Source organism: Paenibacillus methanolicus (genome assembly GCF_008124765.1).
Taxonomy (GTDB): Bacteria; Bacillota; Bacilli; order Paenibacillales; family Paenibacillaceae; genus Paenibacillus_Z; species Paenibacillus_Z methanolicus.
The window spans coordinates 1-57,671 of the sequence record NZ_VNHS01000002.1 but is presented as its reverse complement, the minus strand read 5'-3'; the positions used below and the strand labels follow the sequence as shown (position 1 = coordinate 57,671).

The following is a 57,671-nucleotide window of genomic DNA, read 5'->3' as shown; positions in this document are numbered from 1 at the left end:
AAATAACTTAGGGGAGGTTTTGGGTGAGCTGGGGGACTGATCGGTTCCCCAGGTCGTTCTCCTAAATAGATGCATCGAGGGGGATAGCCGAATGAAAGTAGAACGTGCAGAGGGAAATCTAAAACGTCTCCTTAGAAAAAATCCTTTATTGATAAAAATCTTATCCTCCTATTTAGTTATTGTTATCGTTCTGTTAACCGTTTTTTCTTTCGTACTATTTCGTACTTACAGCAATAAAAGTATCGAGCAAGTCAGTCAAACCTCTGAAAATTTCATTTCGCAATCCTATTATATTGCGGATTTAATGCTCATAAATGTCTATTATAACTTTTATCAGTTATTCACTAGTGCTGTGGATAGCGATTTTAATTATGGTTTGTATGATGATCAATCAGATGGATTCGCCGATCAAGATGTATTACGGAAACTAAGGCAATATGTGAAGTCGAATCCGCTTATTCGCTCTATTTATATTTATAATTCAAAGACGGAAAGGGTAATCTTCAACATATCCGAGGTAGGTGAAGGAATTCAGTCCACAACAGACTTCTTGGATCAAGACATAATCCATATTTTCAGGAATACGGAACAAAACGTTTCGGATAAATATTTCACAAGAAAAGTGGATTATGTCATCGATAATCAAACGATAAGCGAAAATTTCCTGACGTTGGTATTCGCCAATACTTCAAGTTATGGTGATGTCGAATCGTCATTAGTCATCAATTTAAATGAAAGAATTTTACAGGAGATGGTTACCAGCGGAAGCGCCGGAGATCTGAATCAAGTATTGATCATGTATAAAGACGGGAATGTATTGTCACATGATGACACTTCCATGATCAATAAAAATCTTTCCAATGAAAGCTTTGCGAAACAAATCATGTTGTCAAACGATGAAAAAGGCAGCTTTTTAACGAAGATTAATGATAGGGAATCCTTTGTCAGCTATGTAAAAGCAAAACATTTAGGCTTGATATTTATAGGTATAGGCGAATATAGCAAACTGTTGTCTTCGGCCTATTCGATGCAAAAGACTTTATTGATTTTAACGATTATTTTCATCCTCGCCGGGATCGTTCTAGCTGTATTTTTTACTTCGAGCATTTATAATCCATTTCGAAAACTGCTCCATAAACACAGGCTGGATTCAAGCCGGCTATTGAATGATAAGAAGAAGGCATTATTGGGCAAATTGCTTGATGGGGAAATCGACGATAAAATCCTCGACAACGATTATAGGACGGAATGCGGGGTAAGCTTCGGCGATCCATACTACGTAACCCTCGTGCTTAAAATGGATTCGCTTGAAAAAGTTCTATCGGGTAAATGGTCAAAAGACGTAAGATTGGTTAAATTCGCAATTCTTAATATCGCTAGCGAATTTTTTAAGGAAAAACGATATAAGGTAGAGGGCATCGATAACGGATACGATTATGTAAGTATTATTTTAAATATAATGGGTGGAAGCGGCGAGATTGCGAGTCATATCATCGATTCGACAATGGAAATACAAGATCAGGTAGAAAAATATTTGAAGATTTCGGTATCAGCGGGGATAGGCGATATTGTAGAAGGAATGGAAGGGATCAGTCAATCCTTCCAGCATGCGCTGGCAGCCTTGAATTATCGCATTATTTTCGGCAGAAAAGCAGTCATCGAATATGGCGATATAGCCGAACGAAACAATAAGGGTCTCCATGACTATCCTTATGATATTGAGAAGAGAATGATCGAAGCCATAAAGGAACGCAATATGAGAAAAATGGACGCAAGCCTCAACGAGTTTTTTGAAAGGCTTGTTCTATCCAATGCGGATGAAATCCAAATCACGGTGCTTCAGTTAGCCGTGTTGCTTACTAGGACACTAAGCGGTATAGCCAAGACTAGCATAGAGAATGGAGAGTACAGCATTAAGGTGCTTATTGCCGAAATTCAGACCTGCGAAACGTTGGAGGAAATCAAAACGTATCTTTATTCACTTTGCTCCAGGGTTATCGAGACAAAAGGCAATGATGCAAGAGAAAATGTAAAATACATGATTGCGATCAAAATGAAGGATTATGTCGAAAAGCATTATAATAGCATGAATATTTCAACGGATACGGTAGCAAATCATGTAGAACTATCCCCTAATTATGTCAGGTCTATATTCAAAGAGATAACAGGTGTATCATTATCCGATTATATTACGCAATGCAGGATGTCAGAAGCGCAGAAACGTCTTATTGAAACGGATGATCCTGTCAGCAGGATCGCGGAAGCGGTTGGGTATCCGGAGAATAGCAAGCACTTCTTCACCGTATTTAAAAGACACGTTGGCAAAACGCCGGAGAATTATAGAATGAGTATCCAAGACAACGGGAGTCAAAGCAAGCGAACTTCGAATGAGTAAAACGAAAAGAACCGACAGCCTGTGCTGTCGGTTCTTTTTCTGATAACCGCCTAAGTTCAAATCGCATCGGAGAACGAGGCGGTGTTATTATAACCGGTTCAAAAACAATCAAAACGTCATTATTGATAAAACGAGAACTTGAACGCGCATAAATGTACCATTAGAGTCAAAGGGGAAAGGGCTTTCAGTGTGACCACGACGCGAGCCACGAGATTTGCTTAGCATATAGGGAGGATGATCAGTATGAGTGTAGCATTGAGCAATACCAAAGCAGACCGCGTAGTGATGAAGAAGAGTAAGAAGAGCTTCCTAACGGATATCAAACAAAATTTCTATTTGTACGTATTGGTATTGCCGGGCGTTCTGTATTTCTTGATTTTCAAGTACCTGCCAATGGTGGGGGTCGTCGTAGCTTTTCAAGACTTTAATGTAATGAAAGGCATTTTTAAAAGCGAATTTGTTGGTCTGAAAAACTTTGAATATTTTTTCACCTCAAAGGACTGGCTCATTGTAACTTGGAATACGGTTTTTTTAAATCTATTGTTTCTTTTTACCGGATTGTTTTTTGCGATCCTTATCGCCATCGTGCTGTCCGAAATCAGCTCCACGTCTTTTAAGAAGGTGACGCAATCCATTGTCATTCTGCCGAATTTTATTTCTTGGACGTTAGTTTCGATGTTTGTTTTTGCCTTACTGTCGACTGATATTGGACTTATTAATTCCATTTTAAAAACGTTCGGTTTCATTCAAGAAGGACAGGAAATCAGCTTTTATTCCAATCCGGATTTGTGGGTCGGAATACTGGTTGCCTTGAAAATATGGAAAGGGGCGGGATTCGGCTCCGTTATCTATTTGGCTGCTATAGCGGGCATTGATCAAGAAATCTATGAAGCGGCCAAAATAGACGGAGCCACTCGATTGCAGTGTATTACAAAGATTACGTTGCCGCAGCTTCGCACAACGGTCGTGCTGTTGACCTTATTTGGCATCGGAGACATATTCCAAGGGGATTTGGGAATGATTTATGCAATTGTAGGCGACAACCCTAATTTGTATCACACGACCGATGTCATTGACACTTATGTATTCCGAATGCTTAGACAAATGAATGACATCAGCATGTCTACTGCGATCGGACTTTATCAATCTCTTGTAGGTTTACTCATCGTATTTGCGACGAATCAGCTTGCCAAAAAATATGATTCGGATTCAGCCATTTTTTAAGGAAGGAGATTTAAAATGAAGAACAGCTTTGAGAATAAAGCAATAGATACGTTTTCTTATCTTTTCATGGCCATCTTTTCCGTGTTTTGCATCCTTCCTTTCATTCTTATCCTATCAAGCTCTATATCCGATGAGAAATCTGTACAATTAACCGGTTTTGCTCTATTTCCGAAGCAATTCTCGCTGCTTGCTTACGAGGTCATATTCCAGGATAACACCATATTCAACGCTTACAAGACAACGATCATTTTCACGGTTGCAGGTACGATCCTTTGCCTTATCATTACCAGTGCCATGGCTTATGCCATTTCCGTGAAAACGTTCACTCACAGAAACAAGATTGCATTTTTCGTCTATTTTACGATGCTGTTTAGCGGAGGACTGATACCGTCGTACCTCCTCATCTCCAAATACTTAGGTTTAAGCGATAATATCTTGGTTTATATTCTCCCGGCTTTAGTGAATCCGTTTAATATGTTTCTGCTCCGAAACTTCTTCAAGCAAATACCGGATTCGCTGGCGGAGTCCGCCAAAATAGATGGAGCGAATGACATTTACATTCTATTTAAAATCATCCTGCCATTAGCAAAACCCGCACTGGCAACGATCGGGTTGTTTTATGGGCTCGGTTTCTGGAACGAATGGTTTACAGCTACCCTTTATATAAACGATAAGGATCTGTACTCCTTGCAATATCTGATCATGAAGGTATTGAGAGAAGTGGACTTTATGTATGAAATGGACTACATGCAAGGAGTTATACCTAATTATGTTGCGCCAAGCAATACGGTCAGAATGGCTACAGCCGTCGTCACTGTAGGTCCCATTATTTTTGTTTATCCCTTTCTTCAAAAGTACTTTATTAAGGGATTGGTAGTTGGAGCCGTTAAGGGCTAAATCTGCAAATGCGGTTTAGTATATAGGCAGGGAACAATAAAAGGGAGGAAAAAAAATGAACAAAAAGTTTTTTGTCACGATGCTTGCGGTCACGATGCTTTCTTCTTTATTCGCAGCATGCAGCAATCAAACCAACGAGCCTTCTGGAAGCGCGGCGCCAACCAGTAATTCGACAGAAGGTACGGATTCTGCAGCAAAGAAGGATCCCGTTACGCTTAATATTCGTTTCTTCGGGAATGAGAACGGGCATTATCGCGATGTCGATCCCGCTTTTAGAGAGTTCGAGAAACGGACGCAGGACACGCTTAATACGAAATTGAATGTCGTATGGACACCGACTGCCGACTATGGAACAAAGCATCAATTATGGATGACTTCGGGAGAAGACGTCGACCTGTTTGTCCCGTGGGAATTGACTAAATTCGCCAAAGACGGCGTCTTGGCAGATTTAAGCGAATACTTTAACAACCCTGCATATCCCGGGCTGCAAAAGGCTTTCTCCGAAGAGTATATCCAGGATAACAAGATCTTCGGCAAAACCTATGCTGTCCCGATTACCAACTCCTTCATGGATATGGAAGGCGTATGGTACAGAAAAGATTTGTTAACGAAGTATGGGATGGACGAGATCAGCAGTTATGACGATTTGTATAACTTTCTTGAAAAAGTGAAAGAAAACGAAAAAGACATGATCCCGTTTGGAAACTATGGAAATACTGCATTCTTCAAGCTATTCACCGATATCAATGCACAACAGCTGGAGGGGAAAGTATTTCCGTTCACCGGCCAAGGAAATCCGAAGAAAAATTTTGTTTACGTTCAAATCGCCGATGATGGAAAATCCGTTGCAGGCGTGGCGGCTTACGGAGATCCGGCATCCGAATGGGCTAACATTCATCCCGAATACGGTCTGAATTACCTGATGAACCAGTTTAATCAAGCGAAGCGGTTTAACCGGTTTATCCCAGCCGATACCTTAACGAATACGACGGGAACGGGTAAGCAAGCGGCTGCCGGATATGCAACCGTAGGCGGTTTCAAGGGGAAAGAAGCCGAGCAAAAGGCGTTGAATCCGAATGCGGAGATCGGTTTCTGGCCGATCATGAAGAACAATCAAGACATGACGCCTGGAACGCAATCCACGGACGGCAAGGCGTGGAATTTCGTGGCAATACCTGCTTCTTCCAAAAAAATCGACAGAACCATGGAATTCCTGGATTGGGTGTTCTCCAGCCAGGAGAACAACGACTTATTCACTTACGGTATCGAAGGCGAAAACTGGGAGGCTGTTGGAGAGAACCAGTGGAAAATTCCGGATGGAGTCGATCCGGCGAAAAATTACTCGTTCCCTGGTTACCAATTGACCTGGAATCCGACATTAACCAGAATTCCAGCCGGATTGCCGGAGCAGATTCAACAATATACGGAATATCAATATAAGCCGGACACGTATCAGAAACATGTATTGGCAGGATTTACATTTGATCCAGAAGCTGTGAAAAATGAAATTGCCAAATGCAACACCGTCATGGAAAAGTATCTTCCATTCTTATTGTCCGGTTTTGGCGAAGTTGAAGATAATTTGGCGAAGATGAATAAGGATTTGAAGGATTCGGGCGTAGAAAAAATCAAAGAGGAATTAAAAAATCAAATCAACGCCTTCCTCGCTCAAAAGTAAAGTATAAAAATCAATTAGGAACACCTTAGATTTAAGGAGTTCGAATCTATTGGTGTTCCTAATGATAAGAAAAATAAGTACCGATGGGAGGTGAGAGAAAAGATTACGAGAGTATATGAAGCAAGATTGGGGTTGGCGAAAGAAGCAGCAAGTAAAAAAATGACGTAAGGAGAGGACATCACTTATGGTATTGCAAAACAAGAAAGCAGCCTGGGCGGCGCGCGCCTTGGCCGTCTGTCTGGCGGCAGTCATGCTGCTGCAATTGTTCGTCCCCGCGGCGAACAGTCGTGTATTCGCGGCTAATGAAGATCCGCAGCGTGAACCTGCACAGTCTGAACCTGCTAAAGGTATTTTGGACAAAATCGATTTCGGTAATGCCGATTCTGAAAGCGTTCACAATTTCAGAGGCGACTTTACGAGCGTGATCACCGGTTTTTTAGGGGAAAATGCCAGGGTATCTGAGCCTCGTATTCCTGCTTCAGATACGGGAGGTTTTCTAACCTTTTCCATGAAGGTGGACCCGTATCTGCAAAATTACTTCTCGGCGAAGTTGGCGGGAGATGAGACGATGCCTTCTGGAGCTCGAGGGCAAATTGTGATCAATGGCGAGCAGATCGGGTATTTCAGAGGGGGGGATTATGCTGCTCTGATAGGCGGCGAACGAGCACCGAATCAATTTATATACAACACGATTGCGCTTCCTCTGGAGTCAACGAGAGGGAAGGAAATCGTTGAAATCACAATCAATACAACTAATCCCTTTGGTAAGGTAGAACAACGATCAAGGGGGTACTATACCGGTTATACCCATGCCCAGGCTTATACTGATGTGGATGATGAGGTGCAAGGGTATAAATTTAAAGAAGGTCAGGGACCGGAGAATGTAGTGCTGCCTGAAGAAACGACTGAGCAAATTGAAGCAAGAATCGCACAGTTAAGTCAAGAACCAATTACCACCTTTATGAATCATTACAACCATCTTGGCAATAATCCGAATAACACGTTAAATATCGCGAAATACACAAATGCTCTTCGGTATTATGCCATGGTCTTGAAAGACGACATATCTCCAATGCAAACCCCGGAAGCGAAACGTGAAGCGTTAATGCGTATGTTTCAAGCCATTGACGTTCATACGAAAAACTATTATGGAAATACAAGACTGGTGCTTCGCGGAGGACACCAGGGGGATTGGGGCGGCTTTTATGGCGAATTAGGCGAGGCTTTGTATCTTACGGAAAACTTGATCTTTGACGAAGAGGTGTTAGGAGAAGAAGCTTACAATGCCTTTCTGGATCAACCTTTTGCTACAGGAACGGTTGAAGGAGAATTTTCTCTCGCCAGCGCAGGGTGGAATGGTGAACCATTAACCCGTCGAATGGCATGGGAACGGGTGCTGAAAGCGAACTTTGATTTCGCCCGTTCCAGACAATCTTATATTACGAATCAGGTGTTCTATACGTACGAAGGCGCATGGAAGGCTCATGAAGGACTCAGGATGGTTGGGTCCGAATTTTATGAAGGGAAAGAGCGCAGTCATCAAATCATATATGAAATGTTTGGTATAAGTCCATGGTTAGGAGAAGAAGTACTGGTAGGTCCTAATGGGGAAGAATTAGATCTCTATCATTCTTTGTTTTCTCATAATGATGCAGCTGTCTTTACAGATGACTATGTTCATATAGTCGGAAAAGGGCTTGCAAAAAGCAAATTGGATGATGAGGGTCATGTTGTACGACGCAAGCCTTATGGAGACCAGTATACCAATCTAACCAAAGCCGGGTTGACAAGAGAAAATCACTATGTAGGCATTTATGGGGAAGTCGCCAATTATATTTTGGATTACTTCTATAAAACCATGAATCAGCCTGGAGATGAAGAACTCCATGATGAGCTTCTGAAACAAGCTCTTCACAACTTTTATGCTCGTCTGTGGACTCGAATCGCTGATCTGGACGATGAGGGCAAACGACTCATCGCGATGAATGCCACAATAGACGAACGAAATGGGGGTATGCCTTCCAGAACGGTTGCTTATGGCGCCAGGATGCTCGGATATGGCACGTCCTATGCTTATCTAGAAAAGTACATGGCGGATCATGAGGAACGTTATAGCGGTCCGGAATGGGAGAAGTATTGGGACTATGCCAAATATACCGTAGGGGCCGTTCAGCAGATGAAGATGGATAATCGCTTACTCGGTGATTTGTCTTCGCGGGATTTCAATCTGCGTGACACCTATGACTATATTTTCAACACCCGGAAGGACTATGCAAGGTTTAATGATGTTAAGGCTGGGGTTGTGCTTCCTCAGACCGATTTTGACTTTTATACCGAAGAAGAGATTGCCGCATTGGGTGTGAATCCGGAGGAATATGAACAGTTTGCATGGATCGATGTAGACAATGCATTCATCTCCATGCGAGATGGGGAATTTAGAATGTTCGGGGGTTTAACATACCTGAATATGGGCGTTCCGGCTACTGGCAAGCTTCATATTGTCACACCCGAGAATGTGCGAGTGGTACAGGTTGCTCACAATAATCAGTTCCAATATGAAGACTACCACATCAGACAACAAGATGTAGATCTCTATTACCAGCGTAATCATCCGGCAACCAAAGGCTTTGCGCCTCAATCCCTGGCAGGTGAAATATTGCCCATTGCGTATCAACCAGGGGTTGGTAAAGTGGTGCGGGACAATTTTGAAGTCGATCACCCTTATGGGGCATTAACCGATTTAATGGCTGCAAGATATGGGGAGTATTTCATCCTCATGAATACGACTCGTCCTGAATACGAGAATGAACGTACCTTTGAGGTGGAGCTGCCTTCCGATTATACAGGAAATGAGATCTTCGATTTTGTTTCCAAAGCCAATATTCCGGTCACCAATGGCAAAGTAACCATTGGACCTGAAAGAGGAATGGTTCTTAAATTATCGTCCAAATTTGATCCAGCGCCAAAACCAAATCATGTGGATTTTGTCAAAGCGAATGAAGGAAATGGCTATGTGGATGTGATATGGAAAACGACTGCCGGAGGGCAAACGTACACCCTCAAACGTTCTGAAACCGAACAAGGTCCGTATGCCGTGATTGCAGGAGGGTTAACGGGCAATCACTATCAAGATACCGATGTAGTCAATGGGAAAGTATACTACTATAAAGTGGAAGCCGTAAATGAACATGGATCAGGCTGGGAATCATGGCGCGCAAAAGCTGATCTGAGCGATGCCGCATCCAAAAATCTGGCTTCCCCTTGGCAGCAGGATCTCATTGGCACCACGCAAGGCAGCGCAACGATTAACGGTGATGAGGTCACGATCCGGAGTGTGGATGGAAAAGGCTTGGGGGAAGGGGACGATTTTAATATCTATAGAAGAGATATTAATGACTCCTTCCACTATGTCCATCAGGTCGCTGTTGGAAACAGCTCGATTAGTGCCAGGATTGATCAGAATAGCGGCGCTCTTAGCGGTATTATGTTAAGGGAAAAGCTTTCTGCAAATTCCCGTTATCTTTATTTTGGCGCGGATGACCAAGGGAACCTGATATTGCAAGATCGTAATCGAGTGTCCTTTGGAGTATGGAATGGCGGTATTCCTGTAAGTCCGTGGAATCACAAAATTAAAGGCTATCATGTCGATGACTATCCTTATATCAAGCTGTTGTGGCATCATAATTCACAAATGGCCTATGCTTTTGTATCAAAAGACGGAGTCGAATGGGAATACATGGCCAAGTCAGATAGTTTATTCCCATATGCCTATTACATAGGGCTCATATCGTCTCAAGAGGCAGCATTCAGTGAAGTAACCGTATCGGATTTGCCGAGAGAGAGTACGATTCCGTTTGTCGTAAAAGATAAAGATCAAATCACTTTGCATTGGAATAAACCGAAGCAAGCCTCTTGGTTCAACATTTACCGCGCTTACGATGAAGCGGCGAGCTTGACCGATCCGGTATTCAAGGCAGGCACGACCGAGCTGGAAGACGGCTCCCCTTGGGAAGAGGTTCTCACAGGTACAAGAGCGAAGCCGTTCCAGGACGCCTTACGGTATGGCAGAGTGTATTATAAAGTGCTGCCCGTTCATGAAGACGGCTCCCCGCAACCGTTCTCGGCCGCTGTATACGCGGATGCGGATCCGATTTCGACGGTGCTGGAGGATGCGCAGAGCTTGCCGGCTTCCGACTATACGAAGGCGAGCTTCTACTTGTTCCATAAGGAACTGGATCGTATTAAAGCGGAGATGATGAAGCCTGAATTTGACGAGGCGAAGCTGATTGACGAAATCTTCGAAGCGAAGAAGCTGCTCGTTACGGCTCGGACTTTGCTGACAAAGATTCAGATGCAACCGTCGATGGCCAAGGCCTCCGAGAAGTTCTGGCAGAATGATAACATCTCCGAGGAACAGAACGCATGGTATTTATTTGATGGAAATCCCGATACAATTGCCCATACCAGGTCTCAAGTGAGCTGGGTTGACGTGGACTTTGGCGCAGGAAACGAAAAAGCGGCGGATACGTTCCGCTACCTTCCGAGAAGAACGCATGTAGGCCGTGTCAACGGCACCGTCTTTAAGGGCTCGAATGACGGATTGAATTGGACCGATCTGTACAAGATTCCGAATGCGTCGACTTACCAATGGTATTCCGCCATCAACCCAGACAAGACGCCATATCGTTATATCCGCATCTATGACGACCATAATGGCTTCGTGAACTTTGAAGAAATCGAGTTCCTGGAGATCGGCATTGACAAGACGCTGCTCACGCACTTGCTGGATGAAGCGGCGGCGGCGAATGAGGCCGGCATCTATACGGAAGAAAGTTTGCAAGCGCTCGAGCAGCAGATTCCATCGTCCTCTGCGGTGCGCGATAACCCGGATGCGAAGCAAGAAGAGGTTGACACCGCGGATAACAATCTGCTGGCTGTATTTAAAGATTTGAAGTATATTCCCGGCATGCCGGTTCTTGAATCCGTTGCCGACAAGACGGTCAATGCGGGAAATACGCTCACATTCAAGGTTCAAGCCATCAATGCGGCTGTCGAAGTCGTCTATGGGGTACAAGGTTTGCCCGAAGGAGCCTCCTTCGATGCAGCGGCCCAAACGTTCGTCTGGACGCCGGGCAAAGAACAGGGCAGCGTCCATGCCGTAACCTTTACCGCGACGGCAGGTGAGTTGTCTTCTGCCAAAACGATGAAAATCACGGTCAAAGGACAGCCGGTTATCGATCCCGATACGACGGTGGAACTTATGGCGAAGCAGAACTTCAGTTATAAGGTTCCGGCAGCCGATCCGACGGGCGATCCGCTCGTTTACAGCGCCGCGAATTTGCCTGCAGGCGCTGCACTCCATGCAGCCACCGGCGTATTTAGCTGGACGCCGGGCCAAGCGGATTACGGCAGCCATCCGGTTACGTTCACGGTCAGCAACGGAAGATATGCGGTCAGCCAGACGGTGGAGTTTAAGGTGAAGCTGGGTATCCTTCCGGCGGAAGACTATACGAAGGGCAGCTACTACCTGTATATGAAGGAAGCTGCACGTATCGAAGTGGAGATGGCGCAGCCGGGTGCCGACAAGGCTCAGCTTGCCGCTCAGCTTGACCAAGCGGAAAAGTCGCTTGTTTCCGTCCCTCTCTCGCTCTATGCGTTTGAAGGAAATGCGAATAATTCGTTCGGGTCGTCCGCATCCGGAGCGGCTGTATTCGGAACTCCGGTATACACGGAAGGAAAGGTCGGTCAAGCGATCAATCTGAACGGCACCGACAACTATGTCAAGCTGCCGTCGACGCATACTCTGGCCGGTTACGATGAGATCACGCTGGCAACCTGGGTCAATTGGAGAGGCGGCGGCAACTGGCAACGTCTATTCGACTTCGGCAACAATACGAATCAGTTTATGTTCCTTTCGCCGAAATCAGGCAGCGGTACGCTGCGTTTTGCGATGAAGAACGGCGGCGGCGAGCAGAGCGTGCAGACCGCATTGCTGCCGTTGAATCAATGGGTGCATGTGACGGTGACGCTCGGCGCGAATACGGCGAAGCTGTATGTGAACGGTGAGCTGAAGGCGACGAATACCAACATGACCATCAAGCCAAGCGATTTCAAACCGGGCGTAAATTACATCGGCAAAAGCCAGTTTAACGATCCGTTGTTCAATGGAATGGTCGACGAATTCCGCGTCTACAACTACGTCTTGAACGCGGACGAGGTCAAAGCCGCCATGAATAACTCGGCGAATTGGATGGACAAAACGTTAATTCCGCTCCTGCTGGAAGAAGCGGCAGCCGTTATCGCCGAGCATTATACGGCGGAAAGCTATGCGGCGCTCCAGACGGAGGTTTCGGAGGCGCAAGCGGTGTACGACAATTCCGCTGCAGCACAGGCCGAGATTGATGCGGCAGCCGCAAGTCTGCTGCAAGCGCTGGATGCGCTGGAGCTCAAGATCACGGCATCGCTCGATCCGTCCGCGCCGAACGGCCTGAACGGCTGGTATACGGCACCCGTTACGGTGACGTTGTCTGCTTACGGGAATATCCAGTACAGCCTAGATGGCGGAAGCAGCTGGAGCGTCTACGACGCGCCTGTTGTCCTCGGCCGTGAAGGCGCGAACCAGATGCTGTTTCGTCCAGTGACCGTAAATGGTTCGGGCAACCCGAAATCGGCGGAGGCCAAGATCGACCTGAGCGCGCCTCAACTCGCGATCTCCGGAGAGCCGTCCTATACGATCGATCAGACGGTCAACATCACATGCGAAGCAGATGATACCGTTTCCGGCGTGACGAACTCGACGTGCGGCGCTCCGCTCGTGGATATCAAGGCGTACACGCAGCAGCCGGGCGTTCATAAGGCGACGGCGGAAGCGGAGGATGCCGCCGGGCACCGCTCATCAGCCGAACATTCGTACAGCGTAACTGCGACGTTCGACAGTCTGTCTGCGCTGACCGGTACGTTCGCGGCCGAAACAGGGGCAGCAGATGCGCAGCAAGTTGTGGCATCGCTTCACCAGAAGCTGGCAGCGGCCAACGCGAAAGCGGCCGAAAGGAAAGGCGCGGAGGCTCGTAAACTGCTGCAAGCGTATATCGCAGACGTGAACAAGCAAAGCGGTAACGTGTTCACGTCCGAACAGGCGGCGGTTCTGGTCCGCTGGGCGCAGTGGCTGCACGATGTGACACCGCTTGCGAACGGTGCTCCGGGCAAACCGGTGCTGTCCGACAACAACGGACATGACACGGGACTGAATGACGGCAGCTATACCGTCACCATGAACCTGTGGTGGGGGAACAACGGCACCGAGTTCAAGCTGTACGAGAATGGCCAGTTGATTAACACGCAGAAGCTGACGGATAACTCGCCGCAGGCGCAAACCGTGAAGACCGATATCGCGGGCAAAGCGAACGGAACGTACACATACACGTGTGAACTGAAGAATGTCTTCGGCACGACGAAATGCGACCCGCATGTCGTCACCGTCACCGACGCCGCGCCGGGCAAGCCGGTCTTGTCCCATAACAACTGGGACGGCGACGGCAGCTACAATGTAACGATGAACATGTGGTGGGGGACGAACGGTTCCGAATACCACCTGTATGAGAAAGGGACATTGATCGATTCGCAGACGCTGACCGAAGCGACGCCGAAAGCGCAAAAGGCGGCAACAAGCATCTCCGGCAGAGCGCCGGGCATATACGAGTACAAAGCCGTCTTGGTCAATGCGGCAGGCGAGACGAGTAGTGAGACGATCACCGTTACCGTCAAGGAGCAAAAAGGTTGATAAACGAGTCAACTTGGACATAATCATCGAAGCCCCCAATCGAATCTTCATTCTAAATTGGGGGCTTCTCTTCTTGAACATGGAAGGAGAGGGTGAGATGAGGGCAAACGCCGACATGCTGCAGCAGAAGAAACGGTGAGAAGATGCAAGCAAAAGGAGGAAAATGAGATGAACCTTGATAAAAAGGGAAAACGCTGTCAACGTTTTTTTCTCGGCGTTCTTTGCTTTATGGTGACTGTAACAACCGTTCTCGGTTTCGGGAGTAGCGATACGGCACATGCAGCGGTTTCACCGCTGATTACTCCTTACAAGCCGCAGGCGGTAAACGCCGATACGAATGCTTCCTATACGGATGCAAACGGAAACACGGTTTCGGCGACGATTCATCATCCTGGCATTGCCATGTCGCTGGCCGATCTGGACAATATGCGCGACCATGTTAGGGCAGGGGACGAGCCTTGGAATACGGCGTTCCAGGCATTTGCGGCCGACCCGCAATCCAGACCGAACCCAAGAATCTTATATGAAGCCGGAAATGATCTTTTCGTTAATATCCGCGGGCCGTGGGCCTTTACGGATGAGAACGGGAAGTATTGGGCCAATCCAAGCGATTATGTGGGAACGCGTGCGAATACGGACGCCTTAGTCGCTTTTAAACAAGCGGTTATGTGGTATATTACCGGCGATGAGACGTACCGTTCCAGTGCGATGTCTATCATTAGGGCTTATTCCGGCATACAGTCTGTTGCTCCTCATACGAGCTTCCGATTTGCGACGATGACTTATTTGCTCGCGGCGGCTGCCGAAATTATGAGGTATTCCGATACCCAGGCGGCAAGTCTGAAATGGTCGTCAACCGATACTCAGAATTTTACAAACATGATGGAGCTTTGCTCGGTCACCTATAACCCTCATTCTTTCTTCATGAACCAGCATCAGTTTACGGTCATGGGGACAATGGCGCGGGCGATCTTTACCAATGACCTGGAGATGTATGCGGAGGCCGTAGAAGCAACAATGGTGAATGCCGCAGGCGATGATGGAGGAAGAAACGGTTCGATCAAGCATGAAATGCGATGGATGACGACGAATGAAATGACGGGAGAACCGCTCGACCCTTCGGATTATCATGTGCAGTTAATGGAAATGGGCCGCGATGTGGGACATGCTTACGCCAATATCGCCGGATTGTCTACATTGGCGCAGACCATCTACGCCCAGGGGACGAAGGTTGACCCGGTAGACGGAACCATGTCCACGGCCGCTAATGCGGTGAATCCATTCAACTTCCTCGAGGATCGACTGTTGGCAGGGACGACCTATGCTCTGAAGTATCATCTGGGATATGATGTGCCATGGACGCCCGCAGCCGCCAACCAAAGCTATGCCGGTCAAATTTTTGACAAGATCAATCCGGATCTAAGAGGTAGAATCGATGGGTTCAACAGCGTTCTATACAACTATTATAAATATATTGAAGGACAGGATATGACCCAGGAAAAATTCAAATACCTGGCTTATGCCTATGAAACCAGAATGCCGGAGGTTGCAGGAAAGGATTATCCGCTAGCTACGCTGCTGTACACGCCAGATGCGGCTAAGGCTGATGGCTTGAGCAACAAGATCACATTAGGCTCAATAACGGGATTGAAGGCAACGGCAGCCGGTTCGAATACAATCTACTTAAGCTGGACTGCTGTGCCTGGTGCGCTAGGGTATAACATCTACCGGTCCACAGATCCAAACGGCATTTTTACGAAGGTTAGCAGCGCCCCCACTGCAGCGACACTATATCGCGATACAAACTTGACCCCTGATACGACCTACTATTATCAAGTACAGGCAGCAGGAGGATCGAAATCCGCTGCCGCAAATGCAACTACAGGAGAAACTTCGGGGACGGCTTCGATCCGATTCAGCAACGCCGGCACCGGCTTATATATCGATGGAATAGGCCGAACTTCCAATGGCTCCGCTGCCGGACAATGGAGCTCCAGCACCAGCAATAATCAGCGGTGGATTGAGGAAACTGACGGGAACTATGTGAGGTTTAAGGATGCCGCTACCGGACTATACCTGGACGGCATGGGCCGCACGATGAACGGTTCCGCTGCCGGACAATGGAGCTTAAGCACCAGCAATAATCAGCAATGGTCCGTCTCGATAGACGGCAGCAAAGTGCGGATCCAAAACCGCGCAACGGGGTTATATCTGGACGGGATGGGCCGCAAGTCCGAAGGGGCGGACCTGGGCCATTATGGAGGAGGCAGAAGCGCTAACCAAAGGTGGCAGGTCGTAAACTGAGTACACCGAAACAGCCTGTACGGCGGAGTTACCTGGGCTGTCTACAGTGCGCATGCCACCTCTTGACGCCGGATGAGGGAACAGGTCCGTGCAGTTGTAGAAGATTAAAGAAGTCCCTAATATTAGGGGCTTCTTTTCCATGTGTCTGAAGGAAGAAGGATTGCAAGACCAGTTAGGTAAATCATGTTAGTTCAAAAAACATCGGGAACCTTTGCCATGCTATTTTGAACAAGTTCAAAATACATCAAATCGGCATTTTGACAATACGAGAACTTGAACACGCCTATACGTGGCATTAAAGTCAACCATGGGAAAGGTTTTTGATCGTTTTCCGGGGGATTCATAACCAAGTTGTCAACTTGAAAGGATGACTCAATTGTGGAGGATCACTACTATCGGTTATCAAAGGAGGGCGCTTGGGGAGATCAGGGGGACGGCACCTATGTCAATCCTGTCTTGCCGGGTGATTATAGCGATCCGGATGTCATTCGGGTCGGAGAGAATTACTACGCGATTTCCTCTACGTTGCATTGCTCACCGGGAATGGCGGTTCTGCATTCCAAGGATCTGGTGAATTGGGCCATGATCGGGCATGTTGTGGATGAATTGACAAGGATCGGCCCGGAATACAACTATGATCGAATGAACCGTTACGGCAGAGGAGTCTGGGCGGGCGCGATCCGATTCCACAAGGATAAGTACTGGGTCTATTTCTTCACGCCTGATGAAGGATTGTTTATGAGCACGGCTGCCGATCCGGCGGGACCATGGGAGCCGCTTCATCAAGTTTGGGCGGTCAGCGGCTGGGACGACTGCTGTCCATTCTGGGACGAGGACGGACAAGGCTATTTCGTTGCCACGAATTTTGCGGACAACTACAACATCCATTTATTCAAACTTAGCGAAGACGGCAGAGAACTGCTGAATGACAGCGATACGATCATTCATCAGTACAAAGGCAGCGAAGCCAATAAAATCTACAAAATAAACGGGTTCTACTATTTCTTCCACAGCGAGGTTCGCCTGGAGGAAGGCGTTGAAGTCCGAGTCGTCATGATGTTAAGGTCTGAGCATATTTATGGGCCCTATGAGGAAAAGGAGATTATTCATACGCACGGAAAGGAAATCGACCGGGAGCCGAATCAAGGTGGACTTGTCCAGACGGCGTCCGGGGATTGGTACTTCATTAGCCATCAAGGAATGGGCGGATACGACGGCAGACCGCTTCACTTGCTGCCCGTAACGTGGATTGACGGATGGCCGATGATCGGCAGCGATACGGACGACGACGGAATCGGAGAGATGGTATGGGGAGGCAGGAAGCCGATTAACGGGCATCCCCCAACGGTTCTTTCCACATACGACGATTTTGATAGCGTAGCGCTTGAGCCGTATTGGGAATGGAATCATCAGCCGAGAGCCGACAAATGGTCGTTGACGGAACGGCCCGGTTATTTGCGTCTGCACGCGTGCCGGCCGATCGAGAAGGGCAACTTCTTTACCGTCTGCAACGTCATTACACAACGATCGTTCAGAACCGTTCACAATGCGGCAACCGTAAAGCTGGATATTGGCGGTATGGCTGACGGTCAGGAAGCCGGCCTTTGCCATTTTGCGAAAACCTATTGCACCATTGGCGTACACCAACAGAATGGGACAAGGGTTCTGAAGTTCGACCATGCGGGATCGATTGAATGGGGCCAGGTATTAACCGGTTCCACCCTTTGGTTAAGGTCGGAATGGAACATAGACGGGATCAACCGGTTCGAGTTTAGCGTCGATGGGGTTCATTACGCAAGCTTCGGATACGCCTATCAGCTAGGGTGGGGGAATTATCGGGGAGATCGGATCGGGCTATATAGCTTTAACTGCGAGAGTGAGCAGGGTTATATTGATGTCGGCCAATTTGGTTACGAAGTCGCGAGGAGTGGAGAATGATTGAAATCGCCATTGTTTAGGGACCCCATCTATGACGGAGCGGCGGATCCTGTCGTCATATGGAATATGCAGGACAAGGAATGGTGGATGATCTATACGAACCGCCGGGCAACGCAGGAAGTGCCGAAATTCGGGTGGGTGCATGGTACCGATCTCGGTGTTGCTTCTTCATCGGATGGCGGAGCAACCTGGTTATATCGGGGAACCTTGGAAGGTCTCGAAACAAACTGGGGTAGAAATACGTTCTGGGCGCCTGAAATCATTTGGCATGACGGGCTGTACCATATGTATGTCACTTACGTCCACGGCGTACCGGAAGATTGGACGGGCAAGGCGCGTATCCGGCATTATACAAGCCCCGACCTTATTCGTTGGGCGTTCCGGTCCACGCTTGGCATTAGTGATGAGAACGTGATCGATGCCTGCGTGTACCGGCTTCCGAACGGCATGTTTCGAATGTGGTTTAAGCAGCGGAATCATACTTACGCTGCCGAGAGCAAGGATCTGCATGATTGGCAGCCGATTGGTCCGGTGATAACCGAAAGAGGCCACGAAGGACCGAATGTGTTCCGTTTGAAAGGATATTATTGGCTTATCCTAGACGAGTGGCGCGGGCAGGGCGTGTACCGTTCCGATGATCTAGAGACGTGGGAACGCAACGGCATCATTCTCGACCAACCCGGCAGGCGTGAGGATGACGGGACGATCGGCCTTCACGCAGATGTGGTCGTACAAGGAGATGAGGGGTATATCTTTTATTTCACTCATCCTGGCCGTGTTCATGGGCATCATGAAGATTCGAACACGTATGAATGGCGCCGCTCGTCCATTCAGGTGGCCAAGCTGGAAGTCGTGGGGGGTGTGCTGATCTGTGACCGCGACAAGGAGTTTGAGTTGAATCTTAGAGCGGAAGATTGATTGGGGGCCCTTCTCGAATGGCCTTACGCTTAAGATTGGAGGGTAAATCATGGCGAATGTGATCCAATCCGGACGCATGTACGATAAGGGGAATTACGCTCGAACCTATACGGAGATTCCGGCCTCGAATCCCGGAAGAGCCTGGCGGGACGGCATGGTAAGCGGGAACGGCGAGAATGGTTATGTCACCTCAGGCGCGCCGTATACGGATCATTTTATCCGGTCAGCTTGCAGATGCCAGACGGAATGTTTTGCAGCTTAACGATCAATGGAGGATTGCGCATGCCGACGGCAGAACAAGGCGAAGAACGTTCTTCTACAGCTATCATCCCGGCCACCAGCTCAGATTAAGCGTGATGAATAAAGGAACTGTGTCGGATTACCAGAGATGGACGAATTACGAAACGGCCGAAACGGGCGTGCGATATACCGACGAGTTTGGCGGTTGGATCCGGACTTCTTTTACATCCAGGGAAGACAACGTCGCGATTACGAAAATCGCACAGTCCTCCACGGGCGCCAAAATCAACATGATGATCTCGATCGATGACATTTCCGGCATGTACAAGGCCCATAACGGTATGTCCGAGGTCATGGCGCTCCGCTATAAAAAGCTGGCGGATCCGAATGCGGAATATATGGCGCAGGTTGCCCATTATCCCTCCTATCCGGGGAGCGAGCTGATGGATGGCGGATATGCGGGCCTGACGCAGATTATTGTCGTGAACGGAACCAAGAAGCGGGTGCAGCTTACGGACACGAACGAACCGATGAATGTCGGATCGGTGCAGAATCCCGCCATTCAAGTGGTCGGAGCCGATGCCGTCTACCTCATTACGCAATCGAACAGGACGTTCGATATGGGGGAAATCGAAGCTTTTGCCGGGATGACGCAACACGCTCTTATAGACGAACTGTTCCATAACACGAATGCCGTCGCGGAGAAATATACCGATCCTTCCGGCCATTTCGATTATGACGCCGCCCTCGCGCCTCACGCCGCGAAACACGCTTCGGAATTTAACGCTGTACGGTTCATGCTTCAAGGTGACGAGGATTTCAAAGACGCTGATAACGCGGCGCTGATTAACGCGCAGAAGGAATCCGACACGAGAATCAATCATGCATTCATGGAGCAGGTATACAATCAGGGGCGGTATGCGCTAATCTGCTGCAGCGGTTCAAGCGCACCGCGTTTATACAGGATGTGGACGGGAGAGTGGAATCCCGGCTGGCGTGCGATCTATACGCTCGACGCCAACGTAAATTTGCAGGTCTCTCCGATGAATACAGGTCATTTCACGCAAGCATAACTCGTGTATATCGCCTTCTTCTTGAGGAACGCGCCCGACTTCGAATACAATGCGCGAATGGCGTACGGGATGCACGATGCGCTGCAGATATCGGTCAATTCGGACGGTGACCGCGGGATGCACGTGGAATACGACAATGACTATCCGTTCGAATATTGGAACGCCGGCGCAAGCTGGTGTCTGCTTCCCATCTTCGAGTATTGGCAGTGTTATGGCAATCGTCGGATTCCGATCTCCGGCAGCATGAGGATCCACGACCTGAAGCCGCTTCTCGGCGTGAGGGACGGGGGACTGACGGATGAGGAATTCACGCACATGATCGGCAAGGGAGAATTGGATTTGGAGCAGGATATATTGCTGCCATTTCTTACAAAGCAGGCCAATTTCTGGGAGCAACTGTGCACGCCGGAATATTACGCGGATGCAGACGGCCATGCGCGCTATGAGAAAGGCAAGACGTGCAGCGGCTGCCGGAATACAAGGTCGACAAGGACGGCGCGCTGCGCGAGTGGGCGATGAGTGAATATACCGAAAACAACCACCACCGCCATTTGAGTCAACTCTATCCGGCATGGCCTGCCTATGAAACGCAGAACGATAGGGAGCTCGCGAGAGCGGCGGATATCGCGATATAGAACAGAAATAAATCCAATACGGGCGATGCGACGGCGGGGCACGGTTGGATGAATAAGGCGCTCGTATATGCACGGTTGAAAAATGGCAGCGGGGTCGTCGATTCTCTTCTGCCGATGATGACGGATCAGGGCTATTACGCCAGTTTAATGACGGATCATGATACCAACCGAAGATGCGACAGCTATTGTACGGATACGTTGTTCGGAACCATGGGAGCGATAAACGAAGCGCTGCTATTTTCCAATACCGGTGAAATCGAAGTTCTTCCGGCGCAGCCTCCCGAATGGAAAGCCGGGGCCGTGTACGGACTTATGGCAAGGACTCGGGTGGAAGTCAAACAATTGGTATGGGACCTGGTTAAAAGGGGAATAAAGGTGACTCTGCATTCGATTTCCAATGCCAATAAAATAAAGTTGAAAGCGGGCATTCCCTGGTTCAAGGCGACGGTTAACGGCTGTGAAACACCAGCGTTGGCGGATTGGTTCGGCAAACATGTTCATATGACGCTTGAATCCGAAGAGGATGTTACAGTCGGATTTGATTTGAACGGAGAGTCATAGATAATGACCGATATTCAGTTGAGGATATTATTTCAAGGCGACTCGATTACAGACGGTGCAATAAAGGAAGGAAGCTCATCGATCGACGAGGCGAAGGAAAGGAATTCGACTATGCTGCAAACGAAAGATCAACAATGGCTTCGAGACGTCATCGACCGACTGACAGTGAAGATGGATTGGGTCAGCGAGAAATCCCGGCACAAAATCCCATACACAACGGTTGACGGCACGCATGATGACCGCGCTGCTCACAATCCGTCTGGAGATGTGGCAGATGGCATCAACTGGTGGACCAATGGCTTCTGGGGCGGCATGATGTGGCTGATGCATCACGAGACCGGAAGAGAGGAATACAAAACGATCGCCGCAATCTCGGAGGAGATGCTGGATCGCTGCTTCGAGGAATTCTATGGGCTGCATCATGATGTCGGGTTCATGTGGCTGCCGACCAGCGTGGCGAACTACAGAGTAACGAAGAACCCGGCATCACGCAGGCGGGCCTTGCATGCCGCGAACCTGCTTGCCGGTCGATTCAACCTGGCCGGCGGATTTATCCGGGCGTGGAACGATCTGGAGGAAGGCGACACAAGAGGCTGGGCGATCATCGATTGCATGCTCAACCTCCCGCTTCTCTACTGGGCATCGGAAGAAACGGGGGACGCCCGCTTCAAGCAGATCGCGATGAAGCATGCCGATACGGCGATGGATGCCTTCGTCAGACCGGATGGATCGGTCCATCATATTGTGGAATTCGATCCCGAATATGGCGGCGTTGTTCGTACGCATGGCGGTCAAGGGTATGAGGAAGGCTCTTCGTGGACGAGAGGCCAGGCTTGGGGATTGTACGGGTATATGATGAGCTTCATCCATACGAGGAAGGACGAATACTTGCAGACGGCCAAGCGCATCTCGCATTATTTTGTGGCGAATATGGCGGAACACGGCGTCATTCCGGTCGATTTTAGACAGCCGGCAGAGCCGAGGCTGGAAGACGATACGGCGGCCGTGATTGCAGCATGCGGGTTAATCGAGATTGCGAAGGTCGTCGGTGAGTACGAGCAACGGCTTTATCTGGACGCGGCGATAAAATTGCTCCGAGTCGTCGATGAACGCTGCGATTGGTCCCATGCGTCGGACGCTATTCTTCAGCGCGGATCCGCCTCGTATCATACGAAGGCCCACCATCACCCGATCATCTATGGCGATTATTACTTCATGGAAGCCGTCTTCAAGCTGAAAGGCAATGACTTATATCTGTGGTAGCAACATGGTTTGGATGAATACAAAAACGATAAAATGGAGCAGCTGCTTTGGCGCTGCTTCTTTCAAATTCGCCCATGCCAGCCCTTGATAAATCAAGGTTTCCCGCCGCATTTATCTCATTATTTCTGACGCCACACAGTGGGGGGCGGGGAGGAGGATTGTGTGGCGTCACAGTCTCCTATAGTAAACGATACGGATATTGCTCTATACCTGGTATCGTGTAGACGCTGCTATAGCCTGCATCGATCAGCGCCTGTGCCGCTACAGAACTCGTATACCCCTTTCGACAGTAAAGGATTAAGGGTGTATCTTTTCTAACACATACCGAGAACGGGTTATTGGACAGGTCATGTAACGGAATACAAATACTTTCCTTGATATGCCCTCTTTTATAATCCTCATTTGTCCGTACATCGATAAGCATTGCAGCAGGATCCTTTAACATCAGCTCCGATGCTTCATCGGGGGACAGATGTTTACTCTGAAATCCTCTGCCCTCAGTCGGAGGAATACGCTGCTCCCGATCAAGCATTCTTACGACAACCGCTGCGGCTTCCGCATGAGTTAAGCTGCCCGCAGCGTCGAACAGATTAGGGTCACGACCGGGCATTATGCCTTTCACAACCATCTGCGCGATATGCATAACGCATGTGCGGCAGGAATATAAGTCCCTAAGATTTTCTGCCGCCGACCATTCATACTCATCTTTTTCTCCGAACTCTGTTAACAGCGCCTCGTGAACGATTCTTGCAGCTGAACGGCGCTCAATAGGTTTACTTCTGTTCGTTAGATCATAATCCTCAATTATTCCCTTATACAGCGCGTAGTCCATATATCCCGATGACCAACTGACACGAGTTGGCTCAATATGGCCTTTACTGCTTCTAATGACCATGGTCACAAACTGTTCAGTCGTAACATGATTCTCAGGATGAAGATTGGCTTCCGCATCAAAGTTTATGGCTGTTTCCATTCTTATTCTCCTAGGGAAGTTCTCGGGTTAAACAGGAGTAACTCTTATGGTCACATTGTCATAGGCGTCAATGCCCGTAACAGAGAAGGTTCTTAAAGTGTTTGTTGTAACCTCGCCTGTCCATAAATCCTTAAGGCAATAGCTCGCAGCATTTTTGAATTTTTCAGCATCCATTATTTTCTGCCCCAGATAATCGATAATGCGGCTTACATCAACGGAATGCTCCTTCGTATCTTTTGAGTCGCCAAGATTTATAAAGGATATGGCAATATCTCCGTTCGCAAGAGGCTTTACGAGAATATCAACACGGTTGGTATTCGCGATATAGGCCGTATCGGGGTTGGCATTATCGATCGAGCAGTAAATTCGTTTGGCCTGGATACCGAGGGGATCCTGATTCAAAGCGATTACATCTTGGTTCGCAATAATCATCCATAGCTCGTCACCCTTTGCAACCCGTCTTAAATCCATTCCAAGCATAATCGGAGCATTCATCATGCACCACATCGTCATATGAGTTTTACTCATGGTCGTTGTGATACCGTTCATGCCGATGACAAGCATATCGGGATCGTTCCACCCCTTGTCAACTCCGGCGAACTCGTCCATTATAACTGCCTTGCTATATTGCGAGGTTATGCTTGCGGTATGGTTTGAACTCCATTCGGCGGAGCCCGGATCGCCATCAGAGCCGACACGGAAGGTGATATCATTAAGGATGCGCCAGGAGTCTCCAACCTTATATCCCCAGTTTTGCGGCTGTGTTTTACCCCATTCACAGATTGAGAGAACAATATCATGGGCAGGGTCAGCCTTGTTCAAGCCTTCGAGCAAAGCCGCATAGGAATTAAGGGTATTTTCCTGCCTTCTGTGGTTCATAAGACGTATGATATTTTCGCCCTCAATCAAGGTTACCGTTATTTCTTCCGAATCCGCAAAGTCAGCTGTACTTAGGGTAAGAGGGAGCATGTTATCAAAATATCGAGTTTCATTCTCTGCGGTACCTACCGCAAGCTGCAGCCAGCGTCCCGTGCCATTCTCCTCGCCGCTTGCGAAATTTACGGTTATGGCGTAACTTCCGCTTGCGGGTGCGTTCACGGTAAACTCTAGCTCGCCCCAGCGGTCTCCAACAGGCGTTATCCCCACGTTTGTTCCGTCGAATGTACCGATATTCGTCACATAGTCGCCACGGTTTTTGGATGCGCCCTGGCCTCGAAGCACACCGTCCTTAACCGCATTTAAAGTAACATTCAGTTCTTCGCCGATAACCGTTATGCTTCTGATATTCGGGGCATAGGAATATTTTGCATTTGCTGAGTCTGAGAACGTTGCATTGTCCCAGAGGTAGTAGCAGTTATCGACCTTTATGAAGTCAACCCCCCAGTCTATATAAGACCTCGTGTCGACATCCTCGAAGCCGCAAGTACCTACCGCAGAGCCTGCGCAAAGATGGGTGCCTATATCATTGTACATGCCGAATTTAAGTCCCTTGCCGTGGATGTAATCGGATAATGCCTTGAAGCCGCTTGGAAATTTAATCGTTTCGTTGGAAAGCAATCCGTTGACGCGTTCGGACTTATAGCAGCCGTCATCGAGCACGACATACTTGTATCCCAGATCCGCAAGTCCCAAATCAACCATGGCGTCTGCCATTGCCTTTGTGAGTATCTCGTTGTTCTTGCTGCCAAATGCATTCCAACTGTTCCAGCCCATGGCAGGGAGGCATCCCTGCTTTTTATTCAGAAGCACCTTGCCGTTCGTGAACGCCGGAAACCTATAGTCAGGATCCGTGATCTCGTCAGGCGCAGTCCTTGATGTAGTTCTAGCCGGTACGGAGGTAGATTTTGAATTCATATTCATAAACTTGTCCATAAGAAATCCTCCTTAAAATAGCGTTTTCATTGTTATGATAGGACAAATAAACCAGTTGATAAATGTGTTTTTATCGAGTGATTATGGGGAAATGTGATATATTCGTTACGGGAGCTGAATTCAATGAAACTCTATTATGCAAAAAGCCCATTAATCTCATCTGATATTTATCCCATGCAATATGGTGAACAACAGTGTGAAAACGGATATTCTTTTGGACCTGCAGTGCGCAACTTCTATGTCATCCATTACATTTACAGCGGGCAAGGCGAATTGCATATACATAACAAAACTTATAACGTACACGCTGGACAGTTTTTTCTGATCTATCCGAGACAAACGGCATATTATAAGGCGGATGACAATGAGCCATGGCTCTATCGCTGGATTGAGTTTGACGGCAGCTTTTCGGAAAAGCTCATGGCTGTGACAGGCTTCTCGCACGAAAACCACGTTATAAATGATGATAATGGTGTTGGAAACGCACTTAAACAAATCATAGATTTAGGCTGGTCGGACTTCGAAACCATCATGAGCCATTTTTGGTCACTGATCACGGCACTTACGAAGGGCAAATTATTAAAGAAAGATGAGAATACAGCAGAAACTTATGTCTCGAATGCCAAAAACTATATAAGAAGCAATGTTCACAAAAGGATATCCGTTTCAGAAATTGCACATTTTTTAAACATAGACCGCAGTCATCTGGCTCGTATCTTCAAAAGCATATGCGGCATAAGCACGCAGCAGTTTATCATTTCTCTTAAAATGGAGATGGCTTCGCAAACACTCAAAAAAAGCAGTATGACCATTAAAGAAGTTGCCAATAGCGTCGGATATGTCAATCAGATGGAATTTTCGAAGCTGTTTAAAAAACATTTTCATATGGCTCCCACACGATGGAGAGAACAAGAATTCTTTCAACAGTCCATAAATAACTATGAATGAATTAAAGTTATTTCGGCGGCCTTGATCCGGTCATCTATCGGACTCAGGCCGTTTAGATTTGCTTGCAATCGATCGTTGTTGGCAACAGGAGTGAGTCCTAAAGGCTAAATCATGCTATTTCCATGACCTAAAAATCAAGGTTCACAATGAAACCGTGTTCTATAATTTGATGTGAAAGTAATGGAATATAAGAGCAATCGTCGAATTATTTGAGTTTGGAGGGGAGACCATTGCTGCGACTATTTAGAACGAATGAAATACGCGACGTGCAAGAGTTGGAAGGCGATTGGGATTTCCAACCGACTAACGGAAAGGACGGGTTGCCGTCCGGCTACGAATACCGAATGCCCGTACCCGGGTGTTGGGAGATGCATCCGCAGTTTTCAACCTAGCGGGGAAAAGCCGTGTACCGGCGAACGGTAGACATAACGCGGAAAGGCGCAATTCGGCTTGTTTTCAAAGGCGCGAGCCATACAGCCGATGTTTTTTTTGACGGTATACCGGCAGGGCACCATTACAATGCGTATACGCCGTTTGCTCTCGTTATTCCGGATGTCGAACCGGGAACGCATGAAGTTGCCGTGATCGTGGACAATTCGTTCGGCGAATCGTCCGCGCTTCATGTTCCGAACGATTATTATACCTATGGGGGCTTAATCCGACCTGCGGCCATTGAGCTGCTGCAAGAGTTGTTCATTGAACGAATCGCGTTTACGCCGATACGTACGGCTGAAGGCTGGCAGGGGACGATTCGGCTCTATATACGGAATATCGGGCGACGGGCTCGTCGCGCTCGGCTGCAGCTCAGTCTGGCGGACCGGGACATTGCCGCAGGCGAGGCGAGCGTGATGCCGGGTGAAACCGTCGAGCTATCGATTACGGAGCCGTTTCCTGGCATTACTCCTTGGTCGGCAAGTGATCCAACGCTTTATCTGCTGAAAGCGAATTTGTATATGGAGGGGCAGGAAGCTCCCGTGGACGATTTGATCGAGCGGGTCGGCTTTCGAACGGTGTCAACGGAGAACGGGCGCATCCAGGTAAACGGCGAGGACATTGTGCTGAAGGGCTTCAATCGGCACGAGGATCATGCGCTGGCAGGAGCCGCCATTCCTTACCCGCTTATGGTGCACGACATCGAATTGATGCTGGACATGGGCGCCAATTCCGTCCGGACCAGCCACTATCCGAACGACGAAAGGTTCCTTGATTTGTGCGATGAGCGGGGCTTGTTCGTATGGGAAGAAAATCATGCGCGCGGTCTTAGTCTGGAGCAAATGAAGCATCCGTTGTTCGCCAAACAATGCGAGGATTGCAACCGGGAGATGGTGGAGACTCATTACAACCATCCGAGCATCATCATCTGGGCGATACTGAACGAATGCGCAAGCGATACGCCGGAAGGCCGGGCGATCTATCGGTCGCAGCTCGAGCAAATCCGGGCGATGGATTCGTCAAGACCGCTAAGCTTTGCTTCGCATCACCGCGAACGCGAGCTTTGCTTCGACCTTGCGGATATTGTCTCGTTCAACTTGTATCCGCTCTGGTACGGAGATGAAGATCCGCTCGAGCTTGTCAAAGAGGCGAGGCGGTGGGCGGACGAAGCCGGCGGTCTGGGGAAGCCAATGATCATGAGCGAATTTGGGGCCGACGGCTATTATGGCTATCGCGATCCGAGCCGGGTGAAAGGAACGGAGGAGCGCCATGCCGAAATCATCGAGCGCAATCTGGAAGCTTATACGTCCGTCCCATTCTTGTCCGGCATGCTGATCTGGCAATTTAGCGATTGCAAGGTAACGGAAGGGACGGGATGGCTGCTGACCCGCGCCGGAACGCAGAACAGCAAGGGAATCGTCGACCGGTACCGCAGACCAAAGTTGGCATACGCTGTTGTAAAGAAGTATTTTGTAGGACAACTGCGCTCTGAACAGGAGTAATTTCTCATCTCGTAGCTTAATATTTGCCTAACCATAATCGGAATGCATCCTCTTATAGTAAACTACGAAGCCGGCTGCGCGGGTAACGTCAGCCGGCTGCGCTATTTGGCTTGGGATTAAGCATGTAGTTCGATCGCTAAGCAGTTCACGTATGGCGTAGGACGTCTGTCCGGCAGCGATACGATCAGAGCGCCGTACGACTGTTCGAACGGAACTTCACCAACGCCAAGCAGCCGGACCGACTTCACTTGGTCTGCTGGCGTCAACGTACGAATCACGGCGCGATGATCCTCCGGCCACCGCATCTGGAAGGCGTACAGCGTATTCCCTTTTTGCGTGAAACGGAAGTCGCCAGCGTGCCAATCCACCCGATCCTCCGTAAAATGGTCGATGACGACGCGGGAGAGGCCTTCACCCGATACGCGGAACGGCCGAGTGCCGTATACGCCTTCCTCGCAAACCCGAATCCATTTGGCCATCTCTTGCAAGATATACGTGCATTCGTCATCAATCGTACCGTCCGGTTTCTGCGGAATATTGAGGAGCAGGTTACCGTTCTTGGCAATAATGTCGACCAGAATCTCGATGACGTGCCCCGGTTTCTTGTATTCGGATTTCACATGGTAGAACCAATCCCCGACACAAGTATCGGTCTGCCACGGGTCAGGCTTGATGTCATGCTCTTGACTGCGTTCAATGTCCAGGATCCCGATGCGGTACACGTCCTGCCTGCGGTCTTTCTGGTTATATAGCGCGCGGCTCGCCCCTCCATTTGCAGCTGCGTTGGTATTGTACAGGTGCGCGACCGCTTGCAGTCCGGCTGTGAAGAGGGGGTCATCCAAGGAGGCGTTCGTTCTATCCCATGCGCTTGCGAACGGCAGCCCGCCGTCGGAGTACAGCAGATCCGGCTGGTACAGATCGATGATTTCCTTCATCACGTCGAGCCAGCGCTGATGCCACCAAGGGTTATCCGTATACCAAGGCCTTGGCTCGGACGACAGATTGTCCGGATCGTAATGCTCGCGGTTCGGCAAATATAAATCCTCGTACTCCGGGTCATTGCCGTCATAAGGGACGCCAGCATAAGGACCTTCCTTGTCCAGTCCTTTATTGAATTTAAACCAGCTGAACGTCGCTCCCAGATGCTCGCTCAGACCGAAAGGAAGTCCCCGGCGGGAAGCGGCCGCTTTCCATAGCGCTACGATATCTTTTTTCGGTCCCATGTTGACTGAATTGAAACGGTGGAGTTTCGAGTCGTAGTTGAAGAAGTTGTCGTGATGCATCGCCTGCGCGACGAAATACTTGGCGCCGGCAGCTACGTATAGGTCCATCAGTGAGTCCGGATCGAAATGTTCCGCTTTCCACAGCTGAACGATATCTTTGGGCACCTCGGTTAAGATCAACGGAGTATCGGCAAAATTCAAGTATGATATCACAGACAAGGTTAACTTGACAGGCAATAATTTGCTTGAGGTATCGGTTGCCAAATATTCTTCGAACGCCAGCGTCAATGCTGCGGAACGGGAAGCTGATTATTGGCAGTTCGGCGGTATCTACAGATCTGTTTATTTGGAAGCGAGGCCTCAACAGTACATTGACAGAATCGCTGTGGATGGGAAAGCCAACGGCAGCTTTAAGGTCGATGTTCATACGCAAGGCATCACGTCCGCCAATACGATCAAGGCTCAAATCAAGACGTTGGACGGCGTTGCGGTAGGTTCGCCGATGACGGCATCCATCAGTGCGGGAGCAACCAAAACAACGTTGAATACGACAATTTTGAACCCCAATTTGTGGACGGCTGAGACACCCAACCTGTACAGAGTGGAAGTCACACTGGAAAATTCGGGTACGGTCGTGCATAAGACTGCCGAACGGTTTGGCTTCAGAACGATTGAAGTAAGGTCGAACGATGGGATTTACATTAACGACAAAAAGATTATTTTCAAGGGTGCTAACCGTCATGCTTTCCATCCGGATTCCGGCCGAACGATCAGTCCTGCAATCGATCGCGCGGATATTGAATTAATGAAAGAGATGAATATGAATACCGTTCGTATGTCGCATTATCCGCCGGATCAAAGCTTCCTTCACTGGAGATCGACAATAACCGAAGCGAACGGTCGATTAAGCCGTTTGTGATCGGGCGGAAGAACTGGTTGTTTGCCAACACGCCTCGCGGACCGAAGGCGAGCGCGACGATTTACAGCGTGATCGAAACCGCGAAAGAAAATGGCCTGAATCCGTTTCAATACTTGAAGTATCTATTCGAACAGCTCCCGCAGCGGGACGATCCGTAGGATCCGCAGGCGTTGGATGCTCTAATGCCATGGTCATCGAAGATCCCGCTGACCTGCCGGGTGTTTAAAGGCTAAGTTAAGCGTAAAATAGCCCACATCTTGGATTTTGACTAGATGTGGGCTATTTTACGCTTACCCAGAAGCTGCTATCCCCTCTTCAAGCCCACTCCGGGCCTGTCCTGTTCTTCGTGCGGTTATAACATTGCTTCACCAGATAATAAAACCACACGGTAAAGGATTGGGAGGCGAAATAAAACACGAAGGAATACCCGAATTGCCACCCTTTCCGGTAATTATACAGATGGAAATAAGTAACGGAAACCCATTCGTAGGCAAGTCCCACAATAGACCAAGCGAGTACGTACAAACTGATTCGAATCCCCTTCGGTTTCCACCAATCAAATAGATAAAGAAACACATAGGCAAACGGACTGTACAGAAAGAAATTCAATAAATCAAACCATTCATAATACGAGAGATCGTTGACATCGTACATGTCCACTGGCGGGAGACCGAAGTGAAAGTCAACAAACAGGGCGGTTCCGCTTCCAATGACCAGAAACACGATTGAGACGATTGTCGGAAAGCGACGGGGCAGAATCCATATAATCGCCATCATAGCCAACAAGGAAAGCGTCGAAAACCACTCGTTGCCGTCAAAGTGCACGGGTAACCTCATATCCTCACTTCCTTTCGGGCGATGGACCGGATTTTTGTAAAAGCCAACCACAACACCAGTAGATTCAAGCTCCAATTGGCAAAGGAATACCATACCCTCCAATTTCGGCTGTGGCTGAGGATGCCAAGCGCATCGTCCAAGTATTCGAGTCCGACAAAAAGCGCAGCGAACATCGCCCCGTTCAGAAGCTTCTTCCACTTCCGGTCCAGCGATGAGTGAAGCTCCAGGAACAGCATCATGCCGATCGGAACTATTATGCTGCGATTCGTATCGTAAACCAGATAGTCTATCCAATCAAGCGACAGTTCGACTAGCTTATAGTTTAATCCGATCAACCAATGGAAGTTGTTTTGAAGCAATACGGTAAGGACCCATACGATGATGCCTTCGAAGAGATGCAGCCGGCGTTTCGTTACGGATAAAGTAAGAATGAGCAGCACCGATATACTGCAGAAGACCAGGAGAGCCAACGGATTCCCACCTTTTGCGTACAGATTGGTACTATTATTTCCCGCCCCCGGAAAGGTTATCCGATCCCCACAACCGCTTATAACCGGATTTTGACCGTCATGACCACAAAGGTAGGTGGGGACCGAGCAAACAAACGCGCTCGGAACTGCAGGCATGTCCGGGAGAAACAACGCTGAGTCGCCTAGTAAAGAAGTTGTGTTAATTAAATTAAAACTTGCCGTTACAGACAGCGCGGTGAACCGTACCATACTCGTGAAGGAAGACTAGGGGTGACGGGGCTTGCTACTGCAAACCTTCGCGGCAAAAAATGTACGATTCATCCTCCACTTTGCTTAGCTTGAAATTTCCAGAAAGGAGGCTTTGTGGCTTGTTAATCTATAAAGCGTACAAATATCGCATATACCCTGACGATGAACAAAATAACGCGATTGGCACTGATGTTTGGCTGCTATCACTCAAGCGACTTCTTAGCGTTTACGCAGACGAATATCTGTCACAGTGCTTTCATACTGTAATCATGAGAAAAGGATGGTTTTTGAAATAATTTACACAGGTAACAAGGGGGGGGAGCAAGATGTCTGAGCAAGCTTGGTTCGAGCATCAATTCTGGCTCCAGATCCTTGGTGATCATGCCAGATTTATTCTAGGGGCCTTATCATCCAATGAAAAAAGGGATATCGAACAAGCAGAGTCCTTCAAGATACTGTTCGACGATCTACTTGCCCAAGCTCGTGAAAACGGAACAGGTCATTCACTCGAAGCCATTAGTGTTGAAGCTTACGAAGCCGTAACGGATCTTCGAAAGTTCAAGCTCGATCTCCTTGACCACAGACTCCTCAATCAAGTTCAGCTGGCAATGTCTCCGACCTTTCTAAACCATATGGTAAACGAACTGGATGAGTATGCAAAGATTTTGCAAGAACTGCTAAAAGGAAACAATGTCCCGATCTATCATCCTCTCCACCATGATTTACTTTGGTTGCCGGATGCAGCGGGTCATGCCGCTGTGATCGCCATCGATCTCGATCCCGTCGAGAAGAGACTGATGCAAAAAAGCATGGAATTCGAAAAGCATTTCGAGCAGTTCTATCTGAAGGCGATTGAATTGACCGGTTATTTGCGAACGATGAAGAAAAGTTACCCTTCGATCTCAAAGTTCCATCGAGATATTGAAATGGAAATGAATATATTTCAAGCATTCCTGCAAGAAGTCGAACAACTCGACCTGAGCGCCGAACTTCTTAGCCGTATCAATCCGCTTATACCGGACCATATGTTTCGGGAGGAATGCTATTATTTAATTAAGCTCGCCCAAAGCGGAGCATTCCCCCCACCAAGCTGTAATCCGGCCAAGCCAAGAATCGAAAATTGATACTCCCTGGGTAATTGAGGGATACAATGGACAAGATCCGAATGCCCTGACTGACTTTCATGTTCTAGCCAAGAATGACAGCTATTAAAGTGATGGCACTTGCAGCGTAGCATCTCGTTCTAAAAAAAATAAGTATTTATAAGCAATTTGTCTTTGGATTTTCCAAAGTCAAATTGCTTTTTTATTGCACGATTGACTTGGATCTTAAGGAATACTGCATGTGCATAAATATACAATGGATGTATACTGCATTAACGAGCCCTTAAATTTTTTTTTCTAATTAATTCGGGAATAATGGCGATGTTAAAGTCGCCAGATGAATTGTCGTCTAATGAATTGTGGAACAACAACATCGAAGCTATGCGAGTAAAATTAATGAGACTGGATTTTCAGAAATGATGAGAAATGTATAAATATTCACCAATATGCAGTTTGGGTAAACGTTTATTGGGAAACAGCCGAATCACGTCAAATTGTTCCAGCCGCCTCAACTCACCATTTGCGATACCAATTTCATCCACGTTTTCACTTGCGACCTATTTCGTATTCCAAGCTCCTCCATGACTTCCTTCACCGAAATTCCTGCCAGTCTCATTTCAATGGCCTACATCTTGATTTCTACCGGGAAAAACACCTCCAGAGATATGACCATATCTTACGACATGGTCGAATTCTCTTGAAGGTGTTTTGATTTGTCTCACGTTTTGGGGTCAGTTCCTCACGAGACATGGCTTACTCTATTAAAACGGATGTAGGTAAGATTTCTTATTAAACGCATCGCGAACGGGTATTCTTGTCTTTCGAACTGCCAAGACAAACCCAAAAATCGTGCTATTTTCGAAGAAAAGTGATACGTTCAGGTGCTGAAAATAGGTTATATTATTTGTTGTTAGCGCTTTCTTTTTTGGAGGGGATGGAGATGAAGACGATTATGATCGTCGATGACGAGGCGCGCCAAGTGAAAGCCTTGTCGGCGATTATTCGGAGGCTGCGGCCGGATTACCGGACGTTGGAAGCGACGGATGTGAAGTCGGCCTGGGAGCTGCTGACGAGCGAACCGGTCAATGCCGTGCTCACGGATATTCGGATGCCGGACGAGGACGGTCTCACGCTGGCGGAAAGGATCGCCAATCAGAAACCCCATATCCGGACGGTATTAATCAGCGGATACGGGCAATTCGATTATGCGCAGAAAGCCATTGAGCACCGGGTTATCGAGTACTTGATCAAACCGATTGGACTTGCGGATATCGAGCGCGTGATCGCGAAGCTCGAGGCACTGTTCGCCCAAGATAACAAGCATCATGCGTTGAACAAAGAGCGATTCTGGCACGAGATTATAACAGATCCATTAACCGACCGAAAGCGGCAGCTTATCGAACACTACGCGCCATCGAGCGGTTCGGGACTTGCAATCGTCTTCGAACTGAGCGGACTGTCTGATGGAGATCGTATGGCGGCGCTCAAAGGAAACTGGACAGCCGAATCCGAAGCCCTGGGTCATTGCGAGACGTTTCAAGAGGTGGCCGGCTATCGCATGGCGTCCTTGGTGTGGCTGAATCCTATCCTCGCGGCGAAACCTTCGGACACCGTCACGAAGATCAGCCGGATCCTGGAGCGCGTAAGAGCGGATGGCTTTGAAGACGTGTCCGCGGGCGTTAGCCGCGTGAGTCCCGATTTCAGGCTGGTCGTGAAGGAAGCTTACGATGAGGCGCTGCTAGCCTTGCGGCACCGGTTTTATGCGTCGGAGGATGCGGTCTTCTGGAGATCGGACGTCCAGGCGTTCGCCGAGAGAGGAATAACGAGCGCAAAGGAAATCGCGGAGCCGCTCGCGGCGGCGATTAAAGCGAGCGAGCGCCCGCGGGCCTTGGACCTGGTCAATGCGTTCTTCGAGCCGAGAGAGGTATCCCCGTATCCCGATCCCGAACTGATCCGGGATGAGGTTGGACATATGGTGTGGCAACTGCTCCATAGCTTGCAAAGTCTGCTGCCTGCACATTCTCCGGATTGGGATCATGCGCTGCTGCGGAAGCAATTCCGCCATTATCGGGATTACCGGGAGCTGCGGCTGCGGTTCAAGGAGTTCGTCCTGCGATTGCTCGAGCTTGCGGAGAAGACTCAACTGGATAAGAACGGACTTCTGATTCTGCGCTGCCAGCATTATTTGCAGCAGCATTATATGGAAGATATTTCGTTGGAATCGGTCGCGGCGATGTTTCATTTCAACGCTTCGTACTTCAGCAATTTGTTCAAACAGCGGACGGGGCGGAATTTCTCGGAGTATCTCCTGGACCTGAGAATCAACAAAGCGAAGCTGATGCTCGAGCGGTCGGACGAGAAGATCGCGCTCATCTCGGAGCGGAGCGGGTTCCGGACGGCGACGTACTTCAACAAAATGTTTAAGCGCGAAACCGGCATCTCGCCTAAAACGTTCCGGCAGATGCACGGCGGCGGCGCGGCGAAATGAGGATCTGGCTGCGGACGCTCAAAGAAGGCCGGCTGCATACGAAGCTGCTGCTGACCTATATTATGCTTCTCGCCGGCACGATCCTTATCTTCGGCATCAGCGATTACCGACTGAATCGCAACACCGTGCTCGAGATGGCGCAGAAGGACGTCTTCACCATCGTTCGCAAGAACAACGAGATCATCGACGCGAAGTTTTCCCGCATTCGAGAGATGATCTACGGATTTATGGAAGACGCCGATTTCTATGAGACGTTCTCGACCCTGGATATCGACAACAAAACGAAGGTGCTTGCCGCCGATCTGCGGATAAAAGGCATTCTTGATAAATATTTCGCGCAATCGCAGGATATCTATTCCGTGCAAGTCGCGACTTCCTATTTTATCTTTGGCACGGCCTCCTCGGCCAATAGCGAGCACGCCAAAAATTTCATTCCGATCAATGGTTTCGAGGGCACCGATTTGGACCGAACGGCCAAGGACGGGAAAGGCAAGATCCAATGGGTGCCGACGTACAACTTCGCGGACATGTACCGAATTCCGTACTTGAAGAAGATGGACTTCGATTACAAACATTTATTCTCTGCCATCTCGATGATTCAAGGCTCCTACTATAAAGGGAAGTTCCGGGCCTACACCGATCTTAAAGACAAGCCGGCTCTGCTATTGAACTTCAAGGATTCCCTATTCACGACCGTCTTCGCCGGCAGCATTCCGGTCAGCGGCGCCTCTTACATGGTCGTCGATCCGAAGGGCCGGATCATTGCGCATTCCGATCGGTCATTGCTGACGACGAAAGCGGACTTGCCGATGCTCCCCGAGTTGATGGAGGAGAAAAGCGGCGTGCGGATGATGCGCATCCACGGTAAGGAGCAGGTCGTCGCGTTCGCCCGTTCGGACATTACGGGCTGGCTCAGCATTGCCGTGATCCCGCCCAGCGAACTGCTTGACCCTGTCACCAAGCAATATGTCCGCAACCTGCTCGTCTCCGTCGGGATTATCACCGTCGTCTTCATCGCGCTTTCTTACTTCCTGTCGAGGCTTATTACGAACCCGTTCCGCACGATGATTCGGGCCATCGTCAATACGGGAGAAGGACGGTTCGCAACGAATTTCAAGCAGAGCGGCAGCTACGAGTTCCGCATCCTGATGAAGAAATTCAACGACATGAACGAGAACATCGTCAAGCTGATTCAGGAGAACTACGAAACGCAAATACGCGAGAAGGAAGCACAGATCAAAGCGTTGAACCTCCAGTTGGATCCCCATTTTATGTACAACACGCTGAATATGGTCAGTCTGATGGCGCTCGAGAAAGAGGAGTACGAGATCAGCGATATCGTCGTGAGCTTGTCCAACATGATGAAATATATGGTCAAGCACGAGTCGACGTTGGTCCGCTTCCAGGATGATCTGACCTATCTGGAAGGCTACGTGACGATTATGAGCAAGCGGTTCGAAGACGCCTTTCAGGTCGAATACGTCATCGACGAGCAGCTGCGCAGCGACGAGGTGCCGAAGTTCTTTCTTCAGCCTCTCGTCGAGAATGCGTTCGTTCACGGCTTTAAGAAGCTGGGGGGCCGACAGGGGAAGCTGTGCATTTCGTGCCGTCGTACGGAGGAGGGACGGGTCTATCAGATTGAGGATAACGGCGAAGGGATGGACACGGCCAAGCTGGCTTCGCTGCTGGGAGGCAGTAGTCATGTCGGCCTCTCCAATGTCAACCGTCGCATTCATATTCTCTACGGAGAGCCTTACGGTCTTCACATCGCTTCCGTACCCGGCCAAGGCACGACCGTGACCGTCACGCTTCCGCCTGTCCATCATCAGGAGGTGCTGCCATGAGGCGCAGAGCATTCATAATCACCGTTATGGCGGTCATCGTCATCATGGCTTATCTGCTATGGAGGGCTTACCTGCACGAAGCCGACCCGGATCAGAAGCAGGAGTTTCCGGCGAAAGCGACGTTAAAATTTACCTATTGGGGCTCGATCGAGGAGAAACGAGCCGTCGAACGCACCCTGACGGAATTTACGGAAGCCTATCCTTGGATCGCGGTCGAGTCGGTTCATTTCCCGAACTCCGACTATAATACGAAGATGATGGCGATGTCCGCATCCAACGAGGATCCGGATTTGGCGTACATGACGACCGAGCTTGGCGAAATGTTCAGTCGGGAAAACAAGTTTTTGAATCTGTTTGATTTTTTGGCCGAGGATGAAGAACTGAAGAAGGACGACTTTCTCGATTATATTTGGTACAAGTCCGCCGAGGACTACGCATGGGGCGTTAGCACGGCCGCGGAATGCTTCGGACTCTATTATCGGAAGGATCTGCTCGAACAAGCGGGCGTCCAGCCGCCTTCACCCAGAGCCGAGCAGGCGTGGAACTGGGATCAACTCATCGATGCCGCCAAGAAGTTGACGCTCGATAACCAGGGGAGGAATGCCTATGACCCCGACTTCGACCCAAACCACATCGTCCGCTATGGGATCATGTTCGAAACGTGGTCGGACCCGTTGAACAATTTTATTTTCAGCAATGGAGGCGACTGGGTCAGTCCGGATCAGAAGCGCTTTGCGCTGCAATCCCTAGAAGCGGCCGAAGCGATCCAGCGGCTGGCTGACCTCATTAACGTCCATCATGTAGCGCCTTCGCCGTACGAGTCCAAATCGCTGCCTGCGATGAGCATGGCGCTGCAAGCCGGTCTCGCCGCGATGATCGTGGACGGGCAATGGATTAACCTGGATCTGGGCAAAGCTGAAGTCGATTTCGATATCGGCGTGCTGCCTAAGCTAAAGAAAAGCGTAACCGTCGGCCTGAGCGGCGCCACCGTCATTTTCCGCTCGTCCGATCATCCGAAGGAAGCTTGGCTGCTGTACAAGTGGCTGTCCGATCCGAGCAAATCGCTGTCCTTGTACTCGGACGGCCTATGGATGCCTGTCTTGAAGAAGTGGTATACGGATACGGCCCTCGTCGACAAATGGGTCCATGCCAATCCGGCGGCGCATCCGCCGGGATTCAAAGAGGCGATGATGACGCAGCTGCTGAATAACGGGATGCCGAGCGTAGGCTACTACCTGCAGAACCAGATGGAGATTTTCCCCGAGGTGACGCAGGGGCTGATTCCCGTCTGGCATGGGGAGATGAAAGCCGAGGCCGCTCTGCGGGAAATTGCCGATAAAGTAAGCGTTTTATATTCGCAAAAATAGTCGACAAAACCAAAAATACTGCAATTTCGGCCCTCCGCCGTTTCGGTATAGTAAGGGTGTGGTTATGAAAGCGCTGCCCAGCGCTAGCGCATAACCGACACCATACCGAGCGTGGAGGGTCTTTTATATGAAAAAATGGTCAGTCGCAATCGCGTCGCTCGCGATGCTGGCATTACCGCTCGCGGCTTGCGGCGGCAACAATGCCGACAACGGCAGCACGGCAAGCAATGTTCCCGGCAAGGAAGGGGAAAGCAAGGCGGAGCAGGTGACGTTGAAGTTCATGGGCTGGGAGGTCAGTCCGCTGGAGACGCAGAGCGTCAAGAACGGCTTGGAGCAGTTCATGAAGGAAAATCCGAACATTAAAGTGGAGTACACCACGATTCCCGGCGGGACGCAGTATGTGGCCAAGATGCAGGCGATGGTGCTGGGCGATGAGGCGCCGGACGTGTTCTTCCTGCAGAGCGATTACTATCACGACTTCGTCAAACGGAACAGCCTGCTCGACATTACGGATCGCGTCACGAAAGAAGGCATTGCCGCCGATCTGATCGATTCCGCCGTACAGCTCAGCACCGTGGACGGCAAATACTATGGCGTCGAATCCTGCATCGTCGCGCCGGTGCTCTATTACAACAAGGACCTCTTCGATAAAGCGGGCGTACCCTATCCGCCGAGCGATCCGTCGAAAGCCTGGTCGTGGGGCGAATTCGTCGAGACTGCCAAGAAGCTGACGATCAAGAACGGCGATAAAGTCGAGCAGTACGGCGCCTTCGGCATGGAGAACTACTACAACCTGATCGCCGAAGTGATGAGCAACGGCGGCAACTGGTTCTCGGACGACCTGAAATCCTCCGCGGCCAATACGCCCGAAGTGAAAGAAGTGCTTCAAGCGGTATCGGATCTTCGCAAGAAGGAAGGCGTAAGTCCGGAAGGCAAGCTGCTGACCAACAGCGGCATGAGCGCCGCGCAAATGCTGCAAACCGGCAAAATCGCCATGCTCGTGGATGGCTCATGGGCGCTTCAGGAATTATCGCAAATGAACTTCAAGGTGGGCGTCGGCGCGCTGCCGAAGTTCGATCAAGCCGTGACGCACGGCCAGGCGCATCTGCATGTGGCTTCGGCCAATACGAAGCATCCGGAGGAAGCATGGAAACTGGTCAAATACCTCTCCTCCGAGGAATATCAGCTGCAGAACGTGAAGGCGGGCCTGTGGCTGCCTAACCATAAGTCGCTCTATACCGAAGAAGGGATCGGAAAGTGGCTGACGGAAGGCGTGCATCCGGAAGGATTCAAGGAACTGATTCCGTATTTCACCTCTTCCCAAACATATCCGTACGCCCTGCTTAGCAGCCAGAAGATCCAAGAGGACACGACGGCGGAGCTCGATAAGTTCTTCCTGAGCGATCAACCGCTCGACCAGACCGTGCAAAACATCGAAGCCGTCGTCAATAAAAGCCTGGCTAGACCATAAAAACAACAAGCGGCGCATCGGGAGGGAACATGGGGCCCTCCCGGACGTTTGCTACGGGGTGAGATGATGAAATCAATAAAGCCGCTGCTCTACAAAGACGGTCTTTGGGCGTTCCTTATGCTGCTTCCCAATTTGATCGGTTTTCTGATGTTCCTGCTGCTTCCCGTGCTGGCCACCTTCGTGATCAGCTTCTCGAGCTGGAATCTGACCGATTCCTTTGACTTCAACGGAATCGACAATTACAAGGAATTATTCAAGGACCCCGTCTTTATCCAGGTAATGGGGAACACCTTATATTTTACCGCTGCCAGCGTGCCGATCGGCATCGCGGTCTCGCTTCTGTTGGCCGTGTTCCTGAACCAGAAGCTGAGATTTATCCGGTTCTACCGCGCCGCGTTCTTCATCCCCGTTATCTCGTCGATGGTCGCGGTATCCGTCATCTGGCAATGGATTTATAATCCGGAGTACGGATTGCTCAACTATGCGCTCTCGTGGTTCGGCATAGACGGCCCTGCCTGGCTGACAGACCCAAATTGGGCGATGCCGACCGTTATCATAACGAGTATCTGGAAAAGTCTAGGCTTCAACATGCTCATCTTCCTGGCAGGACTGCAATCGATCTCGGACAGCTATTACGAGGCAGCCGATATTGAAGGAGCGAATTGGTACGCGAAATTCCGGCATATTACGCTGCCGCTCCTGTCGCCGACGACTTTCTTCGTAACGGTCATGTCCATCATCAATTCGTTCCAGGTGTTCGACACCGTCTACCTCATGACGCAGGGCGGACCGGCCCGTTCGACGTCGGTGCTTGTCTACTATATCTTCCAGAATGCGTTCCAATATTTCCGGATGGGCTATGCGAGCGCGATGGCTTACGTCCTGTTCTTCATCGTGCTGATCATTACGTTCATCCAATTCTGGCGTCAGAAAAAATGGAGCATCTACTAAGGGGGAGGCTGTCATGAAGCCGCGTATCTGGTTAAAGCCGACCGCGCATGTCATCTTGCTGATCGGGTCCATCATCATGCTGTTTCCGTTCATCTGGTCGGTCTGCACGTCGCTCAAGAATGTCAATGAAGTATTCACCTATCCGCCTCGCTTCTTTGGCGAGGAACTAAAGTTTACGAATTATACGAATATGACGGACCGCTTCCCGATCATCCGATTTTTCTTCAATACGCTCAAAATTACCGTCATCGTCGTCGTCTTTCAGCTGATTACTAGCTCGATGGCCGGTTATGTGTTCGCGCGGCTGCGCTTCCGCTTCCGGGAAGGTCTATTCGGCCTGTATCTGGCGACATTGATGGTGCCGGCGCAAGTTACGATGATTCCGACTTTCCTGCTAATGAAATATTACGGGCTGCTGGACTCGCATTGGTCGTTGATTTTGCCGAGTCTTGTCTCGGCGTTCGGGACGTTCCTGCTGCGGCAATTTTTCTCCACCATTCCCGAGGCGCTGGAGGAAGCAGCCAAGATTGACGGCTGCACGCCATTCGGAATTTACTGGCGGATTTTTGTGCCGTTATCCAAGCCGGCGCTGGCGACCCTAGGTATATTCATCATGCTGGGGACGTGGAACGACTTCGTCAACCCGCTCGTCTTTATCAATTCGATGAGCAAGATGACGCTCACCCTGGGACTTGCTAATATGCAGGGGCTATATTCCACGGACTGGCCGGCCTTAATGGCGGCGACGGTCATCACCGTGCTGCCGATTCTGATCGTATTCTTAAGCGCTCAAGATATTTTCGTCCGCGGTGTTACGTTATCGGGGTTGAAGGAAGGGTAGTTTGGGGGATGACAAGGAATTGAAGGAGAAGGAGAGCAAACAATGACACCAAAGACGATGAAAACAACGACGGGAGCGCTGCGCGATATCCGCATTCAAGATCCGTTCTGGTCGGACTATATCCGGTTGATCCGGGAGGTCGTCATCCCCTATCAGTGGGAGGCGCTGAACGACCGTATCCCTGGCGTGGAGCCAAGCCATGCGATCAAGAACTTGCGCATTGCGGCAGGAGAAGACGAGGGGTCATTCTACGGGATGGTCTTCCAGGATAGCGACGTGGCCAAGTGGCTGGAAGCCGTCGCCTATTTGCTGGAGAGCGAGCCGAATGCCGACTTGCAGCAGGTGGCGGACGCCGTTGTCGACCTAATCGCCAAAGCGCAGCGCGAAGATGGATATTTGAACACGTATTACCAGTTAAAAGAGCCAGGCAACGAGTGGACAAATCTATGCGAATGTCATGAGCTGTACACGGCCGGTCATCTAATCGAAGGCGCGGTTGCCTACTGGCATGCGACCGGCAATGCGAAGATTCTCGACGTGGCCTGCAAGTTCGCGGATTATATCGGGAAGGTATTCGGCCCGGGACCTGGACAGATTCACGGCTATGACGGCCATCAAGAGATCGAGCTGGCGCTCGTGAGGCTCTACCGGGCGACGGGCGAAGAGCGCTACTTGCAGCTGAGCCGTTACTTCCTCGATGAGCGAGGCCGCTCTCCTTCCTTCTATGACCGGGAGCATGAGGCGCGAGGCCATACGCATCATTGGGAATCGGATTTCATGATCAAGAAGAAATCGTACAGCCAAGCGCACGCGCCGATAAGGGAACAGCAGACGGCCGAAGGGCATGCCGTACGTCTTGTGTACATGTGCGCGGCAATGACGGATATCGCGTTGGAGACTGGCGATGCGGGTTTGTTTGCGGCCTGCAGAACGCTATGGAACAATATCGTCACGAAGCAAATGTACGTCACCGGCGCGATCGGCGCGATGGCGCAGGAGGAATCGTTCACGCTCGATTATGATCTTCCGAGCGATACGGCCTATGCGGAGACATGCGCGTCCATCGGGTTAATCTTCTTCGCGCATCGGATGCTGCGCGCGGAACCGGACGGCAGGTACGCCGATGTTATGGAGCGCGCCTTGTACAACACGGTACTAGGCAGTATGTCCAGGGATGGAAAGCATTTCTTCTACGTCAATCCGCTGGAGGTATGGCCGAAGGCGTGCGGCGTCAATCATGTGTACGACCATGTCAAGACGGTCCGCCAAGGCTGGTTCGGATGCGCGTGCTGTCCGCCGAATGTCGCGCGCCTGCTCGCATCGCTTGGTCAGTATATATACACGATCGATGATTCTACAGTCTATACGCACCTCTATATCGGCGGTGAGACCGATCTTTTGGTTGGGGCCAATCGCTTTACGTTAGAGCAGTATTCCGAACTGCCATGGCAAGGGAACGTGCGGTTTGGCATCCGGACAGAAGCCGAGACGGGCGCGATGTTTACGCTGGCGCTGCGGGTTCCGTCCTGGTGCGATTCCTTGCAAATCTTCATTAATGATGTGCCGTGTATGCCAGTCATGCACAATGGTTATGCCCTTATCCGCCGTACGTGGCTGGACGGCGACCGAATCGACCTGAGCATGCCGATGGAGGTCATGCGTATGAAAGGCCATCCGCTGCTTCGCGAAACGAGCGGCAAAGTCGCGATTCAACGCGGGCCTCTCGTCTACTGCTTGGAAGAGGCGGACAACGGCGAGCACCTTCACCGATTATACGTCGGACCCGTCCAGGCGGCCGAAACGGCATTCGAGCAGGATGTGCTTGGAGGCGTTCAGGTGATCCGCATGGAAGTCTCGCGGCTGTCGGATCGGAACTGGGACGGCGAGCTGTACGCCTCGAACGTGGATTCGCTTTTCGAGCCGGCAACGGCGACGTTCATTCCTTATTACGCATGGGCCAATCGAGGAGAAGGCGAGATGGCGGTCTGGGTACGTGAGAAATAACGGCACATCGTAACGAGAATAACCTTGGTTCCGGCGATACGGACCGAGGTTATTTTTTTGAGCGATGGTCGTTTTTTAGAGATGAGCACGAGCATGAAGGCCAAATATACGACAATTATCCAAAGAAATTATAACTTCCGACTTTTAACCATTTGCTATATTAGAGATGTAAGCGGTGTCAAAAATGGATCGTACATGGAGGTGAAACGGCGAAGTTTAGGGATTTAACGGTTGACTACTATACGGAGGTGTTTAATGTGAAAAAAGCAATGATGTCGAGCGTGGCGGCCGTTATGTTAGGAAGCGCGCTATCTGTCACCCCCGCCCAAGCCGCTTCTAATTTGACGGTCGATTTATCCAGCGTCATCGGTCCGGTCACCCACGGCTCTGCAGGTTCCCTATATGGCGTCATCGAGAATCAGCCTGACAATAACCTCTTTCTTCCTTTACGCGCCAAAGCTTATATCAATCCGGCGGTCGCGGGCTATCAGCAGCCATGGGGCGCGGTTATTCCCGTCGCGCAGCGGTTGGCGCCATCCGGCAGCCAAGTTACGATCCGACTTGCCGATTGGTTTACGGGGTGGTATGACTATACGAATTTGACGGATTGGTTCAACAAGCTGACGACGACGGTCAATGACGTGAAGGCTGCGGGACTAACGAATGTATACGGGTATGAGTTGTGGAACGAGCCCGACGGCACCTGGAAAGGCAAATATGTCGGTACGATCGACTACAGCGACAGCTACGTCGAATATACCGTCAATGTTCCGACGACAAAGTCCTATGCCGTCACGATTCGGTTTGCGAACGGTACGGGCGCGGCATCCACGCATCAAGTGAGCGTCAATGGCGGTAACCCGGCAACGGTCTCATACCCGAGTACCGGCGGCTGGTTCAACTCAGGCGCGGCATCGACAATCACGCTGAATCTGAATTTGACGGCTGGCAGCAATAAAATTCGATTCAGCAAAGGGAGCGCCGGGTATGCGGAATTGGATTATATCGACGTAGCTGGAGGAAGCCCGGTCCGTTACGAGGCTGAGAACGGTACGGTTAACCATAGTGCCGTATTTAACGGCGGATATGCTTCTTCCAACATGTCCGGGAACCTGACTTTCCGCGAGTTTTTCAGCGAGACGTACAAGAAATTGAAGCAGTTGGATCCCTCGGTCAAAGCCATCGGCCCGTCTTTCGCCGGGTATTCGCACAGCGCCATGGTTGATTTTATGACTTATCAGAAAACGCAAAATACGCTCCCGGATATCACCTCGTGGCATCAACTGCTCAACGAAAATTTTACGGCCAACCACAACGATTACCGCGCAATCGAAACCTCGCTCGGGATTACGGCAAGACCGATCTCGATCAACGAGTATAGCGGTGCGGCTTGGCTAGAAGATGAAGGCAAGCCGGGCGTTGTCGCCCCGCTCATCGCCAAGTTCGAACGTCTAAAGGTCGACACGGCGATGCAAAGCTATTGGGATGTTCCGAATCCGGGCCGGTTAGGAACGCTGCTCGCCAACGGCACGCAGCGGAACGGCGGTTGGTGGTTTTACAAATGGTATGGCGATATGTCCGGCAATATGGTCAGCGTAACGCCTCCGAACGTGAACGATATTCTTGCGCTTGACGGGTTTGCCAACGTGGATGCGAACAAGAAATATGCCAGCGTCCTGTTTGGCGGGGTAACAGACGGGTCTGTCAATGCCGTCATCAAAAATTTCCCGTCGTTCTTCGGCACGAACGGGAGCAAGGTTCATGTACGGGTTGACTGGACGCCGTTCGTCCATCGAAGCGCGGTCGTCAATACGACCAAAACGCTGCTTGAAGGCGATTATACGATTAGCAACAATCAAATTACGATCCCGATGACGGGGCTGTACAACAATGATGGCTATCGTATTTCTATCACGCCGTATGGACAGGCGACCAACGTGTACGAAGCAGAAGATGCGGCGGTCAACAGAGCGAATATCGCTTCCGGAGGCGCGGCATCGGGCGGTAAATACGTCGCGCAGGTCGATCATAGCGACAGCTACGTCGATTTCTACGTCAAAGTCGCGACGAGCAAGAGCTACACGATGAGCATCCGGTATGCCAATGGAACCGGGGCGAACGCGACGCACAACTTGGCCTATAACGGCGGCGCATGGTCAACGGTTACCTACCCATCAACTGCCGGGTGGGGGCAATTCGGAACGGTGAACGTGAGCGTGAATCTCACGGCCGGCGACAATATCATCCGGTTGGCCAAAGGAAGCACAGGGTACGCGGAGCTGGACAGCATTACGATCAACTAGCGAAAGAATGAGCACGAGAGTCGAAAGTCGCCGGAAACTCCTGGCGGCTTTTGGTTTCATAACGAAATCGTCGGTCATTTATTTAGTCAGAGAAAAGATTCCCGTCAAAGCCGGTGACATAATCCAGTATACTGTAATGCTTTGGAGAAAGCGGGAAAATAGAGACGGCGCAAAATTTTACACCTTCCCACCATGATTATCCATTTCATGCGAAAGTCCTCCCGTGATACATTTTGTATACGTTTTCATCGTCTAATATTGGGGGCAACGAATATGAAAAATCAGCGTAAACTTGCGCTGCTGGCGTTATCCGTGGTCATGCTGTCTGGTGAGTGCTTGTCCGGCCAGGCGGTATTCGCTGCCGAGACCGATACGAAGTCGCTTACCGATGCATCCAAGGTGCTGGCGCTGGCGTTCGAGGATAATGTGCAGGATAGCTCGGGCAAAGGCAACAACGGCACCCTGCAAGGAATCGACTATTCCTATATTGCAGGGGTTAATGGCGGGAAGGCGCTTAAGTTGAGCGGCAATACATACGTCGACCTGGGCAAGAGCGGCACCCTGCAGCCGTCCGATCTGACCGTCTCGTTCTGGTTTAAGCCCAACGAGAAGATGACCGGCGAGCAGATGCTCATGTGGAACAAAACAGTCTGGTACAGCGACGGCTGGTATTTAAGCTCGGAGAATGACGGCAAACCGTTGGCGATCTCGCTCGGCTCATCGGATGCGAATAAGCAGCCTTACAAGGTGAGCGTGAACGGGAACCGGGCAGACTTTTTCCCGATCGACCAGTGGACGCATGTGGCCATTACTTACGACAACAAGACGAAGAGCGTGAAAGTCTACCGCAACGGCATCAAGCAGGCGACGACGATCGATTATGGCATCGGCGCTGACGGCGCGGACGGCATAATCACGGCAGATGATGCGACGCAGAAGTCGCTCGGCTACAACGGCCCGCAATATAACGGCGCTTATGGCAGGTACGCGCTCGACAATTTCGAGATTTACAACACAACAGCCTCCTACGCCGATATTATCTCGCTGTATGAAGCGCAGTCAGGCACCGTCTTCGATTATGCCCAAATCGCGCAAGCTGACGCGGATGCCTTGACCTTGCCAGAGCAGACGATCGGCCACCTGACACTGCCGGCAGTGGGCTTGTCAGAATCCGCGATTGAGTGGTCCTCCAGTAACGAGACGATCATTAATTCAAGGGGGCAGGTGCTGCGTCCGGATGAAGGCGAGCAAGATGCGACGGTGACGCTGACCGCCAAGGTGACCTTCGGCTCGACGACCGCGACGAGAACCTTCCAAGTGCTGGTGCCTGCCAAGCGCGCATCCGATTCGCTGCAACATGTCCCGATGGAGAACGTTACCTTGACCGACGAGTATTACATCAATGCCTATAACAAAGACGTCGAATATCTGCTCTCCCTGCAGGCCGACCGCCTCTTAAGCGCGTTCCGTTCGACGAGCGGGCTTACCCCGAAAGCGCCGGTCTATGACGGCTGGGAGAACACGGAGATCCGCGGCCATACGCTTGGTCACTACTTGTCTGCGATCTCGATGGCCTATGTGAATGCAAAGGGCGAGACGAGAACGAAGCTGAAGGAGCGGATCGATTATATTATCGACGAGCTAGCGGCTTCCCAAGAGGCGAACGGCAACGGCTATGTCTCGGCATTCCCAACCTCGTTCCTGGATCGGGTGGAGAACGGTCAAGCGGTGTGGGTGCCTTGGTACACGATCCACAAGGTTCTTGCCGGTCTCGTCAGCGCAGCGGAATACAGCGACAACGATAAGGCGCTAGGAGTAGCGGAGAAGCTCGGCGAATACATTTATTCCAGAACCTCCAAATGGAACGAAGCCACGAAGGCAAGAGTGCTCAGCGTAGAATATGGCGGCATGAACGATGCGCTGTACGATCTGTTCGCGCTGACGGGCAATGACCATATTCTGCGGGCAGCCGAGAAGTTCGACGAGCTGGCACTGTTCGACCAGTTGTACAACAATGTCGATATTCTGAACGGCAAGCATGCGAATACGACGATTCCGAAGGTAATCGGGGCCCTGAAGCGCTATCAGGTGCTGGGCGAACCGGAGGACCAAGAATACTACCTGCAGGTGGCGAAAAATTTCTTCAAGATGGTCGTGGATCATCATACGTATATTACCGGCGGCAACAGCGAGAATGAGCATTTTGGCCCCGCGGATTCGCTCGATGCGGAGCGCACGAACGTCAATAACGAGACGTGCAATGTGTACAATATGCTGAAGCTTGCCCGCGAGCTGTTTAAGATTACGAAGGACCCCCAGTACGCCGACTATTATGAGAACGCCTTCACGAATGCGATCATGGCGTCGCAGAACCCGGAGACGGGCATGACGATGTATTTCCAGCCGATGGACACCGGCTATTTCAAAGTATTCAGCAGCGAATTTTTCCACTTCTGGTGCTGCACCGGAACCGGAATGGAGAATTTTGCGAAACTGAACGACAGCATTTATTTCACGGGAAGAAATAGCATCTATGTGAATACTTACGTATCCTCTGTACTGGATCTGAAGGACAAGAACATCAAGCTTACGCAGCAATCCCATCTGCCAAACACGGGCGCACGGGAAGATGCTTCGGGTATTGTGAGCTTCAAAGTCAATACGACGGGTGAGACCGATACGGCGCTACGGTTCCGTATTCCGGACTGGGCGAAGACGAATCCATCCGTTAAGGTCAACGGCACGGCGGTGACGGATTACACCGTAGAAGGCGGCTATATCGTACTTGCGCGGCAGTGGACGGACGGCATGAACATCGAGCTGGATTTCCCCATGGAGGTTGTTGCCTACGATCTGCCGGACAACCCGGATGTAATCGCCTTCAAATACGGTCCGGTCGTTCTAAGCGCCGGACTTGGCACGAACAATATGACGACAAGCCCGCACGGCATCAACGTATTGAAGCCGAACTCGGATAACGCAACTCGCGACTATATTACGGTCACGGGCGGTAATCTCGACGAGTGGCGAGCGAATATGACGAACAACCTGGTGAAGACCGAAGGCAAGCTCGAGTTTACGCTCAAAGGGACGGATGCGGATGGTGGGTTGCTGACGTTTACGCCGCATTTTGAAAGGTATGAGGATCGGTATGGCATCTATTTCGAGCTGATCACGACCGATTCGGCAGGATATCAGAAGTCGATTCTGGATGCGAAGGAAGCAGGACGTACAGAAGCGAACAGCATCAGCTTCGTCATTGTGGCTAATGACCAGTATGAGCTGGCGGCGAACCGTCAGACGGTCAATTCTACGGTAGGCGTCTATAACGGCAAATCTTACCGCGATGCGTTGGCTGGCGGCTGGTTCAGCTATGATATGGAGGTTACGCCCGGTGTTCCCAACTACCTGTTCAGTACGTACTACAGCGGGGATGCGGGACGGAGCTTCGATATCTATGTGGATGACACGAAGCTGCTCACCGAGAAGATTGAGAACAAGAAGCCTGGCGATTTCTACAATCAGACCCGGCTCATCACACAGTCGCTGGTGGACGCAAGTCGCACGAAAGTCGTGACGGAGACCGACGGAGGAGGCAATCAAGTGGAACGGACCGTTCACTATGTGACCGTGAAGTTCGCCAGCAGCGGCGGCCTCGTCGGCGGGCTGTTCGATATCTTTCGCGTCGTTACGAGCTACGGCACGAATGCGAACCTGAAGCAGCTTGCTTTCGATACCGGCACGCTGTCGGAAGCGTTCGATCCGGAAGTGACCGAATATGTGCTGACCGTTCCGGCAACTGCAACCTCCGTCAAGCTGACTGCTGCGCCGACGGACGAGTACGGCCTCATCTACGATGGCAATATTCTGATCAATGACAAAGTCAGCCGCTCGATCGCGCTTACCGGAGATACGACAGAGCTGGTGCTGACGTCCAAAGCCGAGGATCATACGACATCGAAGCAGTATAAGGTGCATATTGTCCGAAGCGGCGAAGTGTCGGAAAGCCCAGTGACGCTAACAGGTCCGGCGAGCGTTGCGGTCAATGCGCTGTTCGAGTTAAAGCTGTCACTCAAGGGAGCCGCTGAAGCCGGATTAGCGCAGGACTTTACCGTGCATTATGATACGGACAAAGTGGAATATATTGCGGCAGAGTCGCTGCGTGACGGCTACCGAATCGTGGAGTCGGCGCAGAAGCCGGGAGAAGTTCGTTTCTTGGCCGTCAATCTGGAGGAGGGAGAGGAAGCTGCACATTCGGCTGATCTCGTGAAGCTGCAGTTCAAGGTGAAGGAAGCGGGCGTGAACCACACCAGCAGCGTGACGCTGTCCGACATCCTATTCGCAGATGAAACCGGCGCGGAGACGGTCATCGCAAACCCAACCGCCTATACGTTCCAGATTACCTCTACGATATCGCGAGCCGAGCTCAATGAGGCCATTGTGAGTGCTAAAGCACTCCACGATACTGCGGTGGAAGGAACGGTCCCAGGCCAATATCCGGCCGGTTCCAAGGCCGCGCTGCTCGCCGCTATTAACGAGGCGAACGTGGTATTTGGCAGCACTGGCGCAACGCAAGCGCAGATCAACGAAGCGCTGGAGAAATTGACGACAGCTGTTCAGACGTTCCGCACGCTCGTCATCAAGCCTGTCTCAGGCGACATCAACGGCGACAGCCGCGTACGCGTCAGCGATCTGGCCATTATAGCCGCTCATTACGGCATGACCTCGGCTGATCCGCAGTGGAACACGTACAAGTCCGCCGATTCGAACAACGATGGTGTGATCGATATTGTCGACCTTGTTGCATTGGCGAAATTGATTTTGGCCGAGTAACACGCATCAGAAGCCTCTCCTTGTCATGAATGCAGGCATTGCCTGCACTGGCACCGAGAGGTTTTTTTGGTATTGGTGTCGTTTGTGGGAAGAATGCGGTTGCAGCTCCATTCTTCATGAGTGGGAAACAGCCGAATTATTGGGTTTGATATAGCACTTGCAGCGTTGTATCTCGTTCTACAAGTTTTTTTTTAAAGCAATTGACAGGATCTTAGGGAATATTGCGGATGTCTGGGGACCAAGGCGCTGCCGGCAACGTTTCTATTCGATGCCGATCAGAAAGGGGTTCAAATCGTGGGGGGAGTTGGAGGCGATGACGGAATTGAAGTTATCAAATTTGATCAAAGAAAATTGAAGAAACCCTTCCGGTTGGATATTGTCCAGCCGGAAGGGTCCGCATTTTTCTGTTTACGCTTTTACTTAGCTAGATATTCGACGAACCTTACAAAGATAGCCGCTACTTCGGCGCGGGTGGCGGTGACTTTGGGGTCCAAGAAGTTGTCCGGCTTGCCTAATACGATGCCGATGCCCCGCAGCGCCTGAACGGCCTCCGACGCCCATGAGCTGATCTCACTCTCGTCTGCGAAGAACTTGGACTTAGATTGGCTTTCAGGTATCTCATAGCCCTTGTACTTCATGTAGTTGTACAGGATCACCAGCATCTGCTCGCGCGACATCAGTGAATTGGGGTCAAACAGGTCAGCGTTTATACCGTTGACTATGCCGCTTTCGGCCGCCCACTCGACTGCAGACGTGTACCACTGCCCGTCCGTCACGTCGCTGAAGCGGGAACTCGTGTAGGCGGAGCGGTCTATGTTCTCAAGATTGGCCAGTACCTGCACGAACATCGCGCGCGTCATTGAGGTGCCCGGCGAGAACGTCGTGGACGTCGTGCCGTTGAAAAGACCGTATGTGTAGGCGGAGTTTACGTAGCTGTAGTACCAGTCGCCCGAGTTGACATCCTTGTAAGGATTGCCCGATCTCACGAGGAAGCCCAGCGGGGTGTCGTCATCGAACACAAGCTCCGTACCCTCATGGATGTTCAGCGACATGCCGTTGTCTAAGCCGACACTCGCGCCGCCCGGTCCTACCACAACCGCACCGCCGCTCTGTATTTTCGAGCCGTTGTGGATATCCACCTGGTTGCCGCTTAGCAGGTTCACATGCGCGTCTCCGCCGCCCACGGTGACCGTACCGTCGTCCGCTATCGTCGAGCCGCCCGGAATGGTTACTGTGCTGTTGCTGCCGGGTAGCGTCACTTCGGCGCTCTTGTCCGCCGGAATGGTCACCTTATCGTTCGCGTCTATCGTTGTGCCTTCGGGTACCTTAATCTTCGTCCCGCCCTTGGTCGCAATCTCGCCGCCGCCGGGTAGAGTGATGCTGCCGTTGTTGTCTGTGATCGCGGGCTTATCCTTAGGTGTATTCACGGTGTAGTTCGACTTCGACAATACAGCGTTTGTCCCTGTGCTCGTATTGCCGCTGTTGCTAGGAATGGGCACAACAGGGGGCGTCGTCGGCTTCGTCGGCGTAGCCGTTGCACTGCTCTCCGCGCCTTCGCCCTTCGCATTTACCGCGACGATCTTGAAGGTATAGGCTTGGTCGTTTGTCAGGCCCGTGAAGGCATATTTGGTCTCCGCCGCACCCAGTGTGACGGGCGTCACGTTGCCGTACCAGACCTTGTAACCCGATATCGCGCTGCCGCCGTCGTCAGTCGGAGCAGTCCAGCTCAAAGAGACCTGTCCGTCGCCCGCCGTCGTCTTGAAGCCGACCGGGGCACCGGGCCCGTCCGTTTTTCTCTGCGCGAACATCCAATCAAAGACGTCTGTGTAGTCATTGTTCCAAGCCGGCAAGTTAGAGGACTGCGCCGTGGGAGCTATGCTCCAAGTCCCCATCGTGATCTGGTTGTACAGAACCGCAGCTTCAACCTCGTGCGCGATATAATCAGCCAGGACAGGTGTGTTGGCCGGATTCGGCCTCTGACTCGGCTGATCATATTGATTGTAGGGCCACGTAAGAGCCTCATTGCTCTCAAAGCGCGAAGCCCTCGCATTGACCATTTTCGGCATATTGGTGTTTATGAAGTTCGTGAGGTTAGTCTGGTATACGCCGACGTTATGAGCATTGATAAACATCCAATAGGCCAGTTTGGCGTGAGCGTCGTTGGTGCTCGCGTTCGGTGATCCGTTTACCGGAGACATAGGTGCGGCGGCCGCGAAGAAGCCGGGGTAGTCGTTAACTAAGGTGTTCGTATATCGGCCGCCCCATGAGAAGCCCGCCGCGTAAATACGGTTAGGGTCTACTGCGCCGCTGGCAACCAGGTCGTCTATAACCTTCTTAACATTGGCCGTAGCGGGAGTAGATACGCCATTATAGGAAATATTCAGGATATGGCTGGCGTATTTTTCGGGATTTTCTTTCATTTTTTTCATGAGAGCGACCGAGCCGTTGGCGGATTTCATGGCCGCTTTGGGATCTGTTGCAGCGTTTGTGCCGCCGCGTGACATGCCGTGGGTATAGACATATAGCGGCAATCGTTGCACCACATTACCGTTGCCATCCTTGTGAAGGTAGAGCGCGCGATTGACCGAATCGCCCGCGGGTGTTGTAAACTTGTCGAGGATCGGGTTCACAACGTTGTCCTGTTCAAAAACCACGTTGCGAAGCGGACTCCCATCTGTTAGTAGGATCTTGTCGTTCTGGACGATGTTGTAAACCTGCTTTGTCGAGTTACTGCTGCCATCCAGCGTTATATTGCCGCCGCTCTCTGAATAAAACTCAAACTCAACTACGATGTAACGGCCGCTTGTCAGCCCTTCCTGATAATCCGGTGAATGGCTTACCGTCCCCAGATAGCCGCGTACCTTTGGTTCGTCGTTGGCGTATACCCTTGTGATCTTTCGCGTCCCTTCAAAGGTCGCCGAGTCGCCGCTGAGGGTCGTGTTCCTAGCCGAGACGGTAAACAAACCCGGTTTAAGCGCGGAGCCCAACGCCGCCTTCCCATCGCCTAAGTCAATGATGACGGCCGTCGTGTACTCGCCACGGGCGAAGTTGTCATTCCATACGATAAAGGGAAGCTGCTTCGCGTCCGGATCGTTTTTGAATGTCACGTGAATGGCATGGTCAGCCTCAACATTTAGAAAGGTATAAGCGCCAGCAGTTAAAGTCACGGCCTCGCCGTCTACCGTTACGGTATCCACGATTTTGCCTTGATTGGGGGTAAACGTAAATTGTTTGCTTGAGCCCTTAGCTAGTCTCAGAACATCGCCGGGCGGGTCCGGCGTTATTGTACCGCCCGGTCCCGCCGTGGCGGTGATTGAGAATCTGGTGTCCGCTTCATTGGCTGAAGTGAGCTGCAGGCTGTCTGTAAATGAAGCATCGCTGGAATAACCCGCGTCCGGAACTCCGAAAGAGGAAACGACTTCATAGCGATCACCGCCCTTTTCCGTCGAGTTATTGATATAGACCTCAAAGGTAAGCTTGCCTTCCTGTAAGGTCAAGGTTCCTTTGGGTATTCTCATCTCCACGATATATCCTGTATCCGTGATCTGGGTCCACGCAGCTCTGCCAGGAGCGGACTGCCCTGAAAATACGCCCGTCGCGCTGACGCGCCATTGGTTTGAGCCTCCGGATCCGTTGCCGACATAAAACTCCAGGCTGTCGTACTGGTAATCTCCGCCGGCTCCCTGATATAGATTGCTGTCCTTCACAACTACGCGGGCATACAGGTAGTCGTGGTCCCAAAGGATTCTGGCTGTGCCCATGGCATGGGGTCTGGGGTCGTCGGGTACCGTGCTTTTGCTGATGGGATGTTCCATTGTCAAGGCCCACAGTGGGTCGTCTGACCCGAGTTCGGGAGTGCCGAAAATGGCGGTCGGCGTTTCATTCGCCTGCAAGGTTGTAAGAGTTGTAGAACTGAGGTCGCCATCACGTGCTTCTGCGTACTTAATGTTGTCAGAGGCGGCGGCAAAGCTGGCAGGCACTAGGGACGCCACCATTACCAAGCAACAGAGGAACGCGAGCACTCTGCCAAATCGTTTGGGCATCAATAAAAATCCTCCTTTTTTTCGATCCGGTAGGCCCACGGCTTACCCGCATCGTATTCGGACATATTGTCAATTTGACATACGCCCAACTATATGGTGTGGTATATTTACCAAGCTTTCAACCTGTCAAAATATAGAATCTACTGTATTGCAGAATATCGATTTGGTGATTGTCTAAAGGAGCTTGACGGGGTATTTGAGATTGATTTACCTAGGTTGATTAATGGGGATATTCATGGGAAGCTCCTATCTGTGAAGTAGTTAAACTGAAGAATGAGAAACAGTAAGGGATCGAAGCAAAGAGAAGTTTACTTTACAACAGAGTGCACGGTATGGATAAAGAAGTATCTGGCCAGCCATGAGGACTCCTGTAAAGCCTTATTTGTTACCGATACCCATCCAATAAAGCGAATGGCCATACCTACGATTAGGTGGACATTAAAACGGCTTGCAGATCGTGGAGAGATTGAAGCAAATGTATACCCACATCGCCTTCGGCATACCTATGCGTGCCAACTCCTTGACAACGGTGCTCCACTGGATTTCATACAAGGATTAGGAAAGGGCAGCAGCAACCGCGACTGGACTACCTGTTGTGAAGGGCAGAATTTTTTGAATAATCGAGCCGTCGCTGAGTTGATCCAGAAGCCCGATATTAAGGTTTCTTTTTGGATTGCATTAGATATATGGTATACTAGAGGGAGATGAATGACCGGGAGTGATGAAGTGTTATGGCCAAGAAAATAGACCATGAGACAGTCATCCAGTTAAAAAGTATTTTGGGAAAGTTAAATTTAAGTAACCAGAAAATACTTCTTGATCTTCAAAATGAAACGCTTGAAGTTCAAGAAGATGACGCGGGGATCGAAGACCTATTGGAAGCCGCCGGGACGCTGTCGCCTGAACGGGCAAATGAGTTAATGCTTGATGTGAGAAATGCACGCGAGGAATGGAATAGATGATTGCGAAGATAGCAGGATCGTTGCGAAGGACTGAAAGAGAGCAAGGACGTAAACTAAAAACGCCTGATGCGCTTATTATTGCTTCAGCGATGAATGAAGACTTATGTCTTGTTTCAAGAGACCATGATATGAAATTTGCGAGAGAAAAGTTGAATATTAGCGTAATTCCCCTTTGAAATCCCGTATTCGCTTTTTGAATATGGGGTTTTTGATTATTCGGTGTATTGGCGGTTGGTTTGCTCGGGGGCTGTAAAGCTTTTTGTGTAAACCCTCTAGAAGCAAAATACTAACGCAAATAATGACCGATTCGGTCGGGGAAAGAGACGGAGAGCTGGAGGAGCGTTTGCTCCCAGTTTTGTACACGCCCTGTCCATTTGCGAGTGACATCCATTGTTGCTAAGTAGAGCATTTTCAGCAGCGCTTCGTCGCTTAGGAAAATGCTTTTTCCTTTGGTGATCTTGCGAAGCTGGCGATGGTAGCTCTCAATCGCCTGCTTTTAAACAGCCTGACCTACATTCGACATTATCAGGGGGTAAGCAAAGGCCCATGTCTGTCTATCTCATGGTTCATTCCGGGTAGTGGTCGTCTACATGTATCAGTCATATCATGCATACACGATGACTATGTCGCTTGCAGCGTAGTATCTCGTTCTATAAAATATGTATTTATAAGAGGCCGTCTCAAAAGGGTTGAAGTAAGTGACTCCTAACTTGCGAATGGCCTCCAATTGCACAAAAAATGGCGTTACAGGGTCTTATCCCTGTGACGCCATTTGCCATTTTCGGTCCACTGCGGCTTTCTTCAACAAATTATGGGCGAGCGAAAGCCACCCGACCTCCAGGTTCACTTTTGGCAAGCCGCGAAGCAGGAATCTTCGGAATCCCCGGTTGTTCTTCATCTGTCCAAATACGCTTTCGGGTTCATGCATCCGCCGAACCGAGAGCGCGTAGCCTTCTTCGCTCTTCAAACGCTCACGTGCCTGTTGTTTGTAGCGAAGATAGTCCAGGCTCACTTTAATCTCACGATCACCAGCTGCCTTTGTGCAGTTTACCTTGAGTGGGCATCCTTCGCAGCTAGCACTGCGGTAATGGCGATGGCGAAGTTCATAACCGCTTTCCGTACGTTCTTTG

General features: G+C 50.3%; 37 protein-coding genes and 4 pseudogenes (1 of these 41 running past the window's edge). 33 read left to right on the top strand and 8 right to left on the bottom strand.

Annotation, left to right across the window (positions count from 1 at the left end):
• From BCM02_RS05110 to BCM02_RS05060, 16 genes and pseudogenes are all read left to right on the top strand, one after another.
• A protein-coding gene (locus tag BCM02_RS05110) for a glycosyl hydrolase family 28 protein (protein ID WP_148928001.1) crosses the window boundary here: on the top strand, positions 1-6 show its end. It extends 1,434 nt beyond the left edge of the window; only the last 6 of its 1,440 coding nucleotides appear in the window; its start codon lies beyond the left edge, outside the window; it ends in the stop codon at positions 4-6.
• Positions 7-91: 85 nt separating this feature from the next.
• Positions 92-2,395, top strand: a complete 2,304-nt coding sequence (locus tag BCM02_RS05105; protein ID WP_148928000.1) for a helix-turn-helix domain-containing protein — start codon at positions 92-94, stop codon at positions 2,393-2,395.
• A 243-nt stretch (positions 2,396-2,638) separates the two neighbouring features.
• Positions 2,639-3,619, top strand: coding sequence for an ABC transporter permease (locus tag BCM02_RS05100; RefSeq protein WP_148927999.1), 981 nt, complete (start codon positions 2,639-2,641; stop codon positions 3,617-3,619).
• A gap of 15 nt (positions 3,620-3,634) precedes the next feature.
• Positions 3,635-4,516 carry a carbohydrate ABC transporter permease gene (locus BCM02_RS05095; RefSeq protein ID WP_148927998.1) on the top strand — a complete coding sequence of 294 codons (882 nt, stop codon included), beginning with the start codon at positions 3,635-3,637 and terminating at the stop codon, positions 4,514-4,516.
• A gap of 55 nt (positions 4,517-4,571) precedes the next feature.
• Positions 4,572-6,194: an ABC transporter substrate-binding protein gene (locus BCM02_RS05090; protein WP_148927997.1), complete on the top strand. Its 1,623-nt coding sequence runs from the start codon at positions 4,572-4,574 to the stop codon at positions 6,192-6,194.
• Positions 6,195-6,378: 184 nt separating this feature from the next.
• A pseudogene (locus BCM02_RS36460) lies at positions 6,379-12,405 on the top strand (LamG-like jellyroll fold domain-containing protein); the annotation flags it as partial.
• Positions 12,406-13,380: 975 nt separating this feature from the next.
• Positions 13,381-13,974: pseudogene (locus BCM02_RS35870) on the top strand (chitinase N-terminal domain-containing protein); the annotation flags it as partial.
• A 168-nt stretch (positions 13,975-14,142) separates the two neighbouring features.
• Positions 14,143-16,278 carry an RICIN domain-containing protein gene (locus BCM02_RS05080; protein ID WP_148927995.1) on the top strand — a complete coding sequence of 712 codons (2,136 nt, stop codon included), beginning with the start codon at positions 14,143-14,145 and terminating at the stop codon, positions 16,276-16,278.
• A 378-nt stretch (positions 16,279-16,656) separates the two neighbouring features.
• Positions 16,657-18,216 (top strand): glycoside hydrolase family 43 protein, encoded by a 1,560-nt coding sequence (locus BCM02_RS05075; RefSeq protein ID WP_222870993.1) that lies wholly within the window; start codon positions 16,657-16,659, stop codon positions 18,214-18,216.
• Positions 18,217-19,134, top strand: coding sequence for a glycoside hydrolase family protein (locus BCM02_RS05070; RefSeq protein ID WP_148927994.1), 918 nt, complete (start codon positions 18,217-18,219; stop codon positions 19,132-19,134).
• Positions 19,135-19,183: 49 nt separating this feature from the next.
• Positions 19,184-19,396 carry a hypothetical protein gene (locus BCM02_RS35865; RefSeq protein WP_246183233.1) on the top strand — a complete coding sequence of 71 codons (213 nt, stop codon included), beginning with the start codon at positions 19,184-19,186 and terminating at the stop codon, positions 19,394-19,396.
• 94 nt (positions 19,397-19,490) lie between these two features.
• Positions 19,491-20,447, top strand: a complete 957-nt coding sequence (locus tag BCM02_RS35860; protein WP_246183232.1) for a glycosyl hydrolase family 95 catalytic domain-containing protein — start codon at positions 19,491-19,493, stop codon at positions 20,445-20,447.
• 3 nt (positions 20,448-20,450) lie between these two features.
• On the top strand, positions 20,451-20,966 hold the full coding sequence (locus BCM02_RS35855; protein ID WP_246183231.1) for a hypothetical protein: 516 nt from the start codon (positions 20,451-20,453) through the stop codon (positions 20,964-20,966).
• Positions 20,963-21,082, top strand: coding sequence for a hypothetical protein (locus BCM02_RS36550; protein ID WP_484217498.1), 120 nt, complete (start codon positions 20,963-20,965; stop codon positions 21,080-21,082). The genes BCM02_RS35855 and BCM02_RS36550 overlap by 4 nt, the downstream gene beginning before the upstream one ends.
• A 48-nt stretch (positions 21,083-21,130) precedes the next feature.
• A complete protein-coding gene (locus tag BCM02_RS35850) occupies positions 21,131-21,643 on the top strand; it encodes a glycoside hydrolase family 95-like protein (RefSeq protein WP_246183230.1) in 513 nt (170 codons plus the stop codon).
• 111 nt (positions 21,644-21,754) lie between these two features.
• A complete protein-coding gene (locus BCM02_RS05060; RefSeq protein ID WP_148927993.1) occupies positions 21,755-22,906 on the top strand; it encodes an AGE family epimerase/isomerase in 1,152 nt (383 codons plus the stop codon).
• Between the two features lie 178 nt (positions 22,907-23,084).
• Here the strand turns inward: BCM02_RS05060 and BCM02_RS05055 are convergent, their stop codons facing one another.
• Together BCM02_RS05055 and BCM02_RS05050 are read right to left on the bottom strand one after the other, a co-directional pair.
• Positions 23,085-23,879: a rhodanese-like domain-containing protein gene (locus BCM02_RS05055; RefSeq protein ID WP_148927992.1), complete on the bottom strand. Its 795-nt coding sequence runs from the start codon at positions 23,877-23,879 to the stop codon at positions 23,085-23,087.
• A gap of 27 nt (positions 23,880-23,906) precedes the next feature.
• Positions 23,907-25,751, bottom strand: a complete 1,845-nt coding sequence (locus BCM02_RS05050) for an alpha-galactosidase (protein ID WP_246183229.1) — start codon at positions 25,749-25,751, stop codon at positions 23,907-23,909.
• A 123-nt stretch (positions 25,752-25,874) separates the two neighbouring features.
• Here BCM02_RS05050 and BCM02_RS05045 point away from each other — a divergent pair, with 123 nt between their 5' ends.
• Both BCM02_RS05045 and BCM02_RS05040 read left to right on the top strand, forming a co-directional pair.
• The gene (locus BCM02_RS05045) at positions 25,875-26,699 is read left to right on the top strand and encodes an AraC family transcriptional regulator (RefSeq protein ID WP_148927991.1); all 825 of its coding nucleotides are present in this window, start codon (positions 25,875-25,877) and stop codon (positions 26,697-26,699) included.
• A 404-nt stretch (positions 26,700-27,103) separates the two neighbouring features.
• Positions 27,104-28,633: a glycoside hydrolase family 2 protein gene (locus BCM02_RS05040; RefSeq protein ID WP_246183228.1), complete on the top strand. Its 1,530-nt coding sequence runs from the start codon at positions 27,104-27,106 to the stop codon at positions 28,631-28,633.
• A gap of 116 nt (positions 28,634-28,749) precedes the next feature.
• Here BCM02_RS05040 and BCM02_RS05035 read toward each other — a convergent pair whose 3' ends face one another.
• Complete coding sequence (locus BCM02_RS05035; protein WP_246183227.1) at positions 28,750-30,036, bottom strand: alpha-L-fucosidase; 1,287 nt, start codon at positions 30,034-30,036, stop codon at positions 28,750-28,752.
• Between the two features lie 205 nt (positions 30,037-30,241).
• Here BCM02_RS05035 and BCM02_RS05030 point away from each other — a divergent pair, with 205 nt between their 5' ends.
• A complete protein-coding gene (locus BCM02_RS05030) occupies positions 30,242-30,775 on the top strand; it encodes a glycoside hydrolase family 2 TIM barrel-domain containing protein (protein ID WP_246183268.1) in 534 nt (177 codons plus the stop codon).
• Positions 30,727-31,008 (top strand): annotated as a pseudogene (locus BCM02_RS05025) (transposase domain-containing protein); the annotation flags it as partial. The gene BCM02_RS05030 and the pseudogene BCM02_RS05025, both read left to right, overlap by 49 nt.
• A gap of 82 nt (positions 31,009-31,090) precedes the next feature.
• Here BCM02_RS05025 and BCM02_RS05020 read toward each other — a convergent pair.
• Together BCM02_RS05020 and BCM02_RS05015 are read right to left on the bottom strand one after the other, a co-directional pair.
• Positions 31,091-31,612: a hypothetical protein gene (locus BCM02_RS05020; RefSeq protein ID WP_148927990.1), complete on the bottom strand. Its 522-nt coding sequence runs from the start codon at positions 31,610-31,612 to the stop codon at positions 31,091-31,093.
• Positions 31,609-32,082 (bottom strand): hypothetical protein, encoded by a 474-nt coding sequence (locus BCM02_RS05015; protein ID WP_148927989.1) that lies wholly within the window; start codon positions 32,080-32,082, stop codon positions 31,609-31,611. The genes BCM02_RS05020 and BCM02_RS05015 overlap by 4 nt, the downstream gene beginning before the upstream one ends.
• A 308-nt stretch (positions 32,083-32,390) precedes the next feature.
• On the opposite strand from BCM02_RS05015, the gene BCM02_RS36545 reads away from it, so the two are divergent.
• The 11 genes from BCM02_RS36545 to BCM02_RS04960 all read left to right on the top strand — a co-directional run bounded on the left by BCM02_RS36545 (position 32,391) and on the right by BCM02_RS04960 (position 51,536).
• Positions 32,391-32,627, top strand: a complete 237-nt coding sequence (locus BCM02_RS36545) for a helix-turn-helix domain-containing protein (protein WP_148927988.1) — start codon at positions 32,391-32,393, stop codon at positions 32,625-32,627.
• Positions 32,628-32,657: 30 nt separating this feature from the next.
• Positions 32,658-33,455 carry a DUF2935 domain-containing protein gene (locus tag BCM02_RS05005; protein WP_148927987.1) on the top strand — a complete coding sequence of 266 codons (798 nt, stop codon included), beginning with the start codon at positions 32,658-32,660 and terminating at the stop codon, positions 33,453-33,455.
• 919 nt (positions 33,456-34,374) lie between these two features.
• On the top strand, positions 34,375-35,922 hold the full coding sequence (locus tag BCM02_RS05000) for a response regulator (protein ID WP_187434037.1): 1,548 nt from the start codon (positions 34,375-34,377) through the stop codon (positions 35,920-35,922).
• Positions 35,919-37,766, top strand: a complete 1,848-nt coding sequence (locus BCM02_RS04995; protein ID WP_148927985.1) for a sensor histidine kinase — start codon at positions 35,919-35,921, stop codon at positions 37,764-37,766. Before BCM02_RS05000 ends, BCM02_RS04995 begins: the two co-directional genes overlap by 4 nt.
• Entirely contained in the window at positions 37,763-39,133 is a 1,371-nt protein-coding gene (locus BCM02_RS04990; protein WP_148927984.1) for an ABC transporter substrate-binding protein, read from the top strand. The genes BCM02_RS04995 and BCM02_RS04990 overlap by 4 nt, the downstream gene beginning before the upstream one ends.
• Positions 39,134-39,260: 127 nt before the next feature.
• A complete protein-coding gene (locus BCM02_RS04985; RefSeq protein ID WP_148927983.1) occupies positions 39,261-40,604 on the top strand; it encodes an ABC transporter substrate-binding protein in 1,344 nt (447 codons plus the stop codon).
• Positions 40,605-40,667: 63 nt separating this feature from the next.
• Entirely contained in the window at positions 40,668-41,555 is an 888-nt protein-coding gene (locus tag BCM02_RS04980) for a carbohydrate ABC transporter permease (protein ID WP_222870992.1), read from the top strand.
• Positions 41,556-41,568: 13 nt separating this feature from the next.
• Positions 41,569-42,396 (top strand): carbohydrate ABC transporter permease, encoded by an 828-nt coding sequence (locus BCM02_RS04975; protein WP_148927982.1) that lies wholly within the window; start codon positions 41,569-41,571, stop codon positions 42,394-42,396.
• Between the two features lie 42 nt (positions 42,397-42,438).
• Positions 42,439-44,400, top strand: a complete 1,962-nt coding sequence (locus BCM02_RS04970; protein WP_148927981.1) for a glycoside hydrolase family 127 protein — start codon at positions 42,439-42,441, stop codon at positions 44,398-44,400.
• A gap of 257 nt (positions 44,401-44,657) precedes the next feature.
• On the top strand, positions 44,658-46,703 hold the full coding sequence (locus BCM02_RS04965; protein WP_148927980.1) for a carbohydrate-binding protein: 2,046 nt from the start codon (positions 44,658-44,660) through the stop codon (positions 46,701-46,703).
• A 273-nt stretch (positions 46,704-46,976) separates the two neighbouring features.
• The gene (locus BCM02_RS04960) at positions 46,977-51,536 is read left to right on the top strand and encodes a beta-L-arabinofuranosidase domain-containing protein (RefSeq protein WP_187434036.1); all 4,560 of its coding nucleotides are present in this window, start codon (positions 46,977-46,979) and stop codon (positions 51,534-51,536) included.
• A 416-nt stretch (positions 51,537-51,952) separates the two neighbouring features.
• On the opposite strand, the gene BCM02_RS04955 is transcribed toward BCM02_RS04960, so the two are convergent.
• On the bottom strand, positions 51,953-55,579 hold the full coding sequence (locus BCM02_RS04955) for an S-layer homology domain-containing protein (protein ID WP_148927978.1): 3,627 nt from the start codon (positions 55,577-55,579) through the stop codon (positions 51,953-51,955).
• Positions 55,580-55,852: 273 nt separating this feature from the next.
• On the opposite strand from BCM02_RS04955, the gene BCM02_RS35845 reads away from it, so the two are divergent.
• On the top strand, positions 55,853-56,287 hold the full coding sequence (locus BCM02_RS35845) for a tyrosine-type recombinase/integrase (protein WP_246183226.1): 435 nt from the start codon (positions 55,853-55,855) through the stop codon (positions 56,285-56,287).
• A 23-nt stretch (positions 56,288-56,310) separates the two neighbouring features.
• Entirely contained in the window at positions 56,311-56,541 is a 231-nt protein-coding gene (locus tag BCM02_RS04940) for a hypothetical protein (protein ID WP_148927977.1), read from the top strand.
• A 286-nt stretch (positions 56,542-56,827) separates the two neighbouring features.
• On the opposite strand, the pseudogene BCM02_RS35840 reads toward BCM02_RS04940, so the two are convergent.
• Positions 56,828-57,028, bottom strand: a pseudogene (locus BCM02_RS35840) (IS256 family transposase); the annotation flags it as partial.
• A 267-nt stretch (positions 57,029-57,295) separates the two neighbouring features.
• Positions 57,296-57,671, bottom strand: a 376-nt coding sequence (locus BCM02_RS04930; protein WP_187434035.1) for a transposase, incomplete at its 5' end; no start/stop codon positions are given.

Excerpts from the sequence above, each read along its gene's own strand:
- BCM02_RS04955 (WP_148927978.1), bottom strand. The coding sequence starts at position 55,579 with ATGCCCAAACGATTTGGCAGAGTGCTCGCGTTCCTCTGTTGCTTGGTA.
- BCM02_RS05100 (WP_148927999.1), top strand. The coding sequence starts at position 2,639 with ATGAGTGTAGCATTGAGCAATACCAAAGCAGACCGCGTAGTGATGAAG.
- BCM02_RS35860 (WP_246183232.1), top strand. The coding sequence starts at position 19,491 with ATGAATAAAGGAACTGTGTCGGATTACCAGAGATGGACGAATTACGAA.
- BCM02_RS05090 (WP_148927997.1), top strand. The coding sequence starts at position 4,572 with ATGAACAAAAAGTTTTTTGTCACGATGCTTGCGGTCACGATGCTTTCT.
- BCM02_RS04980 (WP_222870992.1), top strand. The coding sequence starts at position 40,668 with ATGATGAAATCAATAAAGCCGCTGCTCTACAAAGACGGTCTTTGGGCG.
- BCM02_RS04970 (WP_148927981.1), top strand. The coding sequence starts at position 42,439 with ATGACACCAAAGACGATGAAAACAACGACGGGAGCGCTGCGCGATATC.
- BCM02_RS04940 (WP_148927977.1), top strand. The coding sequence starts at position 56,311 with ATGGCCAAGAAAATAGACCATGAGACAGTCATCCAGTTAAAAAGTATT.
- BCM02_RS05095 (WP_148927998.1), top strand. The coding sequence starts at position 3,635 with ATGAAGAACAGCTTTGAGAATAAAGCAATAGATACGTTTTCTTATCTT.
- BCM02_RS05080 (WP_148927995.1), top strand. The coding sequence starts at position 14,143 with ATGAACCTTGATAAAAAGGGAAAACGCTGTCAACGTTTTTTTCTCGGC.
- BCM02_RS04990 (WP_148927984.1), top strand. The coding sequence starts at position 37,763 with ATGAGGCGCAGAGCATTCATAATCACCGTTATGGCGGTCATCGTCATC.
- BCM02_RS04960 (WP_187434036.1), top strand. The coding sequence starts at position 46,977 with ATGAAAAATCAGCGTAAACTTGCGCTGCTGGCGTTATCCGTGGTCATG.
- BCM02_RS05105 (WP_148928000.1), top strand. The coding sequence starts at position 92 with ATGAAAGTAGAACGTGCAGAGGGAAATCTAAAACGTCTCCTTAGAAAA.
- BCM02_RS36545 (WP_148927988.1), top strand. The coding sequence starts at position 32,391 with ATGTACGATTCATCCTCCACTTTGCTTAGCTTGAAATTTCCAGAAAGG.
- BCM02_RS05005 (WP_148927987.1), top strand. The coding sequence starts at position 32,658 with ATGTCTGAGCAAGCTTGGTTCGAGCATCAATTCTGGCTCCAGATCCTT.
- BCM02_RS35850 (WP_246183230.1), top strand. The coding sequence starts at position 21,131 with ATGAATAAGGCGCTCGTATATGCACGGTTGAAAAATGGCAGCGGGGTC.
- BCM02_RS35865 (WP_246183233.1), top strand. The coding sequence starts at position 19,184 with ATGGCGAATGTGATCCAATCCGGACGCATGTACGATAAGGGGAATTAC.
- BCM02_RS05060 (WP_148927993.1), top strand. The coding sequence starts at position 21,755 with ATGCTGCAAACGAAAGATCAACAATGGCTTCGAGACGTCATCGACCGA.
- BCM02_RS04985 (WP_148927983.1), top strand. The coding sequence starts at position 39,261 with ATGAAAAAATGGTCAGTCGCAATCGCGTCGCTCGCGATGCTGGCATTA.
- BCM02_RS04995 (WP_148927985.1), top strand. The coding sequence starts at position 35,919 with ATGAGGATCTGGCTGCGGACGCTCAAAGAAGGCCGGCTGCATACGAAG.
- BCM02_RS05055 (WP_148927992.1), bottom strand. The coding sequence starts at position 23,879 with ATGGAAACAGCCATAAACTTTGATGCGGAAGCCAATCTTCATCCTGAG.
- BCM02_RS05020 (WP_148927990.1), bottom strand. The coding sequence starts at position 31,612 with ATGAGGTTACCCGTGCACTTTGACGGCAACGAGTGGTTTTCGACGCTT.
- BCM02_RS35845 (WP_246183226.1), top strand. The coding sequence starts at position 55,853 with ATGAGAAACAGTAAGGGATCGAAGCAAAGAGAAGTTTACTTTACAACA.
- BCM02_RS05000 (WP_187434037.1), top strand. The coding sequence starts at position 34,375 with ATGAAGACGATTATGATCGTCGATGACGAGGCGCGCCAAGTGAAAGCC.
- BCM02_RS05045 (WP_148927991.1), top strand. The coding sequence starts at position 25,875 with ATGAAACTCTATTATGCAAAAAGCCCATTAATCTCATCTGATATTTAT.
- BCM02_RS36550 (WP_484217498.1), top strand. The coding sequence starts at position 20,963 with ATGAGTGAATATACCGAAAACAACCACCACCGCCATTTGAGTCAACTC.
- BCM02_RS04975 (WP_148927982.1), top strand. The coding sequence starts at position 41,569 with ATGAAGCCGCGTATCTGGTTAAAGCCGACCGCGCATGTCATCTTGCTG.
- BCM02_RS05050 (WP_246183229.1), bottom strand. The coding sequence starts at position 25,751 with ATGGACAAGTTTATGAATATGAATTCAAAATCTACCTCCGTACCGGCT.